Raw genomic sequence first — 57671 nt, forward strand, 5'->3', positions numbered from 1 at the left:
ATTGTAGAACATAAAGAAGCTAAAGATCTGGATAAAAAACAAGGGGGCATCCGTTTTGAAAATGTTTCTTTTGCATATACAGAGAACAAAACGGTGTTGAAAAACATCAATCTAGAAATAGAACCTAGGAAAATGACCGCATTAGTAGGACCTTCCGGAACAGGAAAATCAACTCTTATTAATTTAATTATGCGCCTTTATGATCCCACACAGGGACGTATATTGATCAACGATCAAGACATCCGTTATACGACTTTCCGTTCTCTTCGAAACCTAATATCTTATGTGGGGCAGGATACTTTCCTCTTTCAAGGAAGCGTTAAATATAATATTGGGCTTGGAAAAGAAGGAGCGAGTGATGATGATATTATTACAGCAGCAAAAACAGCAAATGCTCATGACTTTATTATGGAGCTCCCTAATGGTTACGATACGCAGATAGGCGATAATGGTTGTAATCTTTCAGGGGGACAAAAACAACGACTCGCTATCGCTAGAGCAATGCTTCATGATGGTGAAATTCTGATTTTTGATGAAGCAACAAGCGCTTTAGACTCACAGACTGAAGCTCAAATTAATGAAGCCCTTCATCATCTCACCAAAGGGCGCACGACCATCATCATCGCTCATCGCCTTTCAACGATCACTCGCGCCGATAAAATCGCTGTCATACAAAATGGAAAACTCGTTGAACAAGGTACCCAAAAAGAATTACTGGAAAAGGAAAATGGTTTTTACAAAAAACTTCATCACATCCAATTCGAAAAGCAAACATCCTAGATGTCTATACATCGCAATAAGATGATATAAAAAATGGAGCGCGGATCACATTCCCTCATAAAGAGCGAGAAGGTTATTCTGGAAAAGTATCGCATTAATAGGAGCAACTTGTAAAAGTTTAGGATTTGTTTAAAAAGTTTTTAGGATTCACGTGAAAAATAAAAATCTTATCTACCGCTTTGTTAAAAGAATTCATCTCATTTTAAAATAAAGGTTCAATGATTAGGTTTTCTTTTATCTAAAAGAGCGAAAGCCAATACCCCATAAACATTCTAACTAATTTTCGAAAAGGAGGCTCACATCAAGAAAAGAACTTGCTAATAATTATAGTCATGAAACTGTGATGATCAACACCTTTTTTCGGCATTCATCCCTTTATCGTTCGTTATAGATTATAGTGCAAGTTATGAGATAAGCTTAGCATGAGAAGAAATGTTAAAATAAGAAAAGAGCTATAGAACTACCTATGATGCCTTATCGCTTAAATAAGAAAACATATTGTGATTTATAATAGATCCTTTTTTTCTTGAATGAGAACACCAAGACCGTAAGATCCTCTCATTGCAAATTCTTGCATTCAAAATCAAAAAAATCGATTTGCTTGTAAGTTACAAGAGAATCAAAAAGCAGATAAAAAACGTTTAGGAAAAAAATGAATATGACTCTCATGACTTTTCTCAATGTAGAAGCAGTTGTAACGTTGGAGGCTAACAAATAAAATAATGGTGTTAGCTTATATTTTATAAGCGTGAAAATAAATAGTGGTGCCCAATAGATTTTGCATTCTCCTCTTCATGCATAAGTAACATCATGAGATGAGATTAAAACAACTAGTAAATGTAAAAAATACACAAATCAATAATACAATGACATGCTGCGTCTCCGTGAGAGATGATTTCTCCTTAGAAAACGTGTTAAAAAAATAAAATACCTCAAACGTGTTTTCTTATAATTCGATAAAAAGCTTTTTCTTTTATGGAATTTTTGGTTTACTCCTCAGGTTTCCTATGACTTAGAGAATAAAGTATAAAAACTGAGTAATTGGACTTCAGAGCTTCACTCTCTAATAGTCTTTTTCATAAAATAAGCCAACACTAGAATTCTTTTCATTTCCTATAGCACCTTTAGCTTTGAGGTGACGGGAAATATCTAAATTGATTGTTCCTTTTGTCATTCCATCAGATCCAGCTTCAAAGCCTAAATAAATGTTGTTGTGTATATAGCGACCAACGCGTAAGCCTGTCTTGCCTTTCTCATCAACGACAACATCAAGATCATCAAGACCAATTTTAGACCGTAGAGTGTTCAATAAGGAGGTATTAGAAGCACCAGCAAGATCAGCCGCCGCAGCTGCAAGCTGTGCAATCTGAAACGGTGATAATTCGCTCAAAGAGCGATTAAAAATTAAACGCGCTAAAACCTCATCTTGCGGCAAATTAGGTTGTGAAGAAAAATGAACATCAATGTCATCAATTGTTCCACTTACCGTAACAGTGACGCGAATATCACCACTCTCCTTGTTTGCCACAAAATAAACGGTAGGATTAAGATTACCACTGAAACTCGCTTGTCCCTGTTCGAAATTAAGACGCTGGGAAAGAATATCAAAACGCCCACGAATCATCTGAAATTCCCCAACAGGATGAACATCATTCAATGGACCTGCTATGTTGATGCGTCCTCCCAGTTCTGTGTCTAACCCTCGTCCACGTACAAAAAATTGATTTTGCGCACTAATTTGCATATTTGATAGCACAACAGAGGAAGATTCTTGAGAGACGCCACGGCTTTGACTAGAGCTTTTAACTTCAGCACGTTCAAGTGTTTTTTTAATTGATTTTGTTAAATTCTTATTTTTAATATCAAGAAATTTCGCGTTTTGAAAATGATCAGGAACCAAAACTTCAGCTTTTTCAACTACGATATCACCACCAATAACAAGGTTATCCAAAAAATGACCCGTCATTGTCATTTTTCCTGACAATGTTGCAAGAATCATAGAACCATCATTATAATTGGCATGATTGAGGTGAAACACCAAATCTGGTTGTAGGCCATTAGAAATACGGCCTGAAGCGGATAGATTTCCTCCCTCGGACGAAAAAGCCAACGCTTTCTCTATAAGAATATGGTCACCATTTAGTTTGCCTTCAATTGTTACATTGTTCAATCCTAAATTTGTTTTTGAATCAAAAAAATTACCATTGGCTATAGAAAAATTTCCCATCAATTGTGGCTGTGATAATGTTCCCTTTATAATTGTATCAATGCTTGCTATACCCGTTATATGTGCACCACGCTTAGCTAACAATAAATCAATAAAAGCAAGAGGTATTGTTCCCTTAACGTTCAATTTTGTTTCTGAATCATTGAGAGAAAGAGGTCCATTGATAGAAAGATCTAATCCTTTATCTCCAGCGGCTAGCACTTTCTCAAGATGAAAAATCGATTTTTTATAAGAACCACGAGCATTCATATTGATCAACAGCGGTCCTTTATGTGTCATAGCGGTCAAGCTTTGACTGGAAAGCTCAAAATCAGCAGATGGATCCTTCATTGTCCCGCCAATATCGACCTTGCCAACAATCGTTCCTTCAAGTGCTTGCCTCTCAATAAAACTATTAACTAAACGTGCAGGAAAATCTTGCAAATTAACATGGAGATCAAGTGTGTTTTTATCTAGAGATACACTTCCCTCAGCTTGTGCTTGTACTCCCTCCCCTGTTAAATTTGCATTCAAAGTGAGATTTTTATCTACGGCTTTACCTGTAGCAGAGAGCACAAAAGGCATTATTTTCTTATCTTGAAGAGCAATGGTTGTCAGTCCTTCACCTTTTATATCGTAGGCTATATCAGGTTTTTTTAAATGGCCTCGAATCATAACTTGCCCTGTTACAGTACCAACTGCTCCAAGATCAGATTTCCATAGATTAACCAAAGCAACAGGAAGCGTATTCATTGTAAGCTTTAGATTAAGAGTATCTTGAACATTTCCTGCAAGTGTAATTCTACCGCCATTAATCGCAACTCCTAATTCATTGACCGTCATTCCATCTTTATCAAAAACAACCGTAGCTGATTTAGGTAATGTCAGATGAAAATTGGATTGCTTAACATCTATAGTTTCAATCTGTACTTCTCGTTTTATACCTTCTGGAAGTTCTGTCATCATCAGATGTCCAGAAAACTGTGCATTCGTATTATTCTGTAACATCGCTTGAACAGTAAAAGCTGTTTGGCCATTATTTCTATTGGCTTGGCCATTTAAACGATTAACCATCATTATAGGGGTTTGGATATGCTCCGCATTGATAAAACCCTCAAGCTGTGTCATACCAAAAGGATCAAAGATATCTGCTTTGACTTCTAATTTTTTAATTTTATTCTTTGCAAAGCTTAAACGGCTAATATGTGCCTTTAGATTGGCTTTTTGTTTGCCATTTTGTTCATCAAAAATAAAATCTCCTTTTACCTTTCCGCTACCTTCCTGCAAAAATAACGCAGCAAGATCTGAAATATCATCAGCATCAATATGCATAGCTCCTTTCACCAGACCTTCCGTTTGAGAAAGATCACCCGTTATCTTTGCGCTTCCCCCTTTAATATCGATATTTTCAAGTTTTCGAATGTGATTAGAATCCTTAAAAGAAGCAGATAAATACAACGGTTTTTTAGCAAAAGTTCCTTCACCCTTTACCGAACTCGTCAAAGAAGGTACCGGTAATGTATTATCCATAAGTGTTTGCATCGTAAATGTTGTATTTTGAAGTTTCTTCCCCATTAAAAACGCTTCAGCAATATGAGCCTGCGTGCTAAATTTTATAAGATTATCGCGCCCTCTTGCGGTACTATGGACCGTGAGCGCACCCTTTACTCTCGGATCTAATCTGGAGAGATCAGATATTTGAGCATACAAATCCATCTTAGCGCTCTCACTTGAAAAAGTACCATCTGCCTTTATATTTGCATATTGGCTTTTCAAATCCAAATGACGCAAAATTAAACCCGTCTTGTTGTGAGCAACACCGCCTGAAAGAGTATATTTTCCTTTAAATAAACGATTGAAAGGTTCTTTATCTATTTGCATATTATCGGTCATCCCTGATAATTCGAAATCAAAAACGCTGTCAATCAAGTCAATAGTTCCCTTGGCTTTAATATCTGCACTCCCAGAGAGTGATTGTTTCGCTAACAAACTAAAAGGAGCGAGTGTTTGAGCTTTTAAACCAAGATCGCCTTTAAAAATAAAACGATCTATTTTCCCTTTTAACCAAGCAGAAAACCCCTGACCAGTAACACTAAAATCATGTATCAAAACAGGGTTTCTAGAAACAATATCTGTATCTAGATGGACATCAACTGTTTGTCCTAGACCGTCTATCAACGCACCATTACTATTTTCAATTCCTCGAAGCGTTCCCTTAATCTGAACACCTACGTGACGAGAGGCTGGATTATCAAGATTCTCGCTCACCCCTCCCATAACAAAAATTGCATCGTGAATATGAATATTTTTATTGCGCAAATGATTTAATACAAGCTGACCATTCCATGATTGTTGCCCTTCGCGGCCATAGTCAATATTTAAAGCAAGATTATCAATATGCATTGGACCTTCTGTTGTTGTTAGACGCGTCGCTCTATTTTCCTTATCAAGAGCCATTTTGCCATCAACAAAAAGCTGCCGCAAAAATCCATCTGCTGTTACTTCTGCATTGGCCGCAACATTCAGTGCTTTACCCTCAATCATCATATGATCAAGGTGCATCACGCCTCTTTCTGTCATTCTTGCCTCTGCTTTCAACGTGACATCAGATTCAAAGAGGCTGCGATATTGAGGAGGCATTAAAGAGCTAAGTGTACCTACGATTTTAGCAGAAAGACTGTGTCCTTCTGCAACACTTGCAAGAATAACATCGCCATCTAAAATAGGATGGTGATCCACTTCTAAAGAAAGTTTGATAGCCAAATCATCAAAAGTACCATTACCTTTAATGGTAAAATTTAATGCTGGACGCTTTTCAATTTTAAAAACATTCGCAAAAATACCATTTTGCGGTTCATCAACCGAAATATCAATTTTAGCAGTACGGTCGCTCTTGGATATCTTTGTTAAAACAGAAAAAGATCCTGGTGCATCTAGACGATGAGCCGCTAAATAAGCATTAAAAACACCGTTTGCTAAAGTTAGATTTCCTTTTAAGGAACCATCAGCAAAAAAACCCAAAAGTTCCTGGTCAAGCATCACATGTTGTGCGGTAAACGTATCGATAGAAATGGCAAGTGGCAATTTTGGTAAAGAAAACTTCCTAGCTTTAAGCAAAGATATAAAAGAAAAATTGTCTTGTGGTTTACGTAAAATTGTAACCTTTTCCAACGAAAGTTGGTTAATATTCATGCGCCCCCTCAGCAAAGCTAAACGATTCCAATCCATTTTAGCATTGGTAATTTTAAGCCATACACCTTTTTTATCACTCACGGTAATAGTCTCAATTGATGTCTGAGAAGACAGTGCTCCTTGTACATTATATAACCGAACTTGGCGATTAGGGGCTGAAAGTCCGCGTTCAATCAAAGAGATAAACCATGAACGATCATCCACAGTCATTTCTCTAGAAGATGAATTGCCTCTTTGTGCAAAAACAAAAACACTCACCAAAAAAAACAAAAATCCAGATAAGAAAGCCGATAAACGTATAGTTTTTTTCATTAAAATGCTTGTCCTATTCCCACATAAAAACCGATGCGAGGATCGCCTTTCTCTCTCTTAAGAGGAAAAGCCAAGTCAACGCGCAAAGGTCCAAGACCTGTCATATAGCGTCCTCCAATACCGGCTCCCCATTTAATTTTTTGAGAAAAATCAAATCGCGCCTTTTCCCCTACCAATCCTCCATCGAGAAAACTGACAAGCCCTATTTTATCATTTAAAGAAAAACGTAATTCTGTTGTACCCTCAATAAGCGCTCGCCCACCAACAACAACATCATTCTCTGTTTTAATACCAATATTGCGATAAGCATAACCACGAACAGATCCACCACCACCAGCAAAAAAGAGTGTATCTGAAGGTATTTGTGCTGTATCGCTCCCAAAAATTGTACCAAGCTTTGCTCGCGCTGCAAAAACAAAATGTTCTTTTTCATCTAGCGGCCAGTAAGAACGACCTTCTAAAGTCATTTTTGTTATAAAGTTGTGAGAACGCATTTCATAAAAAGGTTTAATAAACACTTCACCATACAAACCTTTTGTCGCATTAAACTTATTATTACGACTATCGTAAACGAGACTACTTGGTAACCCAATTGTTGTAAAATTACGACTCCCAAAATAGATATCACGTGAAAAACCATTGGAAACTTCCATAGCAACTTGTCCCGATAGATTACCATTAAAGATATGCGTTATGCCCAACTTTCCCCTGATGGCTTTTGTCATATAATTATCTAGAACTTCCTGCTGTATTTTTAGTTCTGTCCTAAAGTCTGTATCAGGAGTGAATATACCAGGCTTTATAAATATACCGCCGAGAAGATAATCAAAATTCTTTAGATTATACGATTTTTCTTTTTTGCTGCCAATACCGCTTATTTTCGTTTCAATTTTAAAATGTTCTGCATGGCCCAAAAGATTGTTATGCATCCAATAAGCTTCAAAACCTGCACCATCTAATGTTGAATAGCTACCACCTACACCAAAACGACGTGGTTTACGCTCTTCTAGAACGAGCATAAGCGGTAAACTCCCATCAGGGTTTATTGTATCAGCTTCACGTATATTCACTGCACGAAAGATATTAAGTCGTGCAAGTCTTTCACTTGCCTTGGCCAATGCATCAGAGTCGTATTTTTGTCCCGCCTTCAATCCCGTCATCCATGCGATATAGGCTGAATCTACACTTGGCTTCTTACTAACATTACGCACCCTTAAAGGGCCATAATAAGCTTGTTGTCCAGGATCAACGGTAATCTGCGCATCAATGAAACGTGTAGCATGATCAGCAACTACCTCACTCTTCATAACTTGAGCTTTAGCATAACCTTGTCTACGCCACCCTTCAACCGCCCATCGTTCTGCTTTCAAAATGGTTTCAGATTTGGCAATAGTTCCAATCTTATAACCCAATTCTTCAATTGTAGGCATTCTATTGGTCTTATATTTTACGAATGGAGCAACTTTATCGATACCAGCAACACCAAAAACATATTGGGGACCAGCATTAATGGTAATAACAATATTAGATTTTGCTGGAAGTTGAGTTACCGGACTCAAATCAGCAACTTCTAATCCATTAATCTGAATACTAATAATACCACCGTAACGTCCATCAGCATAAAGAGCAGAGAGAATTGCCCGATAATCTGAACGAGCTTTCGCTAACAAACCAGAAGAACTAAACGCTTTATCTTGATCAGCAATAAGAGAAGAGACAGCTTTAACTATTTTAATACCTTCTGATGGCGCACCCAATGGTGCAACGACATCAACTTTATAAAATTTCTCTGTACCGTTGTTATTATTTGAAGAGGAATTTGCTTTCTTTTGACCAAAAAGAGGGATACCAAATAACTCAAACGCTGCAAGTGGTTGTGGAAAAACACAAATGAAGCATAGAACTATCAATACATGGCGTATGGTCCCTGATTTAAAAAAATCGCCCATCTGGTATACCATCAAATCAGATACCTTCAATACACTTTACATCACTTTATACTATAAATAACATCGAACAAGAAAGATAAATATACCTTACCCTAGATATTCCATACACTTAATTCACATTCTTTTCTTGTGAAGTATAACATGCTCTTCCCCTAATATTAAAAAAATCCAGCATTGCTGTGTAACATAAACAGCCTCGCTCCTTTTTTCCTATCATATTCATTTAACTCATTATAAATGTTTTATTTAACCGCATATAATCATGGTTAAATTTGTGCAAATTATTCTTCCCAATTACACTAAAAAGCTTGCACACGTATATAGATCTCTCGCTCCAAAAAACCATAGAGAAGCTTCTTGATTTTTATGAACAGATATGATTGTCTCTTCTAAGCTAAAGGGGGAAAATAAATTGATGATCGCGCGTGTTACAACTGTTGCTTTTCGCGGTCTAGAAGCAGTACCTGTCGATGTACAGGTTATGATTTCCCCTGGTAAAATAGGAATGGCTATTGTTGGATTAGCCGATAAGGCAATTGCAGAAAGTCGTGAACGTGTACAAGCATCCCTTCATGCTTGTGGGCTTTCACTTCCCAATAAACGCGTGACCATTAATCTTGCACCAGCAGATCTACCTAAAGAAGGATCACACTATGATTTGCCAATTGCTGTAGGCTTAATACTTACTATGGGAATTCTTCCTCCCGAAGTTGCCCAAGACTACGTTATCTTAGGCGAATTATCGTTGGATGGTTCTATCACAGCTGTCAACGGTGTTTTACCAGCTGCAATGACAGCTTTATCCCTTGATAAAGGGCTCATTTGCCCCCATGCATGTGGACCTGAAGCAGCATGGGCAAATGAAGAAATAAATATTCTCGCCCCCGAGTCTCTTCTTACCATGGTCAATCATTTTAAAGGAACCCAAATTCAAAAACGTCCACAACCACGCCAGTATACAATTCAAACCGAGCTTCCAGATCTTTGCGAAATTAAAGGACAAAAAACTGCCAAACGTGCATTAGAAGTTTGCGCTGCTGGACGGCATAACCTTTTGTTTGTAGGCCCTCCTGGTGCAGGAAAATCTATGTTAGCCCAACGTTTACCCTCTATTTTACCGCCTCTTGATAGCCGTGAACTTTTAGATGTTTCTCTGATTGCTTCTATCACAGGAGAAACAGTCCATAATACCATTTCACTCCACTGTCCTTTTCGTGCCCCGCACCATTCTGCTTCCATGGCAGCAATGATCGGTGGTGGTCTTAAAGGGCGACCTGGAGAAGTTTCACTTGCACATAATGGCATTTTATTTCTCGATGAATTGCCTGAATTTTCTCCACAAGTGCTCGATTCCCTTCGTCAACCTCTAGAGAGTGGAGAATGCGTTATCGCCCGTGCTAATCACCATATCAGCTATCCTGCCCGCATCCAACTTATCGCTGCTATGAATCCTTGTCGATGTGGTATGGCAGGAGAAAAAGGCCATGTTTGTGCAAAAGGAATACGCTGCCAAATTGATTATCAATCCCGTATTTCTGGTCCTCTGCTCGATCGAATTGATTTACGGATTGATGTCCCTGCCCTAACAGCTATGGATCTTATGCAACCAGAACAATCAGAAAAAAGTTGTGATGTTGCAAAACGTGTCGCACAATGTCGTATCATTCAAGCTAAACGGTTTAAAACATTGGGCCTTGACCATATTCGCACCAACGGGGATTGTCCTGCTAAAATTATCGAACAAATTGCCATTCCTGACAAAAATGCTGCTAAACTTTTACGAGATGTGAGTGAGAAAATGCACCTTTCTGCACGAGCCTACCATCGAATTCTCAAAGTTGCACGCACTATCGCTGACCTCGAAGAAGCCAACCTTCTCTCACGCCATCACCTTGCAGAAGCTATTTCCTATCGAATGGGCACTGAAAGATTAACAGCTCTTACCTAAAATCAATATTCATCAATAAAAACTCACCGGAAAATAACGCAAATAAAGCTCTGTAAGTTTACCATCACTTTCTAGAGATTTTAGAGCATAATTGAGTATATTAATTAATTTTTCATTCTTTTTTGCAACAGCAAGCTGCATTCCTTGCCCCAATAATTGTGGAGCCATATACGCTCCTCCAATAAAATGGCAGCAATTAAAAGATTTGGAATCATTTAGCCATAATGATAAAGCAAATCCATCATCAAAAATAAGATCAATCTTATGATCTTGGAGTGCTTTATAAAGCTCCCCCCTGTCTTTAAATTCTTGCCATTTAGCTTCAGGAAAATAACTATGGAACAGCTTTTCGTGAGCACTTTTCGATAACAATCCACTGTTTAAATGGATAAGTTTATCGCTTATTGGTTCATCGAAATTTACAAGTTGAGACGCAATAAATTGAGATGCAACAAATCGAGCTGGAAAACGTAAATAAGACCGTGTAAAAACAAGATCTTGATGCGTTTTAATGGTTTCTTTTAAACCAGCAATAATGACTTCTGCACCACCATCTTTGACATGATCTACAAGCTCCTCCCAAGGAACAACTTCTACCTCACAGACTTTTTCTAAATTTAATTTTGAGCAAATGGCACGTAATAAATCGATATTATAGCCTACCAAGTGCCCTGTTTTGTCAAGAAAGTTAAAAGGAGGAAAATCAAATGTTGTTACAAAACGCAAACGAGTTATATCTGTCGTATCAGGCTGTATTACATGTTCATGCGAACCCAAAAAAGAGGGAAGTCTTACAGTTGTTTCAGCTTCTACAAAAGAGGAAAATAAAATTCCCCATAGGACAAATAAAACTCCAATAAGAACATTGAATCCATTTATAAGTTTTTTTATTTGCAAAATTTTTCTTCCTCCCCCATTTTCAAAGTTACAATATAATTCTCCTCAGTTACAATATCTAACGCACTTCACTGAAATATCTGTCCCTTTATGAATTAAAATTGCTGCTATTCTCCTAAAAATATCAAAAATAACAGTTTCTCTATAGTTTTTAGAATAAATTGAAAATAAATTTTCAAACTTCTTTATACAAACGCACAAAAGCAAACCATTTGTGAAGAAGTGATTTTTTAGCTTGAAATGTAAATAAAAAACCTCTGCACTCCCATTAATTTTTATTTTTCTTCTCAGTCTCTTTTTAAAACCAAGAATATTTCTTGTATTTTTTACAAATACAAAATTTTCCTCTTAAAGAAAACGCATTCTGATTTTTCTTCTATAAACAATAAGCTGTACACATTTTTGATTTCACAAAATAGTTTTATCCAAATCCTTTGCATACCAAAAATATGATGCGAGAATATATCTCTCGTTTTTAATCATTACATTAAAAGTACTCTCATCTCTCTTATTGTAATTTTAAAATCCAAGAGATTATCGATTGCCATTAAAAATATGAAAACCTTGTGAGAATAAACTTCATGAGATCAATTTTACGTGTTTTTTGCCTCTAACATAAAAAGCAAAAGTATAAAAATATTTGCGTGTGCACAAATCATTCTCTTCTTAGGGGCTGAGAGATGTTGAATATCAATCTGATATACGGTAAATATTCAATATGGTTATTCCATAAATAACTGGATAAAATGTTAAACTTCGAAAAAATTGATATCGCAAATTGAATAGAGAAATGGATTAACTTATGAGTGATGAAAGAACCTCACCTGCACAGTGTGGGGACTATGATGCCGCTTCTATCAAAGTTCTTAAAGGTCTTGATGCTGTCCGTAAACGTCCTGGCATGTATATCGGTGATACTGATGATGGTTCAGGCTTGCACCATATGGTCTATGAGGTCGTGGATAATGCTATTGATGAGGCTTTAGCTGGTCATGCTACTCTTGTAAACGTCACTCTCCATGCTGATGGTTCTTGTTCTGTTCGCGATAATGGACGCGGAATTCCTACAGATATCCATCCTACAGAGGGTGTTTCAGCAGCTGAAGTTATTATGACACAGCTTCATGCTGGCGGGAAATTTGATCAAAATTCTTATAAAGTTTCAGGTGGGTTACACGGTGTTGGTGTCTCTGTCGTTAATGCGCTATCTGTTTGGCTCAAAATGCAAATCAAACGCAATGGTAAAATTCATCAAATGTCATTTACTCACGGCGTTGCTGATTCTCCATTAAGTGTTGTTGGCGATTGTGATGCAGAAAGTGGAACAGAAATCAGATTTTTACCAAGCTCTGATACCTTTACAATGGTTGAATTTGATTTTGAAACTTTGGAACGTCGTTTGCGCGAACTCGCTTTTTTAAATTCTGGCGTCTATATTCTTCTTGTTGATGAACGTCACGCTGATATTAAATCCGTTGAACTCCATTATGAAGGCGGATTAATTGAATTTGTCAAATATATTGACCAAACAAAAAAACCACTCCTTGATAATCCTATTTACATTGCAAGTGAAAAGGATGGGATGAGTGTCGATGTTGCATTATGGTGGAATGATTCTTATCATGAGAAGGTGTTATGTTTTACAAATAATATTCCTCAGCGTGATGGTGGAACCCACTTAATAGGTTTTCGCAGTGCTTTAACGCGTCAAATTAATGGTTATGCCGAGTCTTCAGGTATTGCAAAAAAAGAAAAAGTTAACTTAACTGGTGATGATTGCCGTGAAGGACTCACAGCTATCCTTTCTGTCAAGGTTCCTGATCCAAAATTTTCTTCACAAACAAAGGACAAATTAGTTTCTTCTGAAGTGCGCCCCATTGTTGAAAATTTGGTAAATGAAGGTCTTTCAGCATGGTTAGAAGAGCATCCTAATGAAGCAAAGTTACTCATTAGTAAAGTGGTAGAAGCTGCAACAGCGCGTGAAGCAGCACGTAAAGCACGTGAACTCACAAGACGAAAAGGGGCTCTTGATATCACTTCTCTACCCGGAAAACTTGCTGATTGCCAAGAACGGGATCCAGCAAAATCGGAAATTTTTATCGTTGAAGGAGATTCTGCTGGCGGTTCAGCAAAAAGTGGACGTTCCCGTCAAAATCAAGCAATTTTGCCCCTACGCGGTAAAATCCTCAATGTTGAACGAGCACGTTTCGACCGAATGCTCTCATCAGATATGATTGGGACTCTCATCACCGCTCTTGGAACTTCCATTGGTAAAGATGAATTTTCACCAGATAAATTGCGTTATCATAAAATCATCATTATGACAGATGCAGATGTCGATGGGGCGCATATCCGCACACTTCTGCTGACCTTCTTTTTTAGACAAATGCCTGAATTGATTGAACGTGGGCACCTCTATATCGCTCAACCGCCCCTCTATAAAGTATCACGGGGAAAATCTTCGCAATATATCAAAAATGAGGCAGCATTCGAAGAATTTTTAATCAATACTGGATTGGAAGAAGCAACTTTAGAATTGTCAACAGGTGAAATGCGTGCGGGGGCTGATTTGCGCCAACTCGCTGAAGATGCTCGTCTGTTACGCCAACTTTTAAATGGTCTTCATACGCGTTATGACCGCACAATTGTTGAGCAAGCAGCAATTGTTGGGGCTTTTAATCTTGAAACCTTTGTAACAGCAGAAAAAGCACAAAAAATAGCAGATAAAGTTGCAAACCGCCTTGATTTAATCGCTGATGATACGGAACGTGGTTGGAGTGGTCAATACAAACCAGATGGAAGTTTATGCTTTGAACGTATTTTACGCGGCGTTAAAGATATTGTTATTTTGGATGCTGGACTTATCAATTCAGCTGATGCACGTCAAATCGATCGTGTTTCTAAAAGTTTCGTAGAAATATATAGCCCTCCTCCACGCCTACATCGCAAAGATAAATCAGAACGAATTTTGGGACCTATGAGTTTATTGGAGAGTATTTTTACAAACGGTAAAAAAGGTATCACTCTCCAACGTTATAAAGGTCTCGGTGAAATGAACGCTGAGCAGCTTTGGGAAACAACTCTTGATCCTGAGGCGCGTTCTCTTTTACAAGTTAAAATTAATGACGCAACCGATGCAGATTCACTCTTTTCTCGTTTAATGGGTGATGAAGTTGAACCTAGACGAATTTTTATTCAAGAGAATGCCTTAAGCGTTGCCAATCTTGATATCTAAAGGTACTCTTTTGTTTCTAGCTGTATAAACATCATGGTTTTATACGTTGTTTTCGTATTTGAACATTCCTTCTACGCTTCATCTACGATTAAAAAAACTAAGGAAGGTCATGCATATGACAGCTGAAACAGAACGTGTAGGTGCCAAAGGTGGTATGGAAAACTCTTTTGGCTTTAAAAAAGTTGATGAAGAGCAAAAACAATCCATGGTTGATGGTGTCTTCCACTCCGTCGCTGAAAATTATGATAAGATGAATGATATCTTATCATTAGGATTACACCGTGTGTGGAAAAATTCTATGGTAGCATGGCTTTCTCCACCAGCGCTTGCCAGTTGGAAGGTTCTTGATGTGGCTGGAGGGACTGGTGATATCGCTTTCCGCATCCTTAATGCTTCACGCCAAAAAGCGCATGCTACAGTCCTTGATATTAATGGCTCAATGCTCAGTGTCGGTAAAAAGCGTGCACAAAAAAATGGTCTCGCTCCTCTGATTGATTTTGTTGAAGCCAATGCTGAAGACCTTCCCTTTGAAGATCAAAGCTTTGATGCTTACACTATTGCCTTTGGAATCCGCAATGTACCTCATATTGATACAGCCCTTAGAGAAGCTTTTCGTGTTTTAAAACCGGGTGGGCGTTTCTTATGTTTAGAATTTTCTAATGTCGAAATGCCTTGGCTTGACAAACTTTATGACCTTTGGTCATTCCATGCTATCCCTAAACTTGGTCAAATCATTGCAAATGATGGTGATGCTTATCGTTATTTGGTTGAATCTATTCGTAAATTTCCTAAACAAGATGATTTTGCCCATATGATCAACCAAGCAGGTTTTTCACGCATATCGTACCGCAATCTTACAGGTGCAATCGCAGCGTTGCATTCAGGTTGGAAAATTTAAAAATGGTGCAAATTTCTACTTACTTTCGATTGATGCGCGCAGGATGGGTTTTAGCACGTGAAGGTGTTTTGAGTGCTCTGCCTCACGATGATCTTAAAGGATTTCCAGCATTATGTCATCGTATAGCCGGTGTTGTAGCGCGACGAAAAACAAAAAAAAAGCGAAGATCTGAAAATCTCTCCTATGCTATCAATAAGCTTGGCCCTTCTTACATAAAACTTGGTCAATTTCTCGCTACCAGACCCGATATTGTTGGACATGATATTGCAGAAGATTTGGCACAATTACAAGATCGGGTGCAAACATTTTCTTGCGCTGCTGCTATTGCGCAAATTGAAAGTTCACTTGGTCGGTCTATTAATGATCTCTTTGTAAACTTTTATCCACCCATTGCTGCTGCTTCTATTGCCCAAGTTCATTCAGCTGAATACGATGATGGAACTGGTCATAGAAAAAGATGTGCTGTTAAAGTCATCCGCCCTAATATTAGAACGCGTTTTGCTAGAGATCTTAGAAGTTTTTATCTCGTTGCTCATTTACAAGAACGTTATATACCAGCTTCTCGAAGACTGCGCCCTGTGTGTGTGGTTGATACTTTGGCACAAACTACACGTATTGAAATGGATTTACGGTTAGAAGCAGCTGCCATATCAGAAATGGCTGAAAATATTCAACATGATACAGGCTTTCGGGTTCCACAAATCGATTGGGAGCGAACAGGGCGCAATGTTTTAACAATGGAGTGGATCGATGGTATCAGAATATCTGAAATTTCTGCTCTCAAAAAAGCTGGTTTTGATTTGAAAGTGCTTGCAATTACGCTTATTCAATCTTTCCTTCGTCATACTTTGCGTGATGGTTTTTTTCACGCAGATATGCACCCTGGTAATTTATTTGTAGACCAAAACGGATGTATTGTTGCTGTTGATTTAGGAATTACAGGACGGCTAGGCAAAAAAGAAAAGCATTTCCTTGCTGAAATTCTTTACGGCTTTATTACCCGCGATTACCACAGAGTAGCACGCGCTCATTTTGAGGCAGGATATGTGCCTCCACACCATAATATGGAAAGTTTTGCGCAAGCAAATCGTGCTATTGGTGAACCAATTCATGGACAATCAGCGCAAAGCATTTCTATGGCTAAATTGCTTACGCTGTTATTTGAAGTCACTGAACTTTTTGACATGCAAACACGCCCTGAACTTTTACTGCTACAAAAAACAATGGTTGTTGTTGAAGGTGTAGCACGCGTATTAGACCCTCATTTTAATATGTGGAAAGCCTCTGAACCGGTTGTCAGAGAATGGATTGGAAAAAATTTAGGTCCTGTTGGAATTGCAAAAGACTTCAGTGAAGGAGCACAAGCACTCCTTTCTCTGGCACGCAAAACACCGCAATTGATACAAAATTTCCAGCGTATGGAAGAAGATCTTAACCAAATAGTAAAAACCGGATTTAATCTTTCACCGGACACTCTTAAGCAACTTGCTGTTGAACAAAGTCGTACCAACCGTTTTGGACGTTATAGTTTGTTCATTATTGCTCTTTGCTGCGTTTGTTTAACTTTTTACATTTTTCGTTTTTTTTAATCCACTCAATATGCTAAAAAATATAAAGTATGCAATCATTGCAATCAATTTATTTCTTGGAGATATTTTATGGCTAGTCTTACTATTCGCAACCTCTCTCCTGAAATCAAAGAAGCTTTACGTATACGTGCCGCCAAAAATGGCATTTCTATGGAAGAAGAAGTCCGCCGCATTTTAAACAATCCTATCGCTCAATCTATCTCTCCCTCTCAAGCAACTGTCATTGAAACGCAATCATTGCAATCAAAATCACTGCTCCTTATTATTGGTGGTAGTATTGCAGCCTATAAAACTCTTGACCTCATTCGCCGTTTGCAAGAACGTGGCGCGCACTTAAACATTATCATGACAAAAGCAGCACAAAAATTTATTACACCTTTAGCAGCTGAAGCTCTAAGCGGTCGTAGTGTGTATTGCGATTTATTTTCACGAGAAGAAGAGCATGATATTGGGCATATCCGCTTGGCACGCGATGCTGACCTTATTATTTTAGCTCCTGCCACTGCTAACCGCATTGCAAAAATAGCCAATGGCATAGGAGATGATTTGGCTGATTGTGTGCTTTTAGCTGCACGCTGTCCACTCTTAATTGCACCAGCCATGAATCCAGCGATGTGGAGCCATCCAGCAACTGTTCGTAATGTTGCAAAATTACGCATAGATGGCGTTCATATAGTAGGACCAGAAATTGGCAAAATGGCTGAGCGCGATGAAACAGGTTGTGGACGCATGAGTGAACCTCTCACTATTGTAGCTGCAGCAGAAGCTCTTTTAGGTGTGCAAGAAAAACCTCTTGTTGGTCGCCATTTTATTGTTACTTCTGGTCCTACCCATGAACCAATTGATCCTGTGCGTTATCTCGCTAATCGCTCGTCTGGCAAACAAGGGCACGCTATTGCAACAACTCTTGCACATTTGGGTGCCAAAGTGACACTTATTTGTGGACCGGTTAATCTTGCCGCCCCACAAGGGGTGAAAACCCTTCATGTTGAGACAGCATGTCAAATGTTACAAGCCGTTCAAGCGGCACTCCCTGCCGATGGTGCCATTTTTGTCGCTGCTGTTTGCGATTGGCGCAGCCAAACACACTCTTTGCACAAGATAAAAAAGGATGCTCAGAAAACACCACTATCCTTACAGATGGTTGAAAATCCTGATATTTTAGCAACAATTGGTCATGCTCCAAACCGCCCCCCTCTGATAATTGGATTCGCTGCCGAAACCTCTGACATCATTGCAAATGCGCAAAAAAAATGTATCGAAAAAGGTGCAAATTTTATTCTTGCCAATGATGTTTCTCTTCATACGGACGGCACAAGCGTCATGGGCTCTGATACAAATCAAGTTTGTCTTGTTAGCAAAGACACTGTCGAACAGTGGCCGCACATGAGTAAACACCAAGTAGCACAAAAACTAGCAAAGGTTATTATAGCATTCTTCGAATCTCATAGCCCTGCTCATTCATGAGCAAAGAACTCTTTGTTACAAATGAATATAAAAGTTCTTTAGAGAGAAAATAAGTAAATGCTTAAAAAAATGCAAAACAGAAATTGAGATGTATTCACAAAATCATGTAAAGCTATTTGCAAATATGATTTTATTCATTCAATGATCACCTTTATACAAACAGTGAGTTTCTGCCACTTTGAAAGAAATGAAAATTTTGAAGTGTTTTAGATTATTTGCAAAATGATCAGTTTTGGCATTTTTTACCATTCACTCTCGCTGTTCAGTTCTGAGAATTACAGAAAAATCACAAGGGGACTTTTCTGTAATGTATAAAAAATAACAGCTGTTAGCTCTGTACCTTTCATTAACAAAATTATACAATCTATAAAATCAAGTGTATATAAAGCTCTCGCCATCCTCTTTTTTGTTTTCACTTTTTTTAATTTACTTAGTTATTATGATTTTTACTTCCGCTTATCGCGCTTTACAACGTCTTTTGACCCCGCAATACCGCATTATGATCTTAAAAGCATTGGGTATTACCTTTGCTGTACTTGTCATTGTATGGTTAGGTGTGCACCAGCTTTTTGTATCCTACTTTTGGCCTTGGGTTTCTCATTTTTTCCCAGGATTACCTAGTTGGGCGGGATGGTTAGGTTTGGGCATTCTTATCATTTTTAACCTTGGTTTAGCTTTGCTAATGGCTTTTTTGATTGCTCCAATCACCGCTATGGTTGGTGGTTTTTTCATTGATTCTGCTGCTGAAATTATCGAAAAAGAAGATTATCCAAACGAGCCTATTGGACATGCCCTGCCTTTTGGACGTTCTTTGATTCTTTCCTTGAAATTTGTCCTCTTAAGTCTTTTCGGCAATGGAATCGCTTTTCTTCTCTTTTTCGTTCCAGGGATTAATTTGATTGCCTTTTATGTTATTAATGGCTTCTTGCTTGGCCGTGAATATTTTGTGTTTGCAGCCTACCGCTTTCGATCTGAGCAAGAAGCACATGCTTTCTTACACGCTCATTACCTAACGGTTTTTGGCGCAGGGTTATTGATCGCACTTTTTGTTTCGATTCCTATTCTTAATTTAGCAACACCACTTTTCGCAGCCGCTTTTATGACACATCTCCACAAGATGCTTTCCCAAAAAACCAATGAACATGCTACACAAAAATAATGATCCTCATTCACTTAAAATCTACAAAAATCCTTGAATAAAGGAGAGCTTAAAAGGAAATTTTTCTTTTAAATGTCCGTCTTCACTCCTCTCATCAAAAGAGCCTTTTTAAAAAAATCTTGCTCTGATGCTGGTAGCTCGTTAAAATACCATTGTGTCCATTGTTTTTATGAACTGTTATAATCTTATTGATATTTTATAATGCAATGTTTCTCTGCTTAAAAACTATTGATGTTATGATTAAATAAATGAGGAGTTAACCAAAACAGGGAGGAGATTTTGCTCTCGAAGCAAGAGAACGGAGAATGCAAGTTATTAAAACTGCTAAGAGATTTATTGTAAGGAATACTCTTAATGCTAGTGATTGCTGAGACATTGGAAAAAAAATTAAAAGGCAATCAAGAAAGAACGATGCGTATACTTGTAAAAGTATTTAAAAGATTCGTTTATTGAGATGCAAAGCGAGTTTAATCATTTAAATCCTATATTCTTTAAAATGGTACAAAAAGTTTATAATATTTAAAGAGAGGCGATAAAGATGAACTGGATTACAAATTATGTTCGTCCTAAAATTAATTCTATATTGGGACGCCGTGAAATTCCAGATAATCTATGGATTAAAGATCCCACGAGTGGTGAGATGGTCTTCCATAAAGATCTCGAGGTAAATCAATATGTAATTCCTAGCTCTGGTTATCACATGCGTATCAGTGCCAAAGACCGTCTTATGCATTTTTTTGATGATGGTGTTTATACGCCTTTGGAAAATCCAAAAGTTATAACAGATCCTTTAAAGTTTCGCGATGAAAAGCGCTATATTGATCGGTTAAAAGATTATCGTTCTAAACTTGGAGTTGATGACAATATTTTAAGTGGACGCGGCACGATTGAAGGCTTACCTATTATAGCTACTGTTCAGGACTTTGCCTTTATGGGTGGATCCCTTGGTATGGCTTCAGGAGAAGCTATTATCAAAGCTTTTGAGACTGCCATTGCCGAAAAATGTCCCTTGGTTCTTTTTGCCGCTTCTGGTGGTGCACGTATGCAAGAAGGAACACTCTCACTCATGCAAATGCCCCGCACAACCGTAGCAATTGAAATGCTGAAAGAAGCAAAACTTCCCTATATTGTGGTTCTTACCAATCCTACTACCGGTGGTGTTACGGCTTCTTACGCTATGCTTGGCGATATTCACATTGCTGAACCCGGTGCTATGATTGGTTTTGCAGGGCCACGTGTGATTCAACAAACCATACGTGAAACTTTGCCTGAAGGTTTTCAAAGCAGTGAATACCTACTCGAACATGGTATGATTGATATGGTTGTATCACGTTTAGAAATGAAAGCGACCATTGCACGGCTTTTACGGTTGATGATGAAGCATCCTGCGACTGTTCATCCTTCCAATCCATCTCCAACAGATTCTCAGATATCGCTTTCTAACAGAGATGCTGCTTAATCTTATGGGGAAAAATCAAATACAAGGAATGGTCGATGATTTACTAAAAAACTATCCCAAAAAATTTGATCTTTCTTTAGAACGTATTCTTCATCTTTTAGAACATCTTGGTAACCCGCATTTAAAACTCGCACCTGTTATTCACATTGCCGGAACAAATGGTAAAGGGTCTGCTTGTGCAATTTGTCGTGCTCTTTTGGAAAGTGCAGGCTATCGTGTTCATGTCTACAGCTCACCCCACCTTGTTAATTGGAATGAACGTTGCCGGTTAGGTCAAAAAGGAGGGGGGCAACTTGTTACAGAAAACCAATTAGCTGAGACAATTCGTGAAATTATAAAAGTAAATCGGCAAGAACCGATTACTATTTTTGAAATTTTTACAGCCGCTGCTTTCATGCTGTTTAGTACACACCCAGCTGATGTCGTTATTTTAGAAGTTGGATTAGGAGGACGATTTGATGCCACCAATGTGATTAAAAAACCAGCTGTATCACTTATTATGCCCATTGATTATGATCATGAGACTTTTCTTGGAAAGACAATTGCAAAAATCGCTTTTGAAAAAGGGGGGATTATCAAACCAGCAGTTCCTATCGTCATTGGTAAGCAAAATCACGAGGACACTCTTTCTATTTTAACATCTATTGCGGATAACAATAAGGCACCTTATTCTCTGTTTGATCAAGATTATCAAAGCTATACAGAACATGGGCGTATGGTCTTTCAAAATCGTCAAGGTCTCATGGATCTTCCACTTCCTAACCTCATTGGCGCTCATCAAATTGCTAATGCAGGAGCTTCTCTTGAAGCAGTTTATCAAGCAGGTTTTCAACTTTCAGAACAAGCAGTAAATCACGCTTTACAAAATATTTATTGGCCCGCACGGATGCAACATCTTACCCATGGATCTTTGGTCGATCAACTCTCTTCCAATATTAATTTATGGTTAGATGGTGGCCATAATCCCGCTGCTGGAAAAGTTGTTGCGGAAGAAATTGCTCAATGGAGAAAAAAAACAAACCGTCCTATTATTATGATTGCTGGTATGCTTAACACTAAAGATGCTATCAGTTATTTTCGTCCTCTAGCCAATCTCGTAGATAAAATCTATACAATCCCATTAACAGATAATACTGCTAGTATTTGTTCAAAAAAATTAGCGGAATCCGCTCAAAAAGTAGGGCTTCTTGCCATCCCCCAAGCCCATCTACAAGATGCTTTACAGAGAATTAATTTAGAGCATAAAGATGCAATTGTCTTTATTGGTGGTTCCCTTTACCTTGCCGGTGATATTTTGCGTGACAATAAAACACCACCATGCTAGGAATTGATTATTCATAGAGCTTTGAAAGATAGACCTTGTAATCATGCAACTTGATTGTGCACTTTATCAACATCCTAAACTTATTACTGTGTTCGGCGGCTCTGGTTTTGTGGGGCGGCATGTCGTTGAAACTTTAACAAAACGAGGTTATCGCGTTCGCATTGCCGTTCGTCATCCGCAAAAAGCTTATTACATGCTGCAAATAGGAGAAGTAGGACAAACCCAAATGCTCAAGACTGATATCAAGCACCGCGCTTCTGTTGCACGGGCATTGCTTGGAGCAGAAGGAGCCGTGTTTCTTCCTGGTAGCTTAGGGCAAGCAAATCAAGCAAACTTTCAAAAAACACAAATTGACGGCACACAAAATGTCGCTGAATTAACAGCTGAAGCTGGTATACCACTTCTCTATATGTCAGCGCTGGTAGCTAACGAAAACGCTTCATTTCTTTATGGACGTATCAAATCTATGGGTGAGAAAATTGTTCAGGATAAGCATCCTCAAGCAATTATTATGCGTCCATCTGTTATCTTTGGGCCAGAAGATTGTTTCTTTAACAGCTTAGCAAACTTAGCACGCTTTTTACCAATCATGCCTCTTTTTGGAGGTGGGCAAAGTAAATTGCAACCCGTATATGTTGGTGACGTTGCTGAATTTGTCGTGCGTGCTTTAGAAAATCCTGCTCTTTCTGGAAAAAGCTATGATCTTGGTGGTCCTCAAATTATCACATTTCAAAATGCCCTTGAAAATATCTTAAAAATCATTCATCGGAAAAAAACAATTCTCTCTATGCCTCTTTCTATCGGTCTATTGTTTGGAGGTACTTTAGGACTTCTCGGTAAGTTACCCCTCGTGCCAACACTCGTGACAGCCGATCAAATACGCTTCTTGCAAGTGGATAACATTGTTTCTCAAGAAGCTAGAGAAAATGGATATACTTTAGAGGGTGTCGGAATTACTCCGAGAGCAATGGTCGCTCTCTTACCAAGTTATCTCTGGAGGTTTCGTCCACAAGGTCAGTTTTCCAAAAATTTACAAGCTTAGCAAAAATTCTTGCAAGGATGAGCTCAAGAACAAGCAACGATATTGATTTACAGTAATTCTTTGTTTTTCCTATGTAAAATTAAAGTACTGAAGAGAACAAGACTTTTTCATTTCAGCTTTTTGCATTCAGAATGCATATAAGTGTTCACTTCTATATCAAAAGAAAAAACATTTTAGGTCAAAATGGCGTGAACATGAGCCAAATATGCCTGTTTATAAACCCTCTTAATACCGGAGTGAGTACAAGATTGAAACTGGAAAATCTCATTATAATTTTGTCTTATGATGACAAGTATGAAGGTGGTAGTGTTCCATGAACATGCATTCATTTACAAGGCAACGCATTGATTTATAAAGATATATCATCGTTTTTCAACTTGTATCATAACCTCGAATAGTGTAAAATTTTCTCATTTCAAACCTTCTCCTATTGAGTCAAATAAAATTTCTTGCTTGCACGTCATAAGCGATATTGATTGTGAGTAACAACACTAGAAGAAAGAAGTAAAAACGCCTCTTATGAATCGCGTTAATGCAAGGGCCGTCGCAACATTGGACGTTAGTAGAGATAATGATATTGTCAGTTTACGACACCATCATAGAAGAGAATGAGAAATAAGGTGAGGCATCCCTTTAAAATTACATAAATGCACAAAATAACAACGGACTTTTTTCGTGAAAGGACAGAATATTGTGAAAGAACGCAATGCATAAAGTTATAATTTATTATGTAATCTTATTATTTTAAAAGATATTACTCTGGATATTTTTGAAAATTGCAAGTTCAAACTAAAGAGGATAACAAGTCTGAGAGATCTTTCTATTTTCGCTTCCATAATCTCTACAAATAAAACTGTATTCTAATTTCTGATATAAATTAGATAAAATAAGCAATACCTTCCTGTCTACCCTGCATAATAGTTAGAACAATTTAGCTTTATCCACCCAACATCTTTGTTCTAAACGTGCAATATATTAGAATTTAAAACTGATTTATAGACAATAATAGAGCGTGTGTTTCATGAGAGCATCTTCTTTTTTAAGAAAATATACCCTCATAAAAGCCTTTCTTATTAGGCTTCCCTCCTTATAGCTCAAATACAGATAAATATTGATAAATTTTTCTTACTCAAAACAATTTCTTTAAGTCCTCCTAAATTTTGTCGGTAACATCATAATTTACTCCATAAAATGTGTTTTTTTGCATAAATTTATGGAAACTTGAAAAGAATTTTTCACAGAGAGAAGTCGTGCTATTGGCTTGCATTTTTTTTTGATTTCTCCTACCGTCTTTTTTAATTTCTCCTACCCTCTAGAGAAAAATAATTTTAAAGGAATGAAAGAATGGCAACCCCAGATTATGTTGTCAAAGACATCGCACTTGCTGCATACGGGCGCAAAGAGCTTGATATTGCCGAAACAGAAATGCCTGGTTTAATGGCTTGTCGTAAAGAGTTTTCTTCTAGTCAACCTTTGCGCGGTGCTCGCATTTCTGGTTCATTGCACATGACGGTTCAAACCGCTGTTTTGATTGAAACATTAAAAGCTATTGGGGCTGATGTACGGTGGAGTTCTAGCAATATTTTTTCTACACAAGACCATGCAGCCGCCGCTATTGTAGCCACAGGTACTGCTGTTTTTGCGGTCAAGGGCGAAACACTTGAAGAATATTGGACTTATATAGATGCTATTTTCCAATGGCCTGATGGCAATCTTTCAAATCTTATTTTAGATGATGGAGCTGATGCTACAAACTATATTTTGATGGGATGGCGTGCAGAAACAAATAAAGATGTCCTCTCTTATCCCAAAACAGAAGAAGAGGAATTTTTTTTCAAACAAATTCAAAAACGTATGACTCTCACACCAGGATTTTTCACACGCCAACGCGCAGCAATCAAAGGTGTGAGTGAAGAAACGACAACAGGGGTGCACCGCCTTCTTCAATTACAAAAGCAAGGGCTTTTGTCTTTTCCTGCCATTAATGTCAATGATAGTGTCACAAAATCAAAATTTGATAATAAATATGGATGTAGAGAATCATTAGTGGACGGTATCCGACGTGCAACAGATGTCATGATAGCTGGTAAAACAGCCATTGTCTGTGGTTACGGCGATGTGGGTAAAGGTTCAGCAGCCGCTCTTTCAGGTGCAGGAGCACGCGTTAAAGTGACAGAAATTGATCCAATCTGTGCTCTTCAAGCAGCTATGGATGGCTATGAAGTGGTTCATTTAGATGACGCCGCGGCCAGTGCTGATATTATCATCACAACAACAGGCAATAAAGATATTGTCCGTTTAGACCATATGCGGCAAGTGAAAGATATGTGTATTCTTGGAAATATTGGCCATTTTGATAATGAAATCCAAGTAGCAGCCCTTAGAAATTTGCCATGGACGAATATTAAACCTCAAGTCGATATGATCACCTTTCCTGATGGAAAACGCATCATTTTACTCTCTGAAGGGCGTTTACTTAATCTTGGTAATGCTACAGGACATCCCTCTTTTGTCATGTCAGCTTCATTTACAAATCAGGTTCTAGCGCAAATTGAACTCTTTAACCATTCAGAACACTACAAAAATGAAGTGACTGTTTTGCCTAAACATCTCGATGAGAAAGTTGCACGCCTTCATCTTGATCGATTGGGAATAAAATTAACTGTTTTATCAGAAGAACAAGCTACCTATATTGGAGTTACACCTCAAGGACCCTATAAACCAAATCATTATCGTTACTAGATGTTTCCTTAGGTTAAAAGAAAAAGGAAAAGGCGCCATGCCCCGTTGTGGTGACTATGATCCCAAAGAAAAAGTTCAAAAAATGATCCGAATCTGTCAGCATGTTTTTTGTCTTCTTTTCCTTTTTTTTCCAGCAACCGTTGTTGCTCAATCATTGGAAATCCATCTACCTTTCGGATTCACTTTGCCAGATGGTCCATGGCTGCTTCTAGCACTGTGTGGAGGGATTGGGTGCGCCTCGCTTTTCACCTGTATAGCAGTTATTATGCGTGCGAAAAAAGCTTCACAAAAACCCCTACAGGCTCTTCAAGCAGACTTTTCTGAAAAACTTAAATATTATGAATGGCTTCTGGAAGAAACAGGGCAATTGCTTCTTATTTGGGAAAATCCAACGGTTTCTCCTCGTATGGTTGGTAATATTTCCGCGTTACAAAAAGTAGGAATTATGCAGCAAGATTTTCAGAATTTTGATCTTTGGCTCGAGGAGAATTCTCTGCGAGAACTTGACTACGCATTAACGCAATTACGTTACGAGTCTCATCCTTTTGAGCTTTCTATCACCACTAAAAATAATATGCTGTTACACGTTACAGGAGTCATTGCTGGAACAGTAGCCATTGCACGTTTTCAAGACATCTCAACCCAGCAGAGTGAAAATGTGCGTTTACAGAAAGATATCGCCAAAATTCTCATCGAATTAAGAATGCAACGCAATCTTCTTGATCGCATTCAAGAACCTGTATGGATAAGAGATTGTGAAGGAAAGATTTGTTTTATCAATCGCGCTTTTAAAGAAATAACAGGTTTTCGAGAAGGCAGCAATGAAGTCAATGACCTTTTCAATGAAACAACACAGCACAAAACAGATGAGACAGAAACAATTTTTCAGGAGCATGTCCATACAGTTATTGATGGAGAACGACACTGTTTTCACCTCACAAGAATTACGACAGCCGAAGGAATGGCAGCTTTTGCACATGATGACAGCGCATATGAAAATCTTACTAATGAACTAAGACGCGTTCTCCAAAGCCATTGTGAAACACTTGATCAAATCTCAACAGCTGTGGCTGTTTTCGATACCAATCAGAAATTAAAATTCTGCAACCACGCTTTTAAAATTTTATGGCCGTTGGAGAGTTCTTTTTTAGAAAGTGAACCAAGCCATACACTGCTGCTTGAACGTTTACGTGAAAAAGGATTCATTGCTGAACACCCTGATTGGCGTGGATGGAAAGGAGAACTTTTTAAAGCTTCCCAGCAAACAGAATCGAATCAACAAATTTGGAATCTTCCAGATGGGCGTACAATACGTGTTATTTCCAGCCCTCATCCACAAGGAGGCGCCACTTGGCTTTATGAAAATCTTACAGAAAAAATTGATCTTGAACGACGCTATAACACACTCATTAAAATACAGGGCGAAACCCTTGATAAACTTTCAGAAGGCGTGGTGGTTTTTGGTACGGATGGACGTCTTCGTTTATCGAATCCTGCTTTATCAAAATTATGGTCTCTCCCTTATAATTTATTGGTGGAAGGCACCCATATTACGCAGTTAAAAAGCCATTGCGCTGCCTTAACCATAGGAAAGGAATGGGATCAATTTACCAAATTGATTACAGGCTTGGATGAAAAACGCGACACCTCTTCAGGTCGTATGGATCTCATAAATGGAATAATTATTGACTATACACTGGTTCCGCTTCCCAATGGGCAGACGATGCTTACCTTCGTGAATGTTACCGACAGTGTTCATGTTGCACGCGCGTTTCAAGAAAAAAATGAAGCTTTAGAGAGTGCTGATCGTTTGCGAAATGAATTCGTTCAACATGTTTCCTATGAACTGCGAACACCTCTTACCAATATTATTGGATTTTCTGATATTTTACGTGATCAAATTTTTGGCTCTGTCAATGAACGCCAAAAAGAATATCTTGGACATATTCATTCAGAATCAGGCACACTTTTGAATATTGTTAACGATATTCTTGATCTTGCAACCCTTGATGCTGGTATTATGGAGTTGGATGTGCAACCCGTTAATATTGCCGATGCCATGATGCAAGCAGTAACACGCGTAGAAGAGCGTCTTAATGGACGTTATATTGTGCTGTCACAACAAATCTCTCCGTCCTTAAATTTTATCTTCGCTGATGCAACACGTTTGCATCAAATTTTTGTTAATCTCCTTAGCAATGCTATTAATTTTGCAACAGAAGCGAGTACGATTGAATTTTGTGCCGACGAACAAGATGGTAATATCGTCTTTAGTGTTCATAATGAAGGATCTGATATTCCAGAAGATGTTCTGGATCGAATTTTTAAACGTTTTTCTTCCCATGCACATCATGGTGGGCGCGCTGGAGCAGGTCTTGGTTTGTCCCTCGTTAAAAGCTTTGTTGAGCTCCATGGTGGACGTGTTGAAATTCTTACCGGTGCCGGACAAGGAACAACAGTTAAATGTTTTTTTCCGATTCCCAAAGGAGATAAAGTTCTTTAATCTTATTCTTTCTTATTAAAAAATTTTGTACATCCATTTTCGGAACTGTTTATGAATTTTAGTTTTTTTCTTGAAAATGAAGAAGCAACCAAACTTTTTGCGCAAGATTTAGCCCTTGCTTTAAAATCAGGTGACCTTGTAACACTGCAAGGTGATCTTGGCACAGGAAAATCAACCATCGCACGAACAATCATTCATACACTTGCTAACGACAATACTCTGGATGTTCCAAGCCCTACTTTCACTCTTGTTCAAAGCTATCAACTTCCACAATTTGAAATCATTCATGCTGATCTTTATCGCCTTTCTATGCCAGAAGAAATTGATGAATTAGGACTTCATGAAGCACGTGAAAAAAATATTTTACTTATTGAATGGCCAGAAAAAAGTGAAGATCTTTTAGGACCAGTTACCTTTGCTCTCACTTTACAATATAAAGACCATGGGCGTTACGTGATTCTCACATCAGCACAACATTCTACGGAACGTCTTCAAGCGATCTTTTGCAATTCGCACATTTTTAAAAACCCATAACCGTGGTCATGTTCATCGTCATTTTTTAGCTAGTGATGCTTCCCCACGTACCTATGAATTTCTCAAAGGTGCGAATCATCAAGAAATCCTTATGAATACACAAACTATGCAAACAGATCTTTCCTATGCAACAATGACATACCTTGCGAAAGATATTCGTCAATTTATAGGAATTAACCAGCTTATCTTAGACAACGGATTTTCTGTTCCTCATATCTTTGTCGAAGATTTTGAAAAAGGTCTTTTGATTTTAGAAGATTTCGGATAGGAAGGGCTCTTAGATCAAAACAATACCCCTATAGAAAAGCGTTCTATTGCTTGTAGCAAATTATGGGCTGCCTTTCATCAAAAATTATGGCCTTCACAAAAGCAATTTGCAACATTTTTGCTTTTCAAATCCCCTCCTATGATTGTCAAGCACTACAATCAGAGCTTTCCTTATTGCTTGATTGGTATTTGCCTTTCCAAACACAAAAAAAACTTAAATCAAGAACAGCGTAAAGCCTTTTTAGCTGTTGGCAATCCTATCTCATAAGCCTCATTCAAGGAGAAAATACCTTTGTTATGCGTGATTATCATTCACCAAATATTCTTTGGCGTATGCATCAGGAAGGAATTGCCCACATTGGTCTTCTTGACTTTCAAGATGGTTTAAAAGGCCCAACGATCTATGATATTGTCTCTTTAGCGCAAGATGCTCGCACCTTTATTGCTCCAACACTTGAGATGAAAATTCTCGATGCTTATTGCACTGCACGCCATAAAGCACCACGCCCTTTTGATGAAAAAGAATTGCGCAAGCTTTATGCAATCGCAGGTGCCCAAAGGGTTTCAAAAATTCTAGGGATTTTTATCCGTTGCCATCAACAAGATGGAAAATCATCTTATCTTAAGCATCTTCCCCATATGTAAGATTATCTTGCTCGCAATCTCTCACATCCAATGCTCGCACCTTTACAAAGATTTTATCAGGAAGCAGGACTCCTTGCAAAAACGGAATAAAGTCTCATAATTTAATCTTTGGATATTCTTCATCCAAATGATCATTTTTGCTAAAAAATATGAAGATCAATATAGCCCGTGACCATGCTTTTTTCCACACCTTTGATGAAAATATATAGAGATTATCTGGAAAATTGGCTGTTTAACATAAGTTAAAAAATGCATTGCGCAAGTATAGCTTTTTAGTTTCTCTCTGCATGAAAATTGTATACAGTAGAAATAACATAAATAATACCGAACATTTCCACGCATCCCAAACGAGATTACATGACCTACAAACCACGTGTCTTTTCTATTTCTCCGGGAACAGCTTTTCTACCGCACTTTGTTGATGCACTGCTCTGCGGTGCTCTTATTGATAATTTTGCACCAAATGGGGATCTCCAAATAGCCCTTGCTGATACCCTCATTTATGTGCCAACACGCCGTGCTGCCCGCGCTTTACGTACAGCCTTTGTTGAAAGAAGTGACACAAAATCAACCTTCTTGCCAACCATTCGTCCTTTAGGAGATCTAGATGATGAGAGTTTTCTTTTTCTAGAAAATCATACCAACACCCTGAATCCTCCCATTGGAAACACTGAACGTCTTTTACTTTTAGCACGTCTTATTCGCCCTTGGCGTGAAAATTTGCCAGCACATTTGCGTGCCATGTTTGGTACAGAAGACGTGCTTATTCCTGCTCATACTGCCGATGCAATTTGGCTTGCTCAAGATTTAGCAAATTTGATGGATGAAATCGAAACGGAGGCAGCGGATTGGTCAAAACTTAAAGAAATTGCGCCCGATATGGTAGCAGAATGGTGGCAAATAACTCTCGATTTTCTCACGATTGTTACACAAAATTGGCCAAAAATTTTACAAGAAAGACAACGAAGCAATCCAGCAGAATGGCGCAATCAAGCACTCAAAATACATGCCGATATTTTACAACACACACAACCTGATAAACCTATTCTTGCAGCTGGAATATCAGGTTCTATTCCCGCAGTTTCTGAGCTTTTAAAAGTGATTGCTTCCCTCCCTAAAGGTGCGGTTGTTCTTCCTGGACTTGATCTTCATATGGATGAAGAACAATGGGAAGCCTTAGGCACAATCCATAAAGAAAAAACAACTTGTGATATTTTCGATCATGCAAAGAATGCTTTTAGCCATCCTCAATATCATTTAAAAAAACTTCTCTCTCTCATGAAATGTCATCGCATTGATGTTCGTGAAATTGGTCAACAAAGTATAATAAAGAAAAAGCGTATCGCTCTTTTATCAGAAGCATTTCGACCAGCCTCGACAACAGATCGCTGGATACAAGTTGTCCGTGATGATTATGAACAGCTTTGTGCAAACTGGTCATTCATTGAAGCTATCAACGAGCGTGAAGAAGCTCTTGCTATCGCTGTTGCTTTACGCACTGCTATTGAGGAACCTCAAAAAAATGCAGCTCTTATTACAAATGACCGTAATTTAGCACGCCGTGTGGTAGCTGAATTACAGCGTTTTGGTATTGAAGCAAATGATTCAGGAGGGATTCCACTTGCACAAACATTGCCTTCAACCTTATTACGGCTTCTTTTAGAAAATGTGTTTCAACCTCATGATCCCATTGCTTTTCTTTCTCTTCTTAAACATCCCCTCACAAGGTTAGGACAAACTCGGCATTGTTTACGTGAAATGGCAGAAAATTTTGAACTCTTTGTTCTTCGAGGAAATACCAGCTGTATCAATCTTTGCGAATGTGATCAATTTGTCGAAAAATGGATAGAAACCTACCCCCAAAACACTTCTGAAAAGAGTGCCCTTGATCAAAAAAAGTGCGAAGAAGCACGTTTTCTTTGTTATCTTTTGGTCAAAGCTGTCGAGCCGTTAGCATCTCTCATGAAACAGGGAAAAGAATACACTCTCAATGAAGTCGCAATAGCGACCGTTGAAGTTTTTGAAAATTTTGGGCGTGATGAAAATAATTCGCTTGTACATCTTTATCAACATGAAGCAGGGCAAGCTTTAGCAACTTTTTTGCGTGAATTGGCCAGTGATCAATCAGAATTAAAATTTTCCTTTCGTGAATGGCCCGCTATGTTTTCGGCTCTGATCGCACCCCGCTCTGTAACCCCTCCACCCGGAGGGCATCCACGTTTATTCATCTGGGGCACGTTAGAATCACGCCTACAAACGGTTGATACAGTGGTTATTGGCGGTCTTAATGAAGGATCATGGCCGATTATAACCCGTAATGATGCTTTTTTATCACGACAGATGAAAATGATGTTAACGCTTGAACCACCAGAAAAACGTATTGGCCTTTCCGCCCATGATTTTCAATGGGCTATGGGAATGAATAACGTGGTAATGAGTCGAGCTATGAGAGTTAATCATGCTCCTTCACTTCCTTCACGCTGGTTACAACGTTTAGAAACCGTTATAGGAAAACAGGTTTGGCAACAAATCCGTGCACGAGGAGAAATATTGCTTCATTGGGCGAAAATGCTTGATGATACAAATAGGGTCGCCTGTGCACAACGCCCTTGTCCTGTACCACCTCTTGAGACACGCCCGCGTTATTTTTCGGTCACTGAAATCTCAACGTTGCGGTATGATCCTTATGCAATTTATGCCAAAAAAATCTTGCGTCTTAAACCCCTTAAAGAACTCATCAATGCTCCTAGCGCTGCTGAACGCGGAACACTTTATCATGCTATTCTTGCTGCTTTTTGCACACAAATAAAAAATCCACATGCTGCAAATGCATTGAATGCATTGCTCTCTCTTGCACGTAAAGAATTTGATAAATTAAATTTACCCCCCGATATTGAAGCAATTTGGTGGAATAATTTTGAAAATCTTGCTCCCTTTTTAATCCAATGGGAACAAAGTCTAAGCCCTCGGGAACGACATGCCGAAGTGGTCTCACAAAAAATACCTATAGGAACAACAGGTGTAACTCTTGCTGGGCGTGCTGATCGTATTGATGTTTTACCAAACAAAAGGGTTGAAATTGTTGATTTTAAAACCAGTACGCCTCCCTCATCAAAGCAAGTTCGTGATTTATTATTTCCACAATTGGCATTAGAAACAGCCCTACTCATGCACGGCGCCTTTACAGATTTCCAAGATCTTACTCCTGTCAATTTATTTTACATTGCTCTTAATGGAAAAGGTAAAATATCGCCTCAATCAATTTTTTCAAAAAAAGAGGAAAATGAGCACCAAAGTGTCATCAGTCTCGGTGAAAAAGCATGGCAACACCTTATCGCATTAATGGAATATTACCAAAATCCACAACAAGGCTACCTTTCACATGCAGTCCCTTTAAAAAAAGAATATGAAGGTGATTATGACCATCTAGCACGCTTATGGGAATGGTCTAATGATCTTCATAAAGCAGGCCAATCATGATTCCTTTTTCTATCCCTGAAGCAGCTCTTGAAGCACAAGCAACAGCAACACATCCAAAAACAAACGTATGGGTTTCCGCAAATGCTGGATCTGGAAAAACCCATGTTTTAACCGAACGCGTCATCCGCTTGCTTTTAAATGGCACTCCTCCAGCACGTATTTTATGCCTTACTTACACAAATGCAGCTTCTGCTGTTATGCAATCGCGGATTTTTCGTACACTTTCCAGCTGGAATGAACTTGATGATGAACAGCTTCAAAAAACCTTATTGCAGCTCGAAAATACGCCCATCAATGCGCAAAAGTTAACCTATGCACGTCAACTCTTTGCTCGTGCCCTCGAAACACCAGGGGGCTTAAAAATCCAAACGATTCATGCTTTTTGCGAATCTCTCTTACATCACTTTATGTTAGAAGCCAATATTGCAGGGCATTTTGAACTCATCGATGATATTAATCGAAAAAAATTATTACAAGAATCGCGTCGCCAACTTTTAGCCCATAAAGATGCGCAATCCGCTTTGAAACAGCTCCTTAAAGTCGTCAGTGAGCATACTTTTAATCAGTTACTTTATGAAGCAACCGAAAAACAACATAAATTGTCTTATTTTTTATCCTCTCTTTTGTCTGAAAACAAAGAAGAAAAATTGCGTGCACTGTTTAATTTAGCGCCCGATGAGACCAATCAACAATTGCTAGAAAACATTCAACAGACTGCTCATCTCCCTCTTTATGCTCTTATACATTGTCAAACCTATGGTAACAAAAACACCAAGGATATCATTGAGACACTTTCTCAATTAAAAACCACTGATGATGAAACAACTATCATTAACATTATTTCCAATGTTTATTTTAACAAGAAAGGTGATCCCCGTAATTTTTCACCTCTCTCTTCTAAAAAATCAGATGAAATTTGGCCCTTTATTCAACAAATGGTTGAAGATAAACAAAGCAAACTTTCTGTTCTTTTAGAAAAATATCAATGTGCAAAAGTTCTCACACTCAATCAGGCTGCTTTTCAGCTTTGTTCTATTTACCTTAAAATCTATGCGAATTTAAAAAAAGCCAATGGCTTGTTAGATTTTGATGACCTCATTGAACGAACACTTCATTTGTTACAACGTAAAGGCGCAAGCCAATGGGTGCACTATAAACTTGATAGTGGTCTTGATCATATTTTGCTCGATGAAGCACAAGATACCAATCCTGACCAATGGCAAATCATTCAACTTTTAGCGCAGGAATTTTTCACAGGTCACAGTCAACGCACGAATATACGAACTCTTTTTGCTGTTGGAGATGAAAAGCAATCCATCTATTCCTTTCAAGGGGCTGCTCCAGAAAACTTTGCTGAAAATGGACGAATAATTCAAAAAAAAGCGCAGCAAGCAAAACAGAAATTTGAAAAAATACAATTGAACTATTCTTTCCGCTCGACAGTTGATGTCCTTAAAAGCGTCGATCTTGTCTTTGAAACACCAGAAAATTACAAAGGGCTTTCTGCAGAAAACACAAAAACAGTGCACGAAGCTATTCGTGTTCATAGCCCAGGTGATGTGATTTTATGGGATGCATTTTCCAAAGAAACAAGTAAATTTCCTAGTGATTGGCATGTAACTGTTGATCATTTAGATACGCCGGCAAGACATTTAGCGGAAACTATTGCGGAAACCATTGCGAACTGGTTGAATAAAGGAGAAATTCTGCCAGCAAAAGGACGCTTAATGCGTGCGAGCGATATCATGGTTTTGGTTCGTAAGCGTGATGAATTTGTCTCTGCACTTACTCGTGCACTTAAACAGCGCAATATTCCCGTAGCGGGTGCTGATCGTTTACAACTTACCAACCATATTAGCGTGCGTGATTTGATGGCACTTGCGCGTTTTGTTTTGCAACCACAAGATGATCTTTCTCTTGCTTGTGTTTTAAAAAGTCCTCTTTTCTCGCTTAGCGAAGAAGAACTTTATCAGATTGCAGCAAACCGTACAGGATCCCTTTGGCAGAGCCTCTGTATGCACACATCATCGCATACATCTTTTAAAGATGCTTTTGAAAGTTTAAGTCATTATCGCACTCTCGTGGATAAAATACCAGTTTTTGAATTCTATAGCCATATTCTAAACAATGATAAAGGACGGCAAAAAATTCTATCCCGCTTAGGATCGGAAGCAAATGACGTGCTCGATGCTTTCATGGACTATACACTCACTATTCAAAAAACCGGATTGCCAGGGTTACAAGCTTTTTTGGAAACATTAAGCGCAAGTAAACCGGAAATTAAACGTGAGTTTGATCAAAATCATGAAGAAGTCCGTATCATGACTGTTCATGCTGCTAAAGGAATGGAATCTGCTGTTGTTTTTCTCATCGACCCTGGGAGTGCCATTTGGCATCCTCAACATGCACCACATCTTCTGAAGGTTCCCTTAAACAATGCACAACTGAGCGATCAACAAGCTTTTATCTGGCATCCCAACGCGGAATTTAACACAAAACCCTCTGAAAAAGCACTTTCGCATTTAAAAGAGCGTGCTGAAGAAGAATACAAACGTCTTCTTTATGTAGGAATGACGCGTGCTGAAGATCGATTATTTGTTTGCGGTTATAAAAATGAGAGAGCCTCCTCTGGGACATGGCTAGAATTGGTAAAGAAAGCGCTCAAACCACACATGGCGTCAATAAAAAGTCCTGCTGAAGATATTGCAGCTTGGCGCTATTGTATAACGCCCGCTTCTCACGCCCCAACAAATCAAGAAGGACCTTCCGCGAATAACCAAGCACTCCTACCTTTACCCGAGTTTTTCTTCCATAAAGTACCGGCAGAACCAGCCCTACCAAAACCATTAAGGCCCTCTGTTGCTAGTCTCTCCATTGAGGCTGATAATGAGATTTTTTCCAATACAAAACAGCATAATATTTCACCTGTTTTAGGAGAAACAAATACCAATAGAGCTTTTTACATTGAATATGGTAATATTGTTCACCGATTGTTACAATATTTACCTCATTGCCCTCTTGAAAAACGTCGTGATTATGCCCAACACTATCTCAACATCAAAGCCTCTCATTGGCCCAAAGCAAAAAGAGAACAAGCTCTTCATCATGTTTGGCAGATTTTAGAGCACTCCTACCTCAAACCTCTCTTTTCTATTGATTCACGTGCTGAAGTCTCCTTAATGGGTATTGTTAAAATTCGTGGAAAAGAACAAGCAATTTCCGGTCAAATTGACCGGCTATACATTACACAAAATAGCATTATCTTTGCTGATTTTAAAACCGGAACCCCACCAGACAATGAAAACGCTATCGCCCCACGCTATTTGTTGCAAATGGCTCTTTATCGAAAATTGCTGCAAGCTATCCATCCCGATAAAAATATTCAAGCTCTTCTTGTCTACAGTAAAGACGTGAAAGTTTTTAAACTCCCTCCAGAAAAACTCGAAGCACTTCTTGATGAAATTGCTTTATGAACTGCGAAAACCTTTTTTACAAAGACTTCTATAATTTATCTTTGCAATACAACTTGATATGAATGGTTATCGTACCAATCTATAGAAGTGGATATAAAGGATAAACCTATGACCTGTATAAAAGTTGATAAGAGCAATTTCGAAAGCGAAGTTCTGACCTCCTCTACCCCTGTTGTCGTTGATTTTTGGGCAGAATGGTGTGGACCTTGTAAAATGATTGCTCCGATTTTGGATGAAATTTCAGCAGAAATGCAAAATCAAGTTAAAATTGCCAAAGTCAATATTGATGAAAGTCCAGAACTCGCTACCCAATATGGAGTACGCTCGATTCCTACCTTGTTGATGTTTAAAGGTGGAAATGTTTCATCAAATATGGTTGGAGCCGCTTCTAAGGGGCGTGTTTGTGAATGGATCAAAGATGGTCTTCGTTAAAGACTATCCATAATGATTTTTCTAAAAAGGAGAGAGATCGTGGCTCTCCTTTTGTTTGTTTTTTTAGAAAAATTTCTCTGTCGGCAAAAAAGATATCTGTAAAGGTCTTCCCTTTATTCAGAACGTATTTGATAATCCTTAAAAGCTGTAAACTTTACGTTCGGTGCTCGTTCTGCTTCATAATTTAAAGAAAAATGATTTTCTGCTAAAAAAACTGGATCGCCTTCTAGGTCATGGGCAATAGCAGAACGGTGATTGATAAGAAATTTTTGCAATTCATCTTTGTTCTGTGCTGAAATCCAACGGCATATATTAAAGCGTGCTGGTTCAAAACTCACTGGCAAGCCATATTCTGCCTTCAGTCGTTCCTTCAAAACATCAATTTGCAAAGCACCAATCACACCAATGAGAGAAGGTGATCCATCATCAGGGATAAATAATTGCACTACCCCTTCTTCAGCCATTTGTTGTAAGGCTTCTTTGAGTTTTTTTGCTTTCATCGGATCGCCCAAACAAACACGACGTAAAATTTCCGGTGCAAAATTAGGCATACCTTTAAAAAGAAGATCTTCCCCTTCTGTTAGGGTATCACCAATCCGCAATGTTCCATGATTGGGAATCCCTACGATATCACCAGCATAAGCTTTATCAGCAATTTGACGTGAGCGTGCAAAGAAAAATTGTGGGGCAGAAAGTGTGATTGGCTTTCCGGTTCTTATCAATTTTGTCTTCATACCACGTTCAAGTGTTCCCGAACAGACTCGAAAGAATGCAATACGATCGCGGTGATTAGGATCCATATTAGCTTGAATTTTAAAAATAAACCCTGTCATTTTAGGTTCAGTTGCTGTGATATTGCGTTGATCTGCAATCTGATCACGAGGGCTTGGACCAAAATCCGTGAGTGCATTGATCAAATCACGAACACCAAAATTTCGTAAAGCCGAACCAAAATAAACCGGTGTCATATGTCCCTCACGGAAAGACTGCAAATCAAAATCTTTGCAAGCACTTCGCGCAAGTTCTATTCCTTCTATAAAAGACAAACGTTGGTTTTCAGGAAGTAAGTTTGCAACTTCTTCAGGTCCTTTCACCGTCTGTTGCGTTATCTCATCATCTTTTTGACGAAAACGATTATGATGGAGATCAAATGTTCCAACAAAATCTTTACCCGTACCAATCGGCCAAGTTATTGGTGCGGTATCAAGGGCGAGTTTTTCTTCAATTTCATCTAAAAGTTCTATGGGGTCACGCGCTTCACGGTCCATTTTGTTAATAAACGTAACAATAGGAATATCTCGCATCCGACACACCTCAAACAACTTCAGTGTTCTAGGCTCAATTCCCCGTGCACCATCTAGCACCATGATAGCACTATCAACTGCTGTAAGGGTGCGATATGTATCGTCAGCAAAGTCCTCATGTCCTGGGGTATCGAGGAGATTAAAGATATGATCTTCATATTCAAATGTCATCACCGATGTTACAACCGAAATACCGCGATCCCGTTCAATATTCATCCAATCAGAACGGGTTTGAATACGATCTTTTTTTGCCTTCACCTCACCAGCAAGCTGAATAGCTCCACCAAATAATAAAAGCTTCTCTGTTAGCGTTGTTTTTCCCGCGTCCGGGTGGGCGATAATCGCAAATGTACGACGCCGCTTTACCTCTTGTGCTCTTTTTTCCATTATTCCCCCGCAGATCGCGCAAGCGCTTCAGCAATCAGTGCACGCGTCTCATTAATTCCATATAAAGCAATAAAGGACCCCCAACGTGGTCCTCGTTCTTGCCCTAACAAAACTTCATAGAGCATTTGAAAAAAGACATTCGAAACACCAGGCCCCCCTTCAGGGCTTTTCTTGCTATGATCTTGATAGCGTTCCGTTAAACGTGCAACATCAAGAAGCGCATTTTGAAGGGTGTTTCCATCAGCAGTTTCAGGCAAGTTGGCTAATTTTTCATCAATTTGCGCTAATGTTGTTCGTTCACTGTCATCTGGTGTTCGAAACTTTTTGTTTGGTTTGACAAAAAGTTCAAAATATTTAAGAGCAAATTGCACCAACTGATCAAGTTCTGGATAAGTTTGTGCATTTGCACCATTCGCGTAACGAGAAATAAAACCCCAAAGAACACCTTTATTTTCAGCATTTGAAGCACTTACTAAATTCAGGAGCATGGCAAAGGATACAGGCAAATCAACCTGCGGAGGAAAGCCATTATGGATATGCCATACAGGATTATTAAGCCGTTCTTGCCACCTTTGCCGACCATAGGCTGAAAGATGTGTATAATATTCATCAACAGCTTTTGGAATGACATCAAAATAAAGCCGTTTTGCTGTTTTGGGCTTGGAAAACATATAAAGCCCGAGACTCTCCGTTGGTGCATAGGTTAACCACTCATCAATGGTTAAACCATTTCCTTTGGATTTAGAAATTTTTTGCCCCTTATCATCCAAAAAGAGCTCATAATTAAATCCTTCTGGCGGATTTCCACCAAGCACTTTGCAAATTTTAGAAGAAAGATTGGTCGAATCAATAAGATCTTTTCCTGCCATTTCATAATCAATGCCAAGCGCTCTCCAACGCATTGCCCAATCTACCTTCCATTGGCATTTGACTTTTCCCCCTGTAACCTCCGTTTCAATGGTTTCTCCTGTTTCAGGCTCAATGTAAGTAACAGTGCCTTTTTCAACATTACGAGAAATCATTGGAACCTGTAAGACTTTTCCAGAAAATGGGGAAATGGGTAAAAACAATGAATAGGTAGCGCGTCGTTCTTCACCCAATGTTGGCAAAACAATTGCCATCACCTTATCATAACAAGCAAGTATCTTTAAAAGCGTTTCATCAAAACGACCGGAACTATAATAATCCGTGGAACTTGCAAATTCATAATCAAAACCAAAACGATCAAGAAAAGCACGTAAGCGCGCGTTATTTGCTGCTCCAAAAGAAGGATAAGTATCTCCAAAAGGATCTGGTAGGCGGCTAAGAGGTCGACCAAGATAATTTTCCATTTTCTCGCGATCAGGAACATTATCAGGAACCTTGCGTAAACCATCCATATCGTCAGAAAAACAAAGCAGTTTTGTTTTAACTTTATTCTCTGTGAGAATATGGAAAGCATGACGCACCATGGTTGTACGTGCTACTTCCCCAAAGGTTCCAATATGCGGTAAACCAGAAGGACCATAGCCTGTTTCAAATATTACACTTTCTGGATAACCTGTCTTTTCATACCGCTTGATAATTTTGCGTGCTTCTTCAAAGGGCCAAGCTCTCGATTGAACAGCCGCATCTCTTAATTCTGGCGTAAGGTTAAGGGCATCATACGGATCACGCATCATTATCTTTATCCTAAAATTACATTCTTTAATAGTATGGTGTATGGTTCTTGAATTTATTCGTCAATAATAACAAGCGAAAAGCTCCTAAAATCTTTTATCACGCTTTTGTTATGACCCGTATTTGCTTTATTCTTTTCATTGCATTCTCTTATTATTCCTTTTTATATTAACAAAGTATAAGCATCATGAAGCGTAATTTACTCATTTTGAGTATTGGTGTTTAATTGCCATTACTCTAAGCTTTTCCTCCTCAAATTATCAGCAGAAATAAAACTTCTAACACCAAATTAAAAATTGGATAAAGACCCTAGTCGTCAATACCACTACGTTAGAAAAAGTGCAAAATTAAACGTTCTATACAAAAACACCCTTTTTGTTACACTAGAAGGGTGATTTTATAGGATTGTTTATTTTCACTCAGACGAACGCGTTGCCAATGTGCGCAAACGTAGAGCATTTAATTTAATAAAACCAGCAGCATCTTGTTGATTGTATGCACCTTCATCATCTTCAAAAGTCACCAATTTATCAGAGTAAAGCGACTTTTTGCTTTGGCGTCCTTCAACAATTACATTACCCTTATAAAGCTTTAATGTAACTTCACCTTCAACATTTTCTTGGGACAAATCAATCGCAGCCTGCAACATTTTCCGCTCAGGTGAAAACCAAAAACCATAATAAATAAGCTCTGCATAACGCGGCATTAACTCATCTTTCAAATGCGCCGCCCCCCGATCCAATGTGAGAGATTCCGCCGCACGGTGAGCAACCAAGAGAATGGTTCCTCCTGGCGTCTCATAAACACCCCGCGATTTCATGCCAACAAAACGATTTTCTACCAAATCTAACCGACCAATACCATTATCGCGCCCATAATCATTCAATTTAGAAAGTAAATTTGCAGGAGATAAGTTTTTTCCATTGATCGAGATAGCATCACCTTTTTTAAAGCCAATGGTGATTCTGGTGACTTTATCTGGAGCAGCTTCCGGTGAAAGAGTCCGCATATGCACATATTCAGGGGCAGGAAGTGCTGGATCTTCTAAAACTTTCCCTTCTGACGACGAATGGAGTAAATTTGCATCCACTGAAAAAGGTGCCTCACCTTGCTTATCTTTTTCTACTGGAATTTGATGTGCATGCGCAAAATTAAGCAAATCCGTCCGACTTTTAAAAGACCAATCACGCCATGGAGCAATAATTTTAATATCAGGATTAAGGGCATAAGCAGAAAGTTCAAAACGTACTTGATCATTGCCTTTCCCTGTTGCACCATGAGCAATTGTATCTGCCCCTGTTTCTTTGGCAATTTCAATAAGGCGCTTTGCAATAAGCGGACGCGCAATTGATGTTCCCAAAAGATAGGTTCCCTCATAAACGGCATTCGCTCGAAACATTGGAAAGACAAAATCACGCACAAATTCTTCGCGCAAATCTTCAATATAGATTTCTTTAACACCAAGCATCTCAGCTTTATGACGGGCAAGCGCTAACTCTTCCCCCTGCCCCAAATCAGCTGTAAAAGTTATAACTTCAACACCCAATTCACTTTGTAACCATTTAAGAATAATTGACGTATCCAATCCCCCTGAATAAGCCAAAACGACTCTCTTTACATTCTGCCATTTTTTCATTTTAAAGCTCTATATGATTCGCTTTCCCTTCTTGTACTCAGAAAGTAAAACGATGTAAGCAGTATAAAAATAAATTCTCTTTAAGCAACATGAAAAAAACGCAAAAAAAATGTAAGGAAGCGTGTTCTCAGAGCATAAATGGTGAGAACCGCTTACAAACAAGAGGAGATTTACGTGTCATTTCTACCGGAGTGGTCTATTGTTATACAATTCGCTTTAGCATCGCTGATTTTAGCAATCATTCCAGGACCTGATCTCATGCTATCAGTAGGACGTACTATTGCACAAAGTAAAAAAGCTGGGATTATGTGCGCTTTAGGGAGTGCAACAGGTTTTGCCATTCAAGTAACAGCTGTAGCACTTGGCTTATCAGCGCTCATTTTCGCTTCGCCACGTGCTTTTTTCCTCCTCAAAATTGCAGGAGCTTTTTATCTTTTATGGCTTTCTTTGCAAGCATTATGTAAAAGCTCAACACTTTCTCTCAAACAAACTCCTCAGAAAAACCAAAGTTTTAGGCGTCATTATTTTGCCGGCATTGGAATTAATCTTTTAAATCCTAAAGTTATTCTTTTTAACGTGACCTTTTTACCGCAATTTATCAATGCTAATGATCCTATGGCTACACAGAAACTCCTTATTTTAGGACTTTCTTATATCCCTATTTCTCTGCCAATTACAATTTCTATGGTTTTTATGGCTCATAAGCTTACTCAGAGCCTTAAAAAAAATCCCTCTTATCTTCGCTTTCTAGATTGGTTTATGGCTAGTATTTTTACCAGTTTTGCTTTACGTCTTCTTATTAGCCAAGATTAAAACTATTGATTGCTCACTGCATCTTCAAATTTTAAACGTTCAGATCTTCGTAAGCGCTCTGAAGCCGATTTAAGTTGACCACATGCAGCCAAAATATCACGCCCCCGCGGTACTCGAATAGGAGAAGCATAGCCTGCTTGATTAACCACATCAGCAAAACGCTCAATTTGTTCCCAATCAGAACATTGATAGTTACTTCCAGGCCATGGATTAAAAGGAATCAAGTTAATCTTCGCTGGAATCCCTTTCAATAATTGAATCAACCGTTTAGCATCATCCAAACTGTCATTTATATCTTTCAGCATAACATATTCAAACGTAATTCGCTTAGCATTAGAAAGACCAGGATAATTACGGCAAGCATCCATTAATAGAGAAAGCGGATATTTTTTATTAATTGGAACAAGCATATCTCGTAGCGTATCATGCACTGCGTGAAGCGAAATCGCTAACATAACTCCAATTTCTTCTCCAGTTCGAATAATTCCAGGAACAACCCCACTGGTTGAAAGCGTAATTCGGCGTTTTGATAAAGAAAGCCCTTCCCCATCAGATGCAATCAATAAAGCTTTTTTAACTTCTTCAAAATTATAAAGTGGTTCGCCCATCCCCATCATAACGATATTGGTTATTTTACGCCCTTCAATTGGAACTATTGCTCCCTCAGGAGTATTTTTATCAGGAAAATCACCCAAACAATCACGTGCCACTAATAATTGTGCTAAAATCTCTTCCGCTGTCAGATTACGAACAAGGACTTGTGTTCCCGTATGACAAAAGGAACAAGTTAACGTACATCCTACCTGTGATGAAAGACACAAAGTACCACGCCCTTCTTCAGGGATATAAACTGTTTCAATTTCAACCGGTCTTCCTGCCCCCCGTGCTGGAAAACGCAGCAGCCATTTACGCGTACCATCTCTTGAGATTTGTTCTCCAACAATTTCCGGACGTGCAATGGAAAAATGATTTTTAAACATTTCTTGCATTGGTTTAGAAATATTCAGCATTTCATCAAAGTTTGAAACACCACGGACATAAAGCCAATGCCAAAGTTGACGTACACGCATACGTGTTTGACGTTCTGGCACACCAACCGTCTTTAAAACTTGCATCATCTCAGCTTGCGATAAGCCAATTAAAGGAAGCTTAGAACTCTCCTCCACGATAACACCGTTTGTTTCTCGTGCTAAACGTGAATCAACCGGTCTAAGGTCATATGAAATGGCCATTGTTTTCCAATTCACTCGTTTAAAATTACAGAGACCTTAATGGCACTTCTGAGCAGCATTTAATGCAGCAGTGATCCCTTTTAAGGAATAAGTATAGGTGGTATTGGTTCCACGTTTTGAGACTGCTTTTACTGTCATATTTATCCCAGAACGCATAGCAGAAACAAGCTGCTTTTCCAATGCTGATGATGCCAACCAAGCTGATGAATCCTTCGTGAAAAATTCAAAATCCATATCTCCAATGGTTACGGTGACTTTTGACCCCTCTTTAAGCGTATAACCAGCCATAAACTGTGGTTCGAATGAAATCGGTGAATTTGAACGTTTGGTAACCAAAAAGAAATTATCACCATGATTAACTGTCGTTGGAAGGGCCTCCAAGGGTACCGATAATACATAGCAAATTGTATTTTTGGGGGATTTATAAGAATAAGCTCCCCATGCCTCAAATTGGTTTAAACGGCTTGGCGTTTGTGCACACGCAGCTCCAACAGCAACCAAAATCATTATAGATGCAGCAATAGCAGACTTTCCAAACATCTTCATTTAGCTCACTTCTCTAGTCTCTAACAAGATTCTCTTCATTGAAAAAGCTCAACAAAAGCTCTCGATGCTTTAGTGTAATATTCTCATCTCTTCAACAAGCGAAATATTTTCGCGCCAAACAGAAAAGACCTTTGCATTTAATTTTAACCTTTCAGTTGTTACTAACATGAATTCTTTACTCAGTAATTAGGTTTAAAAAATATGAATATAGCACCACCCTGTTAACAAATAAATTCTGCCCCTCTACCATAAACAATTCGTTGCAAACCTCGCAAATGACCCCTCTAAAGGAATATGCTTCGCTGCACTTCCTTTCAAACACACTATAATTTAACATATTCAACGCATTTGCGTTAATAAAAATCGTAAAAAAATACTCATTCTTTTATCAATTATAGTGTGTCAATAGTTCGTATTCAATAGCATCTAGATGCTGCCTTTTTATACTTCTCAAATCATAAGGTTGGTATTTTTTCTGTTTTTTGAAACAAGAACCCTCCTTGGTGAAAATTCCTTCAAAATGATATGATATAAAGAGTAAACCTTAACTCTTTGAATTACAGACGATATCATTACCATTTTCCAACCTGTGCTGTAGTGCACTCTTCCATGGACACCACACCCTTTTTTAAGCTGCATTCGATTCTGAATTTTTAATTAATAAAGCATAAAGCGCATAAGCATCATGCGTATTGCGCAATTTTTGCACAACATCAGCATGACGCAAAACACGCGCAATCTGTGACAAAGCTTTTAAGTGGTCTGCACCAGCATTCTCAGGCGCTAAAAGGAGAAAAATAAGATCTATTGGCTCATCATCAAGAGCTTCAAAATCAACAGGGCTCTCAAGGCGTGCAAATATCCCAATGATTCGGTTCATATCAGGCAATTTCCCATGTGGAATCGCAATACCACTCCCCAAACCTGTTGAACCAAGTTTTTCACGTTGTAAAATAATATCAAAAATCACACGTTCACTCAAACCTGTCAATTCAGCAGCTTTTTTGGATAAAATTTGTAGAACTTGTTTCTTTGAATTCGCTTTAAGAGCCGGAATAATTGCTTCCGGTGCAATTAACTCACTCAAATTCATATTTTAATTTTCCTTTTACACGCTCAAATGCTCAGCAATAAACCTCTAAACAGTGTTATCTAAAGTTCTCTCACTTTTTGCATCATTGCATAGAGCTTTATTGTTCAATTTATAATGGGTGATGGCTTATTCATTTCATATCACTATCAGTGCAGCAATAAATAGTTACTCAAATCCTAATTAACAGCCTGACAAAAAGGAAATGAAGCTGTCCATAAAATTTAATCTCTCTATGATACTCTTAAAGTCTATCATTCATAAATTTATTGACCTTTTTGTCACAAGAGTTAATGTACAATCCCTCATCAGATTATCCTCTTCCTTTTAAGTTCTAACTCCTAATAAAACGAGAAGCATCCCGAAGCAAAATGATATTTTACTTTGACAATCACTGTGCAGCTTGAGCACTGCTCAGCGAAAACGATTTAAAAAGTTTTAAGTCGTTCAACAATTATTTTAAAAGAAATTCACATATTTAGATGAATACCCGCTGTTCTAAACCCGCTTTTAAATGCGTAATGCAAACCAATAAAAACTCACAAACCCTATTTGATAACTGTAATTTATAACCTCTGGTGCTACCATCAAAATACCCGAAACAATGTCATCGATCTGTTGTTTTCAACACAGAAAAGCATTATCAATCTTATACACCCTCCAGCAATACGCGCATTTATTTAAAACCTCGTTTACCATTCATTATAAGATTAATCTAGTATATCTTCTTCATGTACAATCAAAAGCAAATTCAACTTATAAAATAATAAAATTAAATCATATTGATGTTTTTTTACACGCAGAAAAAATCCGGTGTGAGACGCCAATTATAAAAAAAGTTTTGGCACAAATAAGAAATTTCTTAACATTAACGCTATGCGTGTATCAACACTAGAAGGTTTATTGTTTAACCCAATTAAAAAATATCTCCGCTCATTTTGTCCATAAACCATTGTATCTGTTGTTTTAAAAACCCTTAATAACATAATTATAGTTTTCGCAACGTGCCAATAATCGTTCCTAATTTATGGGCTGGAAATGCATACCGCTCTCCCCATAGAATCAAAATACAATTTCAGTCTCTTCTGTGTAATGGGCTTTTAATTGCCTGAATAAAAAATAGAAGGCTTGTGCTTCCCATAACCCGTTTAAGCTTAAAAAAGACTCTTTGAAGTAGAAAAATTAGAGAGAAAACTGATTCCCCAAATAAATTCTGCGTACATCAGCATTGTTGATAATATCATTAGGACGACCGTGAACTAACACACGTCCTGCATGAATGATATAAGCACGGTCTACAAGACCCAATGTTTCGCGCACATTATGATCCGTTATCAACACACCAATTCCACGCTGAGTTAAATAACGAATAAGCTGCTGAATATCAAAAATGGCGATAGGATCAATTCCTGCAAACGGTTCATCAAGTAACATAAAATGAGGGCGAGAGGCTAAAGCGCGGGCAATTTCAAGCCGTCGGCGTTCTCCCCCTGACAAAGAAAGTGCTGGCATCTTGCGTAAATGATCAATTTTAAATTCATGTAAAAGAGCATCTAATTCTTCATGCCGCTTGAGGCGATCTTTTTCGACCACTTCCAAAACAGCCTTAATATTATTTTCTACTGAAAGACCACGAAAAATCGATGCTTCTTGGGGTAGATATCCAATACCTAAACGCGCACGCCGATACATTGGAAGATGGGTAACATCAAATCCATCAATTCGAATAGATCCTCCATCCGATTTAATAAGCCCCGTAACCATATAAAAACAAGTCGTCTTGCCCGCTCCATTAGGACCTAAAATACCAACGGATTCTCCGGTACGAATACCAAAAGAAACACCATTAACAACTTGCCTTCCACGGTAAACTTTAATCAAATGACTGGCAATTAAGGTTCCCTTTAAGCGTTTTCTTAAAGTTTCACTTGCAAGATCATGTTTGTCCGTCGGTTTTTTTCTTTTGATTCCAAACATGAAATCTTAATGGCCATCCTTTTGATTTTGTTTAAAAATGATAGAAACACGGCCTTTTTTCTCGGATGTTTCACAACCTTCTAGAAAAGCCTTTCCACTTTGCATATCTGCTGTTAATTTGCATCCTGTTGCCACATTATCACCATCGGTTAAGACGACATGATTCCCTGTCAAACGCATTATTTTTGACTGACCATCAAAAACGCCCTTCTCACCTGTAGCGACTTGCGTAGCAATTTTTATATAAACTTTGCCTAAAGCTTCCATTTTCCTAATACCTGTCGAGCCAAACCAAGCAGGCGAAGATGCCTTCGTATCTCCTTGATCTTTATTAGTGCTTTTATGCGCTTTATCGTAGTAAACAACTAATTTTTCTGTTCGCAAAAGGCGTTCACCTTGCCTCACCGAAACATCACCATTAAAGAGGGCTATACCATCTTTATCGCGTATTTCTAAAGAATTGGCATAAAGTTCTACCAGTTCTTTGTCATTTGATAAATTAATTCCAAAATTTGTACCTTCAGCATAGCAAAAAACTGTTAAAAACCCTAGGACTCCGAAGCTTAAAACCAGAGAAAAACCTATCCATTTTTTGTATGATCCCCTCGGCCTCATCTCATCACTCTCAATTCTTCTCTTTACGTATACACAAGATTTCTCTTTCATAAAGGTCATTTCAAGATTTCATATTGAGACTCTCTCATTGCTTATCAAGCACTAAATGTACACCACCATGAAAGTACATGTTTTGTCCTTTTTCTCGGATTTGTAAAGCATTTGCTATAAGATGAAAACCCGCACGTTGAATCTTGACACGTTGATCTGTGTTTAATTGCCCCTCAGATAAATTAATATTTGCTGTCATAAATTGCGCAGTCATTCCGTCATTTGTTGTAATGGTGAATGGTTTATCCAACTGTAAACAACCATTAATATTATCGTAAATTCCCCCTTGCGCATCGAGAAAAACCCGTCTTTGTTTGCCCATAAACGCTTCAGCGGTAAGATTCTGCAAGCCAATCACTCCAGCACGGGTACGATCTTGAAATGCCTTTTCTGCTTTCAGCCAATAAGGCTCATGAGAGCGCGTATAACCTTCTAATTTGGGATTGAGCATTGTCAATTTTGTAATTTCTCCTTCTTCATTATTTAAAGTGACGGGTTCAGAAGCAACGGGAACAAAGAAAAATGTAAACCAGCAAAAAACAAATGCTACAGCCAGTGCTAAGAGAGGTAAAAAAATTTTTAATATTCTAATGCAATGCGAATGACGAGATGCTTTTTTAAAAACATCTCCAAAAGACGATTTTGTTAAAACAACTTCATAATGATTTTTTACGGACATACTGTCTGAGTCCCTCATAATCCTCCACATTTTTCAATTCGTATATTCCTTATAAGAGATATTTTCAAATTTTGGTTCTTGCAATTTGTTTTTTCTTGGTTTTAACCATTTATATGTTGTAATATGTATGCATGAAATGCACAATAACAATTATAGAGATCCTTTTTGTATGAAAGCGAGGCTATTTTGGTTAAATCAGAGCTCGTGCAAATTATTGCCCGTCAGAACCCACATCTTTTTCAACGTGATGTGGAAAATATTGTAAATGCTATTTTTGAGGAAATTTCAACAGCACTTGCGAACGGTAATCGTGTTGAACTTCGCGGTTTTGGAGCTTTTTCTGTTAAAAGCCGTTCAGCCCGTAACGGCCGCAATCCACGAACAGGTGAAGCCGTTATCGTTGAAGAAAAATGGGTTCCTTTTTTCAAAACTGGCAAGGATTTACGTGATCGGCTTAATCAGTGAGTAAACTTATGACAATTAAACGTATCTTTTTAGCAATTGTTTTGCTTATTCCCACAGTGCTTTTGATTGCTTTGATGGTCGTTAATCGTCAGATGGTTACATTAACTCTTGATCCTTTTTGGACAAGTTCTGAAAATCTTACTTATCACGCTCCTTTTTCTATATGGCTCTTTCTTTTTTTCGGTCTTGGTATCTTATTAGGAAGTCTAATGAATTGGGTTGCGTATCGTAAATGCAAAAAAGCTCTCAAAAAAAGCAAAACCGAACTCGAAAAACTGAAAAGATCAATTACAGATATGGTATAAAAATACTATTGTATTTTAAAGAATTTGTCCCCTACTGTGTTCAATACAGAATTAAAAGTGTCTTTCTCTTTTTTCCTATACATGCTTTAATTGATTTTAAGCTTTTATATTCTTACGAGAGTTTTAAAAGCCTTCTAACGCTCGTTTTTTAATATCTGTATCGTGGTACCGAATATGCCTGCACAATATTTTCAATCTCATCTCAACGATAGATATCCGCAGGAAAAGTTACCTCTTATCTTAGAAACAGGTATGAGTGAAGATTATGCTCTCATTGACTCTGGTAATGGAAAAAAATTAGAGCGTTATGGTGCTTACCGCATTATTCGTCCCGAAGGTCAAGCATTATGGAAACCCACTTTATCACAAAAACAATGGGCTAATGTTGATGCTATTTTCACCGGCAATCGAGAGGAAGAAGGTGTTGGTCGTTGGCATTTTCCCAAAAAACCACTTGGTGAAACTTGGCCTCTTGCTTGGAATGGTTTGTCTTTTCTAGGTCGTTTTACTTCCTTTCGTCACGTAGGGGTCTTTCCTGAACAAGATGCCCATTGGCGCTTTATGGAAGAACAAATTACTAAAGCTACACATCCAATCAAATTGCTCAATCTTTTCGGCTATACAGGTATCGCTTCTTTGATTGGCGCACGTGCCGGTGCAAATGTTACACATGTTGATGCTTCTAAAAAAGCTATCGCTTGGGCAAAAATCAATCAAGAGAAAGCAGGATTGTCAAATCACCCTATTCGTTGGATTTGCGATGATGCTGTAAAATTTGTCGAGCGCGAACTGCGTCGTAAAAAAACTTATGATATGATTCTTCTTGATCCTCCTGCATATGGGCGTGGTCCTCATGGCGAAATTTGGCAACTCTTCGATCACTTACCAACTATGATCACAAACTGTCGCAAACTTCTCTCTGATACCCCCCTTTCTATTGTACTGACAGCTTATTCTATTCGTGCTTCTTTCTATGCACTTCATGCTTTAATGCGTGATGAATTGATAAATCTTGGCGGTACAGTCGAATCAGGAGAATTAATCTTGCGTGAAGAAGCCGCCGGACGCGCCCTTTCTACTTCTCTTTTTAGCCGTTGGACTGCCTGAATATGTGTATTAAAAAAACTGGTAAGGTTAAAGAAATTACTTCCCTTAGCAATCCCATTATCAAAGATCTTCGAGCACTCAGCCAAAAGAAAAATCGAAGTCGAGAAGAGCTTTTCATGGCAGAAGGGCTTAAATTAGTGATTGATGCTCTTAATCTCGGCTGGACTATACAAACACTTATTTTTTCCAAAAACACAATCGGTAATACCGCTATAGAAAACACTGCTGCACGCACTGTGGCCAATGGTGGTTTCGTCATCAAAGCCTCACAAAAAGTGATGGAATCCATTACCCGCCGCGATAATCCACAAACAGTTATTGGTATTTTTAAACAACAGTGGCAATCACTCGAAATGATAAAAGAAAAGGTCGAAGATGTTTATGTTGCGCTTGATCGAGTGCGTGACCCTGGAAATCTTGGGACCATTATTCGCACTGCTGATGCCGTAGGAGCTAAAGGTGTCATTTTGATCGGTGAGACAACAGATCCCTTTTCCCCCGAAACAGTACGGGCAACAATGGGATCAATTTTTTCCATACCACTTTATCACTGTGATGAGAGAACCTTCATAAACTGGTCTAAAAATTTAAAAGGCATAGTTGTTGGCACGCACCTCAAGGGTTCTACCGATTATCGTACAATTAATTTCAATAATGGGCCCATTATACTTCTTATGGGAAATGAAAAACAAGGTTTACAAGATATTCTGACGAGTTGTTGTGATAAACTTGCCCGCATTCCACAAAGTGGAGGCGCTGATTCTCTTAATCTAGCAATAGCAACAGCTCTCATGCTTTATGAAATACGCCGTCCTTATTTAAAATTGTAACATGTGAGTCCAAAATATGATACGTAAATCACTGCCTTTTTTCCTCCTTGGTTTGGCATTTACAGTAGGAATTGACCAAGCCGTAAAATACTGGGTTATACACAATATGCCCCTAGGAACAGAAAAACCGCTTCTTCCTTTTCTCTCTCTATACCATGTGCGCAATTCTGGTATTGCATTTTCGTTTTTGTCTTCTTTTTCTCATTGGGGACTCATTGCTATTACGTTTGTTATTCTTATTTTTCTTTTATGGCTCTGGAAAAATGTTGAATATAATAAGTCTTTAACGCGCTTTGGCCTTACTCTTATTATTGGAGGAGCAATTGGCAATTTTATTGACCGCATCTGCTTTCATCATGTTACGGATTATATACTTTTTCATATAGATGATGTTTTTTATTTTGCTGTTTTCAATCTTGCCGATAGCTTTATCACTTTAGGTGTTGTTGCTATACTTATTGAAGAATTACGAACTTTGATAAAAACAAAACGTCATTCCAATCAGACATTTTCTGAGTAAAAGTCTGTTCATTCATTTTTCTCTTTGCTTTTTATATATTTCTCAATCACAAAGATAATATATTGATTTTAAAGATACATAACCACTTTTTATTTTGAATTCGGACTCTTTGATCGTATTGTTTTTTCAACATTTCTTATTCTGAAAGATAAAAAGCATTCAATAGATTAATTTACAGATCTCTCAAAAGGCTTTTTTAAAATTCACTCTGTCTTTGATAAACTATGAAATCACACTATTGAGAGCTGAAAAAAAGATAATGATCTGCTTATTTTCTCTCTTCATAAACACAAAAATGCTCGCGCCTCATGAATTTAATCATTTAAATGAGAAATAAAAAACGCATATTCTAATAATTTTCCTTGCACAAAATCTTACAAAAAAACGGAATAATTTTACGCAAAATAAGGCTTTTCCTTACCAATTTGTAAGGTTTCTTTCTAACGAAAATATCTTGTAATTTTAAAATAAATCCCCATAATAAGGAGAGGTATGCTGGAATTTCATCAGCGGCGCCTGGGGTTGCTTATAGAGGTAAAGTAAGAACTCACACAAACCTGTTGCTTTAACAGTATAAGTTTTAACCCCGACATCTGATGGAACATATGCTAAAGGACTTTATATTATGGCTGATTTTAAAAATTTACGTTCGGCGTCTGTTTCCCGTGCCGATGCATCAATTGATCAAGGATTGCGCAGCTATATGCTGGGCGTTTATAATACGATGACTATTGGATTGCTTATTACAGCTGCTGCTGCTTACGCAATTGCATCATTAGCAACAACGACAGATATGAGCCAAGCAGCCGCTCAAATCAGTAGAAGTATTTACTTGACTCCATTTGGAGTGACGTTTTACACATCGCCACTTTCCTACATTGTCATGTTTGCACCACTTGTGGCGGTATTATTTCTCAGTTTTAAAATCAACACATTGAGCACAAGTGCAGCGCGTAGTCTCTTTTTTGGTTATGCTGCCCTCGTTGGACTTTCACTGTCCTCCATAACTTTGCGTTACACGACAGAAAGTGTTGTACAAACCTTTGTTATTACCGCTGCAGCTTTTGGTGCTCTTTCGCTTTATGGTTATACAACAAAGCGTGATCTCACAGCGATAGGGTCATTCCTCTTTATGGGTTTGGTTGGTTTAATGCTTGCTATGGTTGTGAATATCTTTCTTGGATCAAGTGCTTTGCAATTCGCAATCTCCGTGATTGGCGTATTGGTTTTTGCTGGTTTAACAGCTTACGATACACAAAACATTAAATTAATGTATTATGAAGGAGATGGGGCTGATACTAAAGGACGTAAAGTTATTATGGGTGCTCTCAGTCTTTATCTTGATTTCATAAATATGTTTGTTTTCTTGCTACAGTTTCTTGGCTCAAATCGTGACTGAGTATAAAAATCATAGCTCAATTAAAGAGCCTTGTTTCTTTTAAGAAACAAGGTTCTTTTATTTTTAATCGAGCGTTTACCCTTTACCTTTTAGGTAAAACCCTCTTCATAAAATAATAAAGATGCCTTATAAGCAAAAATTTCCTTGGTTTACCGCATTTATCCAGAAAAAGCTCCATAGCTCTCTTTTAAAGGCTATCCGTAATAGCTCTTATTATCAATCAGATATAATCAACCGAAATAACCATTATGATCTTACCGTTGCTTCCTATAATGTTCATAAATGCATAGGTGTTGATAAGGTTTTTAACCCTACCCGTATTGTAAATGTTATTGCTGAATTGCAAATTGATATACTCGCCCTCCAAGAAGCAGATAAACGTTTTGGAGAACGCGTAGGTTTGATTGATCTTGAACTGTTAAAAACCGAAACGGGATTGATTCGAGTGCCTTTGAATCCCATGTCCCCTCACGGCCATGGTTGGCATGGTAATGCTCTTTTTGTGCGAAAAGGGCGTATCCGTGATATCTTACAAATCGCTCTTCCTGGTATTGAACCACGTGGCGCTGTAATTGTAGAGTTGGAAATGGATGCAGGTCTTATTCGCATTATTGCTGCTCATTTTGGTTTACTACGCCATTCTCGCAATCAACAAACAAAAACGCTTCTCACACTCTTACAAAAACGCCCCCTTATGCCTACACTTCTTATTGGAGACTTTAATGAATGGCGTGTGGGTAAAGGCTCATCCTTAAACCATTTTTCTCCTTATTTTGACAGCACACTTGGAACTGTGCCAAGCTTTCCTTCTCGTTTTCCCTTTCTAGCTCTTGATAGAATTTTTGCTTTTCCCCATCAATTGGTAACAAATATTGAAAACCACCATTCACCACTTGCACGCATTGCCTCAGATCATTTGCCTATCAAAGCCTATCTTAATCTTGCTAATGCAATGACCATTCTTGAAAAGAAAATAAGTGGAAAGAACTAATGTGCCTCATCCCAATTTTGAGCAACCATTACTTTTACCTCAAGCGGTACAGACAAAGAAAGGACTGGCATTGTAGCATTTTCCATAACTTTTTTAACAACAGCCATGGTTTTTTCACTCTCATTTTCTGGTACCTCAAAAATCAATTCATCATGCACTTGTAGCAACATTTTTGCTGACAATCTTTCTTTTGCCAAAGCATCTTCCATTTGAATCATAGCACGACGAATAATATCCGCCGCTGATCCTTGAATTGGTGCGTTGATAGCAGCCCGCTCATTAAAGGCACGTACCTGTGAATTAGCTGCTTTTATTTCTGGATAATGGATACGACGTCCAAAAATTGTTTCTACATAACCATTTTGGCGTGCAAATTCTTTAGTCGTTTCCATATAGTCTTTAATTCCTGGAAACCGTTCAAAATAAAGTTGGATATAACGGCTTGCCTCTTGGCGTGAAAGACCCAATTGGTTTGCTAAACCAAAAGCTGAAATACCATAAATAATGCCAAAATTAATCGCTTTTGCACGTCGGCGTATATCTGAATGCATTCCCTCTATCGCAACCCCAAACATCTGTGATGCTGTAATAGCGTGAATATCCTGGCTTTGTGCAAAAGCTTCTTTTAAGGCTGTAATGTTGGCAATATGTGCGAGAATGCGCAATTCAATCTGGCTGTAATCAGCCGAGAGGAGCATATGCCCTTTTGGAGCAATAAAAGCTGCTCGTATTTTACGTCCCTCTGTTGTCCGTACAGGAATATTTTGTAAATTAGGTTCCGATGATGATAAACGACCCGTTGATGTTATTGCCAAAGAATAATTCGTATGAATGCGTCCTGTTTTTGGTAAAATGTAAGAAGGTAAAGCATCTGTATAAGTCGATTTTAGTTTTGCAAGTTGACGCCAATCGACAATTTTACGTGGTAAAACATGACCATCAGCCGCCAACTCCTCTAAGGTCTGAGCAGAAGTTGACCATTGACCACCTTTGGTCTTAGCACCTCCAGGTAAACCCATTTTGCCAAAAAGGATATCCCCTAATTGCTTTGGTGAGGCAAGATTAAATTTTTCACCAGCTAGCTGATAAATTTCTTCTTCCAGAATCAAAGCAGCTTGTGCTAATTCTCCTGAAAGGCGTAATAAAACTTGCCTATCAACCAGAATCCCACGTTCTTCCATTCTTGCAAGAACTTCTATCAGTGGTCGATCAAGGCGCTCATAAATTTTTGTCATTCTTTGAGCTATAAGCTGTGGTTTTAAAACTTGCCATAAACGAAGCGTTACATCAGCATCCTCAGCAGCATAAAGAGTTGCCTGCTTCAAATCTACTTGCGCAAAAGAAGTAATCTTTTTCCCATTATATGTTAAATCCTTGTAAGCTATCGGTTGATGTCCCAACCAACGCTTCGATAAATCATCCATATTATGTGTTAAAGTTCCAGCATCTAAAACATATGATAAAAGCATAGTATCATCAAAAGAGCGTATCACAATGCCGTATTGTTTCATCACTAACCAATCATATTTGATATTCTGGCCAATTTTTAACACTGCTTGATTTTCTAATATCGGCTTTAAAAGCGTCAAAGCCTTTTGTGTCTCAATCTGTTCGACAATACGTCCCCCTCCTAAAAGATCATCTCCTCCTTCAAAATGTTCAAGAGGCACATAAGCCGCTTTTTCCGGCTGTAATGCCAAGGAAAAACCAACAAGCTTTGCTTGCATAGGATCAAGAGAAGTCGTTTCAGTATCAAAAGCGAAAAAACCTTGCTCTTGTGCTTCCAAGAGCCATTCTTTTAAAATTTCTTCATCAAGAATGGTCGTATAGGCATCTCTTGTAATTTTTTGAGCCAACGCTTGATCTTTACGTTTTTGTGCTAAAAATTGTGGAGAATCTTCAGAAAAATTATCAGATATTGCTCTCTCAGCTTTTTTAATATCCTGATCCCGCTCTTGTGCAGAATTAGCCCATTCAACATCGATATCAAGTGCATCAATAGCTGCTGCGTCACATGCTGTTGCCTCTGCTACACGACGTGTTAATGTTGTAAATTCCATAGATTTAAGAAAAGCGATTAAACGCGGACCATCTTGTGGTTCTAAAATAAAATCATCTAAACTATTGTCTAGCGGCACATCTCTTTTAAGTCGAACCAATTCACGAGAAATTTGTGCCTGTTCACTGTAGGCTTGAAGATTTTCACGTCGTTTTGTTTGCTTAACTTCCAAGACATGCTGAAATAAAAGATCAAGGGTACCAAATTGATCTAACAATTGAGCTGCAATTTTAGGACCAATACCTGGAATACCAGGAACATTATCAGTTGGATCCCCAATCAAAGCTTGCAAATCGACCATTTTTTCTGGTGCAACACCCCATTTTTCTATAACCTCAGAAACACCAATATGCTTATCTTTCATCCCATCATACAAGGATACATGCCCATTCACCAATTGCATAAGATCTTTGTCAGAAGAAATAATTGTTGTTTTTGCTCCAGCCTTCGTTGCCAATTGTGCATAGGTAGCA

The 57671-nt window shown here is 38.3% G+C and carries 36 protein-coding genes and 1 pseudogene (2 of these 37 running past the window's edge); 24 read left to right on the forward strand and 13 right to left on the reverse strand.

What is annotated here, in order from left to right; genetic code table 11:
- Positions 1-780 carry the 3' portion of an ABC transporter ATP-binding protein gene (locus AC0QT1_RS00470; protein ID WP_473199917.1) on the forward strand. The gene continues 987 nt to the left of window position 1, outside the view, so the window shows 780 of its 1767 coding nt (coding positions 988-1767); its start codon lies off the left edge, out of view; the stop codon is at positions 778-780.
- Positions 781-1843: 1063 nt separating this feature from the next.
- Here AC0QT1_RS00470 and AC0QT1_RS00475 read toward each other — a convergent pair.
- The gene (locus AC0QT1_RS00475) at positions 1844-6490 is read right to left on the reverse strand and encodes a translocation/assembly module TamB domain-containing protein (RefSeq protein WP_473201404.1); all 4647 of its coding nucleotides are present in this window, start codon (positions 6488-6490) and stop codon (positions 1844-1846) included.
- The gene (locus AC0QT1_RS00480) at positions 6490-8451 is read right to left on the reverse strand and encodes an autotransporter assembly complex protein TamA (protein WP_473201405.1); all 1962 of its coding nucleotides are present in this window, start codon (positions 8449-8451) and stop codon (positions 6490-6492) included. Before AC0QT1_RS00480 ends, AC0QT1_RS00475 begins: the two co-directional genes overlap by 1 nt.
- A gap of 403 nt (positions 8452-8854) precedes the next feature.
- On the opposite strand from AC0QT1_RS00480, the gene AC0QT1_RS00485 reads away from it, so the two are divergent.
- Complete coding sequence (locus AC0QT1_RS00485; protein WP_473201503.1) at positions 8855-10387, forward strand: YifB family Mg chelatase-like AAA ATPase; 1533 nt, start codon at positions 8855-8857, stop codon at positions 10385-10387.
- A 12-nt stretch (positions 10388-10399) separates the two neighbouring features.
- Here the strand turns inward: AC0QT1_RS00485 and AC0QT1_RS00490 are convergent, their stop codons facing one another.
- Positions 10400-11284, reverse strand: coding sequence for a transporter substrate-binding domain-containing protein (locus tag AC0QT1_RS00490; RefSeq protein ID WP_473201406.1), 885 nt, complete (start codon positions 11282-11284; stop codon positions 10400-10402).
- Positions 11285-12086: 802 nt separating this feature from the next.
- Between AC0QT1_RS00490 and gyrB the strand changes: the two genes are divergently transcribed.
- The 14 genes and pseudogenes from gyrB (at position 12087) to trxA (ending at position 37533) form a co-directional block, all read left to right on the forward strand.
- Entirely contained in the window at positions 12087-14519 is a 2433-nt protein-coding gene (gene gyrB, locus AC0QT1_RS00495; protein WP_473201407.1) for a DNA topoisomerase (ATP-hydrolyzing) subunit B, read from the forward strand.
- A gap of 115 nt (positions 14520-14634) precedes the next feature.
- Positions 14635-15417 carry a bifunctional demethylmenaquinone methyltransferase/2-methoxy-6-polyprenyl-1,4-benzoquinol methylase UbiE gene (gene ubiE / locus AC0QT1_RS00500; RefSeq protein ID WP_473201408.1) on the forward strand — a complete coding sequence of 261 codons (783 nt, stop codon included), beginning with the start codon at positions 14635-14637 and terminating at the stop codon, positions 15415-15417.
- Positions 15418-15419: 2 nt separating this feature from the next.
- Positions 15420-17006: a 2-polyprenylphenol 6-hydroxylase gene (ubiB, locus tag AC0QT1_RS00505; protein WP_473201409.1), complete on the forward strand. Its 1587-nt coding sequence runs from the start codon at positions 15420-15422 to the stop codon at positions 17004-17006.
- Positions 17007-17075: 69 nt separating this feature from the next.
- Positions 17076-18473, forward strand: a complete 1398-nt coding sequence (gene coaBC / locus AC0QT1_RS00510; RefSeq protein ID WP_473201410.1) for a bifunctional phosphopantothenoylcysteine decarboxylase/phosphopantothenate--cysteine ligase CoaBC — start codon at positions 17076-17078, stop codon at positions 18471-18473.
- Positions 18474-18912: 439 nt separating this feature from the next.
- Positions 18913-19632 carry a sulfate transporter family protein gene (locus AC0QT1_RS00515; protein ID WP_473199909.1) on the forward strand — a complete coding sequence of 240 codons (720 nt, stop codon included), beginning with the start codon at positions 18913-18915 and terminating at the stop codon, positions 19630-19632.
- 538 nt (positions 19633-20170) lie between these two features.
- Complete coding sequence (accD, locus tag AC0QT1_RS00520; RefSeq protein WP_473199908.1) at positions 20171-21091, forward strand: acetyl-CoA carboxylase, carboxyltransferase subunit beta; 921 nt, start codon at positions 20171-20173, stop codon at positions 21089-21091.
- A gap of 4 nt (positions 21092-21095) precedes the next feature.
- A complete protein-coding gene (locus AC0QT1_RS00525; RefSeq protein ID WP_473201411.1) occupies positions 21096-22415 on the forward strand; it encodes a bifunctional folylpolyglutamate synthase/dihydrofolate synthase in 1320 nt (439 codons plus the stop codon).
- 43 nt (positions 22416-22458) lie between these two features.
- Positions 22459-23457, forward strand: coding sequence for a complex I NDUFA9 subunit family protein (locus AC0QT1_RS00530; RefSeq protein WP_473201412.1), 999 nt, complete (start codon positions 22459-22461; stop codon positions 23455-23457).
- Between the two features lie 1344 nt (positions 23458-24801).
- Complete coding sequence (gene ahcY, locus AC0QT1_RS00535; protein WP_473199905.1) at positions 24802-26199, forward strand: adenosylhomocysteinase; 1398 nt, start codon at positions 24802-24804, stop codon at positions 26197-26199.
- A gap of 37 nt (positions 26200-26236) precedes the next feature.
- Positions 26237-28702 (forward strand): PAS domain-containing sensor histidine kinase, encoded by a 2466-nt coding sequence (locus AC0QT1_RS00540; protein WP_473201413.1) that lies wholly within the window; start codon positions 26237-26239, stop codon positions 28700-28702.
- Positions 28703-28753: 51 nt separating this feature from the next.
- Positions 28754-30238, forward strand: a pseudogene (gene tsaE / locus AC0QT1_RS00545) (tRNA (adenosine(37)-N6)-threonylcarbamoyltransferase complex ATPase subunit type 1 TsaE).
- A 267-nt stretch (positions 30239-30505) separates the two neighbouring features.
- Complete coding sequence (addB, locus tag AC0QT1_RS00550; protein WP_473201414.1) at positions 30506-33628, forward strand: double-strand break repair protein AddB; 3123 nt, start codon at positions 30506-30508, stop codon at positions 33626-33628.
- The gene (addA, locus tag AC0QT1_RS00555; RefSeq protein ID WP_473201415.1) at positions 33625-37101 is read left to right on the forward strand and encodes a double-strand break repair helicase AddA; all 3477 of its coding nucleotides are present in this window, start codon (positions 33625-33627) and stop codon (positions 37099-37101) included. The genes addB and addA overlap by 4 nt, the downstream gene beginning before the upstream one ends.
- Before the next feature lie 108 nt (positions 37102-37209).
- A complete protein-coding gene (gene trxA / locus AC0QT1_RS00560) occupies positions 37210-37533 on the forward strand; it encodes a thioredoxin (RefSeq protein WP_473199901.1) in 324 nt (107 codons plus the stop codon).
- 113 nt (positions 37534-37646) lie between these two features.
- On the opposite strand, the gene AC0QT1_RS00565 is transcribed toward trxA, so the two are convergent.
- The 3 genes from AC0QT1_RS00565 to AC0QT1_RS00575 all read right to left on the reverse strand — a co-directional run bounded on the left by AC0QT1_RS00565 (position 37647) and on the right by AC0QT1_RS00575 (position 42519).
- On the reverse strand, positions 37647-39224 hold the full coding sequence (locus AC0QT1_RS00565; RefSeq protein ID WP_473201416.1) for a peptide chain release factor 3: 1578 nt from the start codon (positions 39222-39224) through the stop codon (positions 37647-37649).
- On the reverse strand, positions 39224-40885 hold the full coding sequence (locus tag AC0QT1_RS00570) for a lysine--tRNA ligase (protein ID WP_473199899.1): 1662 nt from the start codon (positions 40883-40885) through the stop codon (positions 39224-39226). The genes AC0QT1_RS00565 and AC0QT1_RS00570 overlap by 1 nt, the downstream gene beginning before the upstream one ends.
- A gap of 413 nt (positions 40886-41298) precedes the next feature.
- Positions 41299-42519 (reverse strand): argininosuccinate synthase, encoded by a 1221-nt coding sequence (locus AC0QT1_RS00575; RefSeq protein WP_473199898.1) that lies wholly within the window; start codon positions 42517-42519, stop codon positions 41299-41301.
- Positions 42520-42693: 174 nt separating this feature from the next.
- On the opposite strand from AC0QT1_RS00575, the gene AC0QT1_RS00580 reads away from it, so the two are divergent.
- Positions 42694-43332 carry a LysE family translocator gene (locus AC0QT1_RS00580; RefSeq protein WP_473199897.1) on the forward strand — a complete coding sequence of 213 codons (639 nt, stop codon included), beginning with the start codon at positions 42694-42696 and terminating at the stop codon, positions 43330-43332.
- 2 nt (positions 43333-43334) lie between these two features.
- Here AC0QT1_RS00580 and rlmN read toward each other — a convergent pair whose 3' ends face one another.
- The 6 genes from rlmN to lptC form a co-directional block, all read right to left on the reverse strand.
- On the reverse strand, positions 43335-44564 hold the full coding sequence (gene rlmN / locus AC0QT1_RS00585; RefSeq protein ID WP_473201417.1) for a dual-specificity RNA methyltransferase RlmN: 1230 nt from the start codon (positions 44562-44564) through the stop codon (positions 43335-43337).
- Positions 44565-44600: 36 nt separating this feature from the next.
- The gene (locus AC0QT1_RS00590) at positions 44601-45104 is read right to left on the reverse strand and encodes an invasion associated locus B family protein (protein WP_473201504.1); all 504 of its coding nucleotides are present in this window, start codon (positions 45102-45104) and stop codon (positions 44601-44603) included.
- 634 nt (positions 45105-45738) lie between these two features.
- The gene (gene ptsN, locus AC0QT1_RS00595) at positions 45739-46203 is read right to left on the reverse strand and encodes a PTS IIA-like nitrogen regulatory protein PtsN (RefSeq protein ID WP_473199895.1); all 465 of its coding nucleotides are present in this window, start codon (positions 46201-46203) and stop codon (positions 45739-45741) included.
- Positions 46204-47382: 1179 nt separating this feature from the next.
- A complete protein-coding gene (gene lptB, locus AC0QT1_RS00600; protein WP_473199894.1) occupies positions 47383-48177 on the reverse strand; it encodes an LPS export ABC transporter ATP-binding protein in 795 nt (264 codons plus the stop codon).
- 6 nt (positions 48178-48183) lie between these two features.
- The gene (locus tag AC0QT1_RS00605) at positions 48184-48792 is read right to left on the reverse strand and encodes an LptA/OstA family protein (RefSeq protein ID WP_473201418.1); all 609 of its coding nucleotides are present in this window, start codon (positions 48790-48792) and stop codon (positions 48184-48186) included.
- Between the two features lie 85 nt (positions 48793-48877).
- Positions 48878-49522: an LPS export ABC transporter periplasmic protein LptC gene (gene lptC, locus AC0QT1_RS00610; protein ID WP_473201419.1), complete on the reverse strand. Its 645-nt coding sequence runs from the start codon at positions 49520-49522 to the stop codon at positions 48878-48880.
- A 186-nt stretch (positions 49523-49708) separates the two neighbouring features.
- Between lptC and ihfB the strand changes: the two genes are divergently transcribed.
- From ihfB to AC0QT1_RS00645, 7 genes are all read left to right on the forward strand, one after another.
- Entirely contained in the window at positions 49709-49987 is a 279-nt protein-coding gene (gene ihfB, locus AC0QT1_RS00615; RefSeq protein ID WP_473200023.1) for an integration host factor subunit beta, read from the forward strand.
- 8 nt (positions 49988-49995) lie between these two features.
- Positions 49996-50292, forward strand: coding sequence for a lipopolysaccharide assembly protein LapA domain-containing protein (locus AC0QT1_RS00620; RefSeq protein WP_473201420.1), 297 nt, complete (start codon positions 49996-49998; stop codon positions 50290-50292).
- 174 nt (positions 50293-50466) lie between these two features.
- Positions 50467-51399 (forward strand): class I SAM-dependent methyltransferase, encoded by a 933-nt coding sequence (locus AC0QT1_RS00625; RefSeq protein WP_473201421.1) that lies wholly within the window; start codon positions 50467-50469, stop codon positions 51397-51399.
- 2 nt (positions 51400-51401) lie between these two features.
- A complete protein-coding gene (locus AC0QT1_RS00630) occupies positions 51402-52229 on the forward strand; it encodes a TrmH family RNA methyltransferase (RefSeq protein ID WP_473201422.1) in 828 nt (275 codons plus the stop codon).
- Between the two features lie 16 nt (positions 52230-52245).
- Complete coding sequence (gene lspA, locus AC0QT1_RS00635; protein ID WP_473201423.1) at positions 52246-52749, forward strand: signal peptidase II; 504 nt, start codon at positions 52246-52248, stop codon at positions 52747-52749.
- Positions 52750-53374: 625 nt separating this feature from the next.
- Entirely contained in the window at positions 53375-54148 is a 774-nt protein-coding gene (locus tag AC0QT1_RS00640; RefSeq protein ID WP_473201424.1) for a Bax inhibitor-1/YccA family protein, read from the forward strand.
- Positions 54149-54260: 112 nt separating this feature from the next.
- Positions 54261-55139, forward strand: a complete 879-nt coding sequence (locus AC0QT1_RS00645) for an endonuclease/exonuclease/phosphatase family protein (protein ID WP_473201505.1) — start codon at positions 54261-54263, stop codon at positions 55137-55139.
- On the opposite strand, the gene polA is transcribed toward AC0QT1_RS00645, so the two are convergent.
- On the reverse strand, positions 55136-57671 hold the 3' portion of the coding sequence (gene polA, locus AC0QT1_RS00650; protein WP_473201425.1) for a DNA polymerase I. Its footprint extends 371 nt past the window's final position; 2536 of the gene's 2907 nt are visible here — the last part of the coding sequence; its start codon lies off the right edge, out of view; its stop codon occupies positions 55136-55138. The two genes, AC0QT1_RS00645 and polA, sit on opposite strands and share 4 nt — an antisense overlap.

This window comes from Bartonella sp. P12B, assembly GCF_055796185.1.

Coding starts and splice junctions, on each gene's coding strand:
- lptB (WP_473199894.1), bottom strand. CDS start 48,177: ATGTTTGGAATCAAAAGAAAAAAACCGACGGACAAACATGATCTTGCA.
- addB (WP_473201414.1), top strand. CDS start 30,506: ATGACCTACAAACCACGTGTCTTTTCTATTTCTCCGGGAACAGCTTTT.
- AC0QT1_RS00525 (WP_473201411.1), top strand. CDS start 21,096: ATGGGGAAAAATCAAATACAAGGAATGGTCGATGATTTACTAAAAAAC.
- trxA (WP_473199901.1), top strand. CDS start 37,210: ATGACCTGTATAAAAGTTGATAAGAGCAATTTCGAAAGCGAAGTTCTG.
- ahcY (WP_473199905.1), top strand. CDS start 24,802: ATGGCAACCCCAGATTATGTTGTCAAAGACATCGCACTTGCTGCATAC.
- ubiE (WP_473201408.1), top strand. CDS start 14,635: ATGACAGCTGAAACAGAACGTGTAGGTGCCAAAGGTGGTATGGAAAAC.
- AC0QT1_RS00530 (WP_473201412.1), top strand. CDS start 22,459: ATGCAACTTGATTGTGCACTTTATCAACATCCTAAACTTATTACTGTG.
- AC0QT1_RS00620 (WP_473201420.1), top strand. CDS start 49,996: ATGACAATTAAACGTATCTTTTTAGCAATTGTTTTGCTTATTCCCACA.
- AC0QT1_RS00605 (WP_473201418.1), bottom strand. CDS start 48,792: ATGAGGCCGAGGGGATCATACAAAAAATGGATAGGTTTTTCTCTGGTT.
- AC0QT1_RS00565 (WP_473201416.1), bottom strand. CDS start 39,224: ATGGAAAAAAGAGCACAAGAGGTAAAGCGGCGTCGTACATTTGCGATT.
- gyrB (WP_473201407.1), top strand. CDS start 12,087: ATGAGTGATGAAAGAACCTCACCTGCACAGTGTGGGGACTATGATGCC.
- ubiB (WP_473201409.1), top strand. CDS start 15,420: ATGGTGCAAATTTCTACTTACTTTCGATTGATGCGCGCAGGATGGGTT.
- lspA (WP_473201423.1), top strand. CDS start 52,246: ATGATACGTAAATCACTGCCTTTTTTCCTCCTTGGTTTGGCATTTACA.
- addA (WP_473201415.1), top strand. CDS start 33,625: ATGATTCCTTTTTCTATCCCTGAAGCAGCTCTTGAAGCACAAGCAACA.
- AC0QT1_RS00480 (WP_473201405.1), bottom strand. CDS start 8,451: ATGGTATACCAGATGGGCGATTTTTTTAAATCAGGGACCATACGCCAT.
- ptsN (WP_473199895.1), bottom strand. CDS start 46,203: ATGAATTTGAGTGAGTTAATTGCACCGGAAGCAATTATTCCGGCTCTT.
- AC0QT1_RS00475 (WP_473201404.1), bottom strand. CDS start 6,490: ATGAAAAAAACTATACGTTTATCGGCTTTCTTATCTGGATTTTTGTTT.
- AC0QT1_RS00630 (WP_473201422.1), top strand. CDS start 51,402: ATGTGTATTAAAAAAACTGGTAAGGTTAAAGAAATTACTTCCCTTAGC.
- AC0QT1_RS00575 (WP_473199898.1), bottom strand. CDS start 42,519: ATGAAAAAATGGCAGAATGTAAAGAGAGTCGTTTTGGCTTATTCAGGG.
- AC0QT1_RS00590 (WP_473201504.1), bottom strand. CDS start 45,104: ATGTTTGGAAAGTCTGCTATTGCTGCATCTATAATGATTTTGGTTGCT.
- coaBC (WP_473201410.1), top strand. CDS start 17,076: ATGGCTAGTCTTACTATTCGCAACCTCTCTCCTGAAATCAAAGAAGCT.
- AC0QT1_RS00540 (WP_473201413.1), top strand. CDS start 26,237: ATGCCCCGTTGTGGTGACTATGATCCCAAAGAAAAAGTTCAAAAAATG.
- AC0QT1_RS00570 (WP_473199899.1), bottom strand. CDS start 40,885: ATGATGCGTGATCCGTATGATGCCCTTAACCTTACGCCAGAATTAAGA.
- AC0QT1_RS00625 (WP_473201421.1), top strand. CDS start 50,467: ATGCCTGCACAATATTTTCAATCTCATCTCAACGATAGATATCCGCAG.
- accD (WP_473199908.1), top strand. CDS start 20,171: ATGAACTGGATTACAAATTATGTTCGTCCTAAAATTAATTCTATATTG.
- AC0QT1_RS00515 (WP_473199909.1), top strand. CDS start 18,913: ATGATTTTTACTTCCGCTTATCGCGCTTTACAACGTCTTTTGACCCCG.
- AC0QT1_RS00640 (WP_473201424.1), top strand. CDS start 53,375: ATGGCTGATTTTAAAAATTTACGTTCGGCGTCTGTTTCCCGTGCCGAT.
- lptC (WP_473201419.1), bottom strand. CDS start 49,522: ATGTCCGTAAAAAATCATTATGAAGTTGTTTTAACAAAATCGTCTTTT.
- AC0QT1_RS00485 (WP_473201503.1), top strand. CDS start 8,855: ATGATCGCGCGTGTTACAACTGTTGCTTTTCGCGGTCTAGAAGCAGTA.
- rlmN (WP_473201417.1), bottom strand. CDS start 44,564: ATGGCCATTTCATATGACCTTAGACCGGTTGATTCACGTTTAGCACGA.